Below are 55669 nucleotides of genomic sequence, written 5' to 3' on the forward strand. Positions count from 1 at the left end.
ACCGCAGGCCGACCGTGTGCCGGCCTGCGGTTCCGCGTTTCCAGGGCCCCCGCCCTAAGCCAGTCGGTGGCGGGTCACGGCCAGGCGCATCCGCGGGTCAGGCATGCGGCGGCGGTGCCGGCGATGGATGCGCAGGCCCAGCGCCGCGACGAGCAGCTGGCCGGCGAACCCGACCGCCGCGGCCGCCGTCGCCGTGCCCGTGGCGAGCACGACCAGCAGGACCGCCAGCCGCAGGCTCACCGGCCACGGGTGCAGCACGCGCTCGGCCAGGCTGCGCCACGAACCGTTCTCGACGCGGTGGCGGCCGCCGGGTGACCGGCGGGTCTCGACCGTGCGGGCCGGCGGCGCGCTCGGCCGGAGCAGCGGTCCGGCCGGGCTGCCGAAGGCATGGACGACGATCGAGATCCGGCGCGCCGGCGTCGCACCATCGGGTGGTTCGAGTGGATTAATCGCCGGCGCGCTCTCTATACTCGCCAAAGCTGACCTCCTGACCGTGATACGTGAGGATTCAGTTGACGCGGCTCCCTGAACCACCAGGGAGCCGCACCTTTTCCCATATCGGCCGCGTACCCCCAGCACGCGTCGAAACCCAGTCAATTGGGGACTGACTCAGTTTGCCCATGCGGCAACACGGGGTCGGGAACAGACACGCACCGAGCGCCCAACGGTCGACAAACGACGGTCAACGGTTCGCGGGCTGATCGGTCCCGCCAAAGAATTCACTAAAGTGCCGATTAATCGCCCGACATATGCGGATTAATCGCCTCATCTCGCGCCTACGAGCGCAGGAGCCGGAGGGTTTCCGGATCGTCGCCTCGTCGTGCTTGCGCTCGGATTAATCGGACGGCACGATTAATCCGTCCGTGTCGCTTCGGGGTTAGCGAGTTGGATCATGAAAGTGCAGGTCAGAGCGGTGCAGGCCGGTGAGTGGGTCCGGTCGAGCAGGTGCAACACCCACAACAACTGCGTCGAGTTGAGACTGGGGCAGGCTTCCGTGGGGGTCCGCGACTCGAAGAACGCCGAAGCGGGATCGCTGGCGTTCGGCCGGGATCGCTGGCGGGCCTTCCTCACGCAGTTCGTCACGTTGCGCTGACCGATCCGCCGGCGTCCCGAACGGAGTTCGCGGGGCGCCGGCGCATGATCGGCGCGGCGAGGCCGACGCTGTCGGCGACACATCGCTTACTCTCATGGGAACGTGTAACCCCTTCGAGTGACAAGTGGTGATCTGGTGGCGAACGAAGCCACTACCAGTGGCGCCAGGCAGCTCGCTGCCCTGCGCCGGGCGCGGCTGTCGGCCGGCATGACCCAGGAGCAGGTCGCGGTCGCGCTGAAGTGCACCCAGGGCAAGATCAACAAACTCGAGACGGGCCACACCAACATCAAGCCGAGCGACCTGGAGCTGATGCTCCGGCTCTACAACGTGCCGGAGGACCAGCGGCCGGGGTTCCGCGCGCTGACCGCGTACGGCGGGCCCGGCATCGCCCCCGGCTCGGGTCCCGATCGCGCCTACCTCGAGATGCTCGAGCTGGAGTCGCAGGCCGCCGAGATCATGGTGCTGCACAGCGAGCGCATTCCCAAGCCCCTGCAGTGCGACCACTACCTGCTGACCCAGTTCACCCGGGCCGGCAACCCCACGCCGCCCAAGACGCTGCTCCTCGAGCGGGACAGCCGGGCACACGTGTTCATGCGCGAGAATCCCGTGCGGTACCGGGCGATCCTGAGCGAGTCGTCGCTTCACCGCATGCCCGGCGGGCGCACGCCCGAGATGGTCATCGACCAGGCCGAGCATCTGATCAAACTCGGGCAGGCCCACAAGAACGTGCTCATTCACATTCTTCCGTTCGACGCCGACATTCCTTTTCTCGACGCCGACGTGACCGTGCTCCAATTCGACGACGGCCGTAGAACCGTTTCCTATGTGGAGCAGGGTACGAAAGGAAAAATCATCAAGGTGGCGCGCACCGTGGCCGAACACCAGGAGCACTGGAACATGCTGTACGCCGCCGCACTCAGCACCGACGACAGCCGGAAGTTCCTCGAAGACCTGGTCCAGCAGGCACACGCCGGCTGGAAGTCGGCACGTCGGTAGCGCGGACCGGCTCGTATCCGGACGGCGGTTCGATACGATCGTCCTCGCTTCCCGAGAGAAAGAACCCGAGACGCTTACGAAGAGGTTCGCCGATGTCACCGGAGCCAGCCGACAGGAATCCGGCCGCGCGAATCGATCTGGAGCGGCCGAGCGTGGCCCGGGTGTACGACTTCATGCTCGGCGGCACCACGAACTGGGCGGTGGACCGCGAATTCGGTGAGCAGGTGCTGGCCCGCTTTCCGCTGTTCAGGGACATCGCGATCGCCAATCGGCTGTTCCTGAACAGGGTCGTCCGCCACCTGATGCGCCGCGGCGTCCGCCAGTTCCTCGACATCGGCGCCGGCGTGCCGACCGCGGGCAACACCCACCAGGTCGCCGACGAGTTCGCGGTCGAGGCGGGCTTCGAGCCGGACGCCCGCGTGGTCTACGTGGACAACGAGCCCGTCGCGGTGGCGCACGCCGAGCTCCTGCTCGACAGGGAGGGCGACGCGCGGCGCCAGGCGATGATCGATGGCGACCTGCGCGAACCCGACCGCGTGTGGCGGGACGCGCTGGACACCGAGCTGCTCGATCCGGCGAAGCCGATCGCGCTGCTCCTCCTGGCCGTCCTGCACGTGGCGCAGCCGGGCCCGGACGGCACGGACATCGGCCCCGAGTCGGTGGCACGGTTCCGCGAGCTCCTGGCGCCCGGCTCGTACCTCGCGATCTCGCACGCCACCTACGAAGGCCTGCCGCCCGAGCTGGACGACAAGGTCGCCGGGTTGAAGACCCAGTACGACTCGGCCGCCAGCAACAACGTGGTCCAGCGCGGGCACGCGGACATCGAGGCGATGCTCGGCGACTTCCGCCCGATCGAGCCGGGCTGGACGTGGACGCCGGCGTGGCGGCCGGAGGAGACGGGGCCCACCGCGCGCACCGTCGAATTCGCCACCCCGGCGCACTCGATCATCTGGGCCGGGGTCGGCGAGAAGCTCTGACTCCTCAGCGCGCGCCCGGCCACGGTCCGGGCGGCGCCGGCGGCAGCGCGACGGGCTCCTCCTCGGTCCGGTACACCCGCAGCCCGCGGGCCTGGTAGTTCGCCAGCGCCGACGGGCCGTCGTTCGAGCAGGTGTGCACCCAGACCCGGCGTGTCGCGGGCAGGTCCCAGCGCTCGCCGAGCGTCCAGGCCCGCCGGATCGCCTCGGTGAGCAGGTGGCCGCCGATGCCCCGCCCCACGAACGCCGGCAGCAGCCCGAAGTACGCGAGCTCGACCTCGCCGCCCGCGGTCCCGTCGAGCTCCGCGTAGCCCGCCGGCGTGCCCCGGTCCAGCGCGAGCCAGGTCTCCACGCCCGGCCGCGCGAGCCAGTCGTGCCACCGCTGCCAGCTCCACTCCAGCCGGTCCAGCCAGTACCAGTCGCCACCGACCGCCGTGTACAGGTAGCGGTTGAGCTCGGGGCTCACGACCTCCGCCCGGGTTACCGGAACCGGCACCGCCGCGGCGGGCCGCAACCAGACCGGCTCGGTCATCTCCAGGTACCAGGTCGTCGTCAGCACGCCGCCCATGGTCACATCCGCGCGCCGGCGACCATCGCGGGCGGGGCGGCCTAGGAGCCGGCCTGCTCGCGGCGGCCGGGCACGGTGCGTAGCCAGGCGAGTAGTTCGCGCAGCTCAGGAGGTAGGTCCCGGTCGCCGAGGACGACGGTGTTGCGCCGGTCGCCGTCCTCGACGGTGATCTCGTACGTCTGCACGTCGGGCAGGGACCCGCCGACCTCGGGCGGCGCCAGGTCGAACAGCCCGGCCGCACCGGCCATGGCGCGAAGCCGCTCCGCGTCGGCCGGCGCGAGCTCGTCCGCGTCCGCCTCCGTGGTCTTGACCAGGCCGGCGAACCCACCGCCCTCGATGACGGAGATCTTCAGAGAACCCCGACCTCCTCCCAGGCGGATCTCACCGCCTTCTCGGCGTCCTTGCCGACACCGTACAGCTTCGCGGCGGATGCGACGGTGGCCTCGGCGGCGTCCTTGAACTGCGAGTTCGGCCGCAGCCTGTTCACCAGCGCGTCGTACCAGATCGGGCCGGCCATCTGCCAGGTGTAGTCGCCGATCCGGGTGGCGGCGAGGTAGAACGCCTTGTTCGGGATGCCGGAGTTGATGTGCACGCCGCCGTGGTCGTTGCGCGGGTTGTTGTCGTCGGGCAGGTCGACGTAGTCACGCATGTGGCCGGGCTGGCGGTCGCCCTCGAAGGCGGTGCCGGGCTCCTTCATCGAGCGCAGCGCGACGCCGTTCATCTGGCTGCCGAGGATGCCCTTGCCGACGAGCCAGTCCGCGTCGGCGGCCTTCTCGTTGCCCGCCCACTGCTTCACCGTGGAGCCGAGCGCGTCGGCGAACGACTCGTTCAGCGCGCCGGACTGCTTGCTGTAGCGCAGACCCGCGGTGAACTGGACGACGCCGTGGGTGAGCTCGTGGCCGACGACGACCAGGTCGCGGGTCAGGCTGCCCTTGGCGAGGAACGTGCCGCTGCCGTCGCCGTAGACCATCTGCGCGCCGTTCCAGAACGCGTTGTCGAAGTCGTTGTCGAAATGCACGGACGAGACCAGCTCCATGCCGGCGTCGTCGATGCTGTTGCGCTTCATGACCTCGCTGTAGAACTCGCGCGTCTTCGCGGCGTTGTCGAACGCCTCGTTCACGGCCTGGTCCTCGACCGGGGCGTCGGTCACCCCGCGCACCCGCACACCGGGCAGGTCGTCCCAGCTGCCGTGCCGCACGTCGTAGACCGTGTTCTGCTGCCCGGCCGGCGTGAGCTCGCCCAGCCGCGCGTGCTCCGCGCCCAGCAACTGAACCATCTGGGTCAGCGCGACGCGCTGGGTACGCATGGACGCCGACGCGGCGAGGGTGTTCACCGCGGCCTCGCGGAGCTCCTCGCTCCGGTCCGCGGCCTCCAGCAGGACCACCTGCGGAAGGATGTGGCAGGCGTGTCGATAGGTCATCGAAAATCCACCTCACTAGGCACTGTCCCCGAGCCTCGTACTCAGAACAGTCGTCGTCGCGCGGAATTCGTTAGGCGCGGTCACCCGGAAATCCCCGAACAGATGTCGAGTCGATGCAATCCCGGTCGTCCTCGGTGCGTGGCACGACCGACTGAGGAAGGCAATCGATGGACACGATGGAGTCGTACCGGCGGGCGCAGGAGCTCTTCGACTCGGTGCTCGCCGCCGTGCCGGTCAGCGCGTGGGACCGGCCCTCGGCCTGTTCGGAGTGGACCGTGCGGGACGTCGCCGGACACGTCGTCTGGGGGCAGCGGCAGCTTCGCGCCTGGGCGACCGGCGAACAGTTCGCCGACCGGACGGGCGCACCCGGCGCGCCGCACCCCGCGGAGCTCGCCGCCGACGATCCGGTGGCGACGTGGCGCGCGGCCCGGAGCGAGGCGCTCGCGACGCTGAACGAGCAGTCGCTCGCGCGGCTGACGATGCTCCCCGGCCTCGGCGAGATCCCGGTCTCGGCCGTGGTCACGTTGCTGACGGCCGACAACCTCACGCACGCCTGGGACATCGCGCACGCGGTCGGCGCCGAGGCGCGCTTCGATCCGGCGATCGTCCCCGGCGTGTTCGCCTGGGCGCGCAAGAACGCCATCCGCCGGCCGGGGTTCTTCGGCCCGGAGCTGGCCCCGCCCGCGGACGCGGACGAGCAGACGAGGCTGCTCGCCTACCTCGGCCGCGCGCCCTGGCAGCCGGCCTGACGGGACACGACCGGTGCGGGCGGGGGGCCGTACCGGTCAGCCGGCCCGGCCGGCCGCCCGCAGCCCGGCCTCGAGGCTGTGCAGTGCGGCACCGACGGCCGCGGCCACCGTGATCTCGAAGATCTCGTCCTCGCCGTGCGCCGCCCGCAACGCCGCGACGTCCGCGTCCGTGATGCTCTCGGGCGCGTCCCGCACCGCGGCCGCGTACGTCCGCCACGGCTCGGGCAACCCGCCACCGCTCCCCGCCACCGCGCGGTCGGCCGTCGACGTGACCCCGGGCGAGTCGAACACGGCGTGGCGCAGGTTCTCCACCAGGTCCCCTTGGCCGTGCCGGCCGACGAGGAAGGCCGGCATCCGGTAACCGGACCGGTGCAGCGCCTTGGTTCCCGGCTCGAGCTGCCCGTCACGCAGCTCGAAGCCGAACGCGAGGCCCAGCCGGTTCACGATGTTCCAGACTAGGTTCACCCGCAGCGCGTCGCGAAGCGCCCGCTCCGGCAGCTCCGGGGCGGGCCCGACGCCGTCCGGCGTGCGCGACACGGACGCCAGGAAGTCCCGTACCGCAAGGAGTTCCGGCCGCGCCGCGACGGGGTCCGCGGCGTCGAGCGAACCGTCGGAGGCGATGCGGGTGAGCTCGGAGTGCGCGTCGATGCAGAACGGCAGGCGGAAGAGCTTCGCGGTGGACGCCGCCAGGAACTCACGTTCGCCCGCCGTCCAGTAGGACGGCCCGCGCATGGCCCGCGCGGTGATGTCGAGCAGCGGCCCGCCGAGGAAGTCGGGCCGGTACAACAACATCGTGACCACGTCCGGCATGTCCACTCCGGACATCCGGCGGGTCGTGCGGAGGAACAGCCGCACGCGGCGGCGGTGCCCGTGGTCGAGAACGTCGAGTCTCATGATCCGTCCAATGCCGTCAGCCGCCCCGCGAGGAAGCGGCGGTCCGCCGGGTTCGCGGCGAGCTCGTGCGCGCGGCGGTACGCGGCGGCGGCCTCGCCGGGCCGGCCGAGCCGGTGCAGCAGGTCCGCCCGGGTCGCGTGCAGCAGGTGGTACCGCTCGATGCCCTCGATCCGCTCGACGAGCTCGAGCCCGGCCGCCGGCCCGTCGGCCATCGCGACGGCCACCGCGTGGTTGAGCGCCACCACGGGCGACGGCGAGACGGCGAGCAGCTCGGCGTACAGCCCGGCGATCGCCGCCCAGTCGGTGTCCGCCGTGCCGGTGGCGCGTGCGTGCTGCGCGGCGATCGCGGCCTGCAGCTGGTACGGGCCGGGCGTGCCGTGCCGCAGCGCGCGGTCCAGCAACCGCACGCCCTCGGCGATCTCCGCCCGGTTCCACCGCGCGCGGTCCTGGTCCGCAAGCAGCACGACGTCGCCGTCCGCCGTGTGCCGGGTGACGCTGCGCGAGTCGTGCAGCAGCAGCAACGCGACGAGCCCGGTCGCCTCCGGCTCGTCGGGCATGAGCGTCGCGACGAGCTTGCCCAGCCGGATCGCCTCCCGGCGCAACCCGGCGTCGTCGTGCTCGGCCGTGTAGCCCTGGGTGAAGATCAGGTAGACGACCGCGAGCACGCCGGCCAGCCGCTCGGGCAGCAGGTGGTCGGCCGGCACGTCGAGGCTGATGCGCGCGTCGCGGATCTTGCGCTTGGCCCGCACGAGCCGCTGCGCGAGCGTGGCCTCGGCGACCAGGAACGCGCGCGCGATCTGCCCTGCGGTCAGCCCGACCACCGCCTGCAACGTCAAGGCGACGCGTGCCTCCATGGCGAGTGCCGGGTGGCAGCAGGTGAAGATCAGGCTCAGCCGCTCGTCGCCCACCTCGGCGAGGCTGCTCTCGGCCTCGAAGTCGGTCATCGTGGCCTCCGCCACCGGCTCCCTCTCGCGAACCAGCTTCGCGCGCCGCAGCCGGTCGAGGGCCCGGTTGCGGGCGACGGTCAGCAGCCACGCGACCGGGTCGTCCGGCACGGTGTCCGGCCAGCGCCGCAACGCGGTCGCGCAGGCGTCCTGCAACGAATCCTCGGCGAGCTCGAAGTCACCGAGCACACGGACGAGCGCGGCCAGCATCCGCGCCCGGTGCTCCCGGTAGACCCGCTCGACGAGGGGTGCGGTCATTCGTGCGCGACCGCCGCGGACGGCGTGTTGTCGACGCCCGGCACGGCGAACAGCGGCCGCACCTCGATGGCGCCCAACTCGGCGAACGGGCAGCTGGTGGCCAGCTCGAGCGCCTCGTCGAGGGTGTCGCACTCGAGGATGTAGTAGCCGCCGAGATGCTCGTGCGTCTCCACGAACGGCCCGTCGGTGATCAGCGCGCGCCCGTCGCGGACCTGCACGGTCGTCGCCGTGCTCTCGTCCTGGATCTTGCTGCCGGCCACCATGGCGTTGCGCCGCCGGCACTCCTCCGCGAACGCGTTGATCCGGGCCAGGGCCTCCTCGAAGCCGGGCTCCCCCGGCCCCGGCGGGTCGCAGTTGTAGATCAGCAGCATGTACCGCATACGCGAACCTCCTCGAAGAGGATGACGAACGACCCGCCCCCAACTCGACAGCTCCCTTGTACTCCCGCCGACCGAGCGCGGCCACCGTCGGCCACGGTTCGGCTACTGTGGAGCCGGAGCCATGGGGAGACTGCACATTCGAGAAGCCGACCCCGCGGACCTCGACGCCCTCGTCGGGGCGCTGGGGCAGCAACGGTTCTTCGCCGACCGCCTGCGCCGGCAGGACGAGGGTCTCGGCGTGCTGCTGATCGCGTGGGAGGACGACCGCCCCGTCGGCGACGTCTACCTGTGGCTGGAACCCGCCGAGGAGGCGGAGATCCGGCAGCACTTACCCGGCGTCCCCCTGCTCAACCACCTGGAGATCCACGCGGACCGCCAGTCGCAGGGCAGGGGGACGGAGCTGATCAGGGCCGCCGAGCGCCGGCTCGCCGAGCTCGGCCACGAGCGGGTCGCGCTGGCCGTCGAGGTGACCAACGAGGGCGCGGCCAAGCTGTACGACCGGCTCGGCTACCGGGAATGGCCGCACGACGTCGTCGAGTGCTACTCACTGACCGACGGCGTAGGGGAACTCGGGATCGAGATCTGCCGGATCCTCGTCAAGGCGCTCACGCGGGAGCGATAGCCGAAAGCACGACTCCGGCAGCCCGAGCGAGCGGAACAGATCGTGCACGGCCGCGCGGGAACGCCGATCCTTGCGCTTGGTTCCCTTCCGGGCGATCTGCTCGCGGAACACGGAGCTCAGGTGGTTGCGCCAGGTCAGGCGATCGGCCCGCCACGCGTCGAGATACTCGACGCACAGCTCGGGCCTGATGTACTGGCACCGGCCCCGTGCGGCCTTGACCGAGCTCAGCATCCGCGCGCGGTGCGCGGCGTCGCCGTCCATCTTCCACACCAGGTCGACGACCTCGGTGATGAACGCGGCCCGGTTGTCGAGGAACGTCCGCCAGTGCCCGGTGGTGGCGTCCGCGATCGACCGGCCGGAGTCGAGGAGCCAGAACACGCCCTCCGCGATGCTGTCGCCGAACTCCTCCAGCCGTGCGCGGTTGTCGTGCGCGAACGGGTCGTACTCCTTCTGCACGGCGCGGCCGGTGACGGCCGTCGGCCGCAGGCGGCCGTCGTCGCCGAGGAGGAAGAACCAGTCCTCGTTGTAGATGTTGGGAAAGAAGGACGTCGCCTGCCGCACCGGGACGGCGAGCGCACCCCCGCCGATGAACATGTCCTGCGCGCCGCCCGCGTCCCGATAGGCGTGGCAGACGACGGAGTTGTCCGGGAAGCCGTCGATGTTGAGCCCCACGCCGGCGAAGATGTCGGTCAGCCCGGCCGCGGCGCACAGGTCCAACGGCTCGGGAATCGTGATGTCGTCGTCGAGGAAGACGATCCGCTCCCACCCGATGAGCTTCGCGAGCAGCAGTCCCAGGTTGCGCTTCAGGCTGGTGTCGGTCCACCTCTCGAACCGGGTGCCGGTGAGCAAGCCGTCGGTGCGGAAGAACGGCACGATCCCGGATGGCAGCCGCTCGATGTCGATCGCGATCAGCTTGGCGTTCCTGGCTTCCCTCAACGCCGACAGCTCGTGCACCGACGAGTACTTGCTGCACAACGCCACGAGCGTGCAGTCCAGCTTGTTGGCGAGCGCCAGCGCGTCACGCATGCCGGCCGCGTGGCGCGCCGTCGGCACGACGATGGCGTCCACATCCCGGGGCAGGGCGACCGTCTTGTCGCTCAGCAGGTGGCGGTGCGAACCGTGGTGGTGCGCCGACGTGACGCCACCGACGGCGCTCACGCCCCCGGCCATTCGTGCAGCACGTCCTCGGACTGGGTCCAGTCCGGGGTGACCGCGCTGCCGAGCACGACGTTGACCCGGCTGATGATGCTGAACGCGCCGTCGACGTCGAACCGCGCGCGCAGGTACTGCTCGTTGCGGTCCCGGAAGCGCACGTCGGTCAGTGCCCGCACGACGCCCAGCGTCCCGCGCTGGTACATGCCGTTGCAGAGGGAGACCGTGCGCTTGGCGTTGAACGGGTTGGGCGCACGGAAGAAATGCGCGACGTCGGCGACGAGCTCCTGCTTGGCACCGATCCTGCGCAGCACAGGCTTGAACATTTGCCGGTCCTCGCCCTCACCGACCTCGAAGCCGCCCGGATCGTCCTCGTCCGCGCGCTCCAGCTGGCGCACGGGTAGTTCGAGGCGGAGGAGCAGGTCCGCGGTGGTGGGGTTCCAGTCGACACCGCCCAGCAGCACGAGATGGCTGGTGTAGGTGTCCGGGGTGACCTCGTCCGGAGTCAGGACCCGTACGTTGCTGAGCGGGTTCGCCGCCCGGATGTGCCCGAAAAGCTCGAGCAGCGCGTCCAGGTCGGCGTACTTCAGCAGCTCCACGTAGTCGGGAGCCTCCGGGTCGGTGAACGGCTTCAACTTCTCCGTGTACTCGGCCGGGAAGGCCGAGCCGACGATCGTGATGTCCTGATCGGGCGGGAAGTGCCATTGACTGCGGGCGAGGGGTTGCGTGAGTGCCGGGGCGGGCTCCTGGCCCTGCGCCCCGTTCCGGAGGCTGGTCAGCTCCCGGAAGAGTTCTTCGTGGCGGGTGCGTTCCTCGTCGGTCAGCTGAGCCTCGGTGAGCACGCGGTACGGGCGCTCGGCCACCGACCGCCGGGTGGCGAAGAAGGTCGCGTACGCCTCCAGCCGGTCCGGCGGCGGGGTCTTCGGGTTGCGCATGCTCTCCCACGACGAGATGAGCGGCGCGCTGGCGCCGAGGGCCTCGCCGAGGGCCTCCTGCGTGATGCGAATGCCCGGCCAGGCCTCCTGCCGAAGGGACCGCAGCCTGCGGGCAAGCCTGAGGGACGGATCTTCAGTTGTGTTCACAACCACCACGTCCCTTCAGCGCAACTTTAGTTCAGCCACCAAAGCTCGAAGTATACATAGCCGGAGTGGCCCGCCCCTGGAGGACCACTCAATGAAACGCGAGCGATACGTCAGCCTCCATCGAGGCTCGACTGAAGTTCGTTTCGTTCCTGGTACAAGCACGCTTGCCATCTTGTCCAGACGACACGCCGGACTTAGTCTGAAGTCCTCGGAAGTTCGTTGGCTTCAGCTGAAGTTAACTGAAGTTGACGAAGGACTGGAGTCGTCATGAACAACACACCACCGATCCAGCCACGTCAGCGAACTGTACTGGCTTGGGATGTCGAAGGGTCCACGACCCGGACCAACATGGCGAGAGCAGCGCTGCGCACGGACATGTACCGCCTGCTCGAGTCCGCGCTGCTCGACTGCAACATCACCGAAGAGCTCCGCGAGTGTTTCCACGACCGCGGGGACGGCGGGGTCACGCTCGTGCGCCCCGTCGACCGCCTGCCCAAGACCCTGCTGCTCAACGCCTTCATCCCCAGGCTCAACGACCTGCTCGACGAGCACGCGGCGACCTTCCCGGACCGGGCGTTCCGCCTGCGCGTCGCGATCCACTCCGGTGAGGTGCTCTCGGACGAGAACGGCATCTTCGGCGAGGACGTCGACATCACGTTCCGGCTGCTCAACGCGCCGGAGCTGAAGCGCAGGCTGCGGCAGACCGCCGCGTCGCTCGTGCTCGCCGTCTCCGACGACATCTACCGCTCGGTCGTCCGGCACGGCTACGCCGGCATCGACGGCCGCACCTTCGAGCCGATCATCGACCTGGAGATCGCCGACCGGCCATACCGGGGGTGGGTGCAGGTCCCGGCGGAGGCGCTCGCCAGCCGGGCCCTGCACCGCATCGACCGGATGCCGGAACCAGCCTGAGCCAGCCCGCCTCCCCGAATTTCAAGGTGTTGGTTGCGTCCCGGCTGAGGGTGCGGTTGGTCGGCGTGATTGTGGCCGGGTGCCGTCACGGTCCCCTGAGGTTGCGGTGATCGGCACCGGACTTCCGCACAAGGATCCAGTTTCTGGCCCGGGCTCACGTTGGGTTCGGGGTGCCGAGATGGACCGGGAGGGTGGCCGCGGAGTTCGAGAAGAACGACGGGACCGGCGGCAGCTCCGCGGCGTCCGTCGCGAGGGTCAGGTGCGGGTAGCGGGCGAAGAGCGCCGGCAGGGCCACCCGGGCCTCCAGCCGCGCGAGGTGTGCGCCCAGGCAGATGTGCGGGCCGCCGCCGAAGGCGAGGTGCTTCGTCTGCGGGCGGGTGATGTCGAACCGGTCGGCGGACGGGCCGTGCTGGGCCGGGTCGCGGCCGACCCCGCTGTACGGCGCCAGGATCGCGTCGCCGCGGGGGATGTCGACGCCCGCGATCGTGATGTCCTCCAGCGGGTAGCGCGCGGGGAAGTTGCCGATCGGCGAGTCCCAGCGCAACGTCTCCTCCACGACCCGCGACCAGGTCTCCGCGTCACCGTCCAGCGCGAGCGACAGCTGGTCGGGATGGGTGAGCAGCGCGCGCACCCCGTTGGCGATCAGGCCGAGGGTCGTCTCGTGCCCCGCGGTCACCAGCATCCAGATGGTGTCGATCAGCTCTTCCTGGCTCAGCGCCTCGGGATCCGACTCGCCCAGCTCGATCAGCGCGCTGGTCAGGTCCGGCCCGGGCTCCTCCCGGCGCAGCTCGACGAGCCGGTTCAGCAGCTCGTGCCGGTCTCGCTGCGTCGCGACGACCTCTTCCGCGGTCGCGTTGGTACGAACGAGGCTGTCGACGGACTCGCGCAACCGCGGCCGCCAGTCCACCGGCACCCCGACCAGCTCGCAGATCATCTGCATCGGCACCGGGTAGGCGTAGTGCGGGCGCAGGTCGACCACGCCGTCGACCACGCCACCGACCGCGTGTCCGGGCAGCGCGTCGAGCAGGGCGGAGACGATCTCGTTGAGGCGCGGGCGAAGTTGCTCCACCCGGCCGCGGGTGAACGCGCGGGTGAGCTGCCGGCGCAGGCGCAGGTGCACGTCGCCGTCGCTGGTCACCATGTTGGTCACCTTGATCATGCCGACCAGCGGCCATTCGTCGGTGATCGTGCCGTCCTGGATCAGGCTCCAGTTGCGCCAGTCCTTGCTGACCCGCGAGTCGGTGACGAGCTGGGCAAGCAGCGCGTGCTCGGTCACCGCCCACACCGGGACATCCCCGGGCAGGATCACACGGACGACCGGGCCGAGCGACCGCATCCGCGCCGCCTCGCCGTGGTGGTCGGCCCCAAGCGGGTCGAGCCGGATTTCGGGGACCTGCTTCGTGACCGATTCGGCCATCGGTGACTTGCCTCCTAGAAGCGTGGTGGCGGGCCGGGGGGCGTGAAACGCACGGGCAGGCTGGCGGGGCACCGGGTCCAGGGGGACGGCAGCAGCATCACCTCGTCAGCGGGTATCGCCAACGTCACATCATGTAACCGGTGCAATGCGGTGTCGACCGCTATGCGGGTAATCATCCGGCCGGCGCGCTGCGCGGGGCACGCGTGCGGGCCGGCGCTCCACGCGAGGTGGGACCGGTTGCCGATCTCCAGCCACGGGTCGTTGGTGTGCACGCGCGGGTCGGCGTTCGCGGCGGCCATGCCGAGGATCAGCGCGTCACCCCGTTCGATGGGCTGGCCGGCGAGCTCGCAGTCGACGAGTGCGTAGCGCGCGGGCATGTTCGACATCGGCGGGTCGCGCCACAGGACCTCGTCGAGCGCGTCGTCGAGACCGAGCCGCCCGCCGCGCAGCCGGCCGGCGAAGCGCTGGTCGGCGAGCATCAGCCGCAATGTCTGCGCGATCCACGTCGCGGTCGTCTCGTAGCCGGCCGAGATCATCAGCACCATCGACTGCTGGATCTCGAAGTCGTTGTGCAGGTTGGGATGCCGCAGGAACTCGGCGGTCAGGTCGTCGGCGTGCTCGCGGCGTCGCTCGGCCATGGTGTCGCTGAGGATCCGCTCGACCTGCAGCGCCGGCTCGTGCGAGTCGGCCGCGGAGCTGACCAGGGCGATGAGCGCCATCCGCAGCTCCTCGCCCTGTTCCGGGCTGATGCCGAAGAAGCCGGCCACGGTCAGCATCGGCACCACGGCCGCGTACTCCGCCACGAGGTCGGCGGCGCCGCGCTGCTCGAACCCGCGGACGAGGTCGGCACACGTGGAGCGGATGAACCGGCTCATCCGGTGCTCGTCGAGGCTCGCGATGCCGTCGTCGATCGGGCCGCGCAGCCTGCGGTGCTTGTCGCCGTCGGCGAAGTACGCGTTGTCCCGCGGGAACATCATGGGCCCGAGCCCGGAGTCGGCCGTGACGACACCCTCGGTGAAGAGCCGCCAGTTGTTGGGGTCGCGGGAGAACAGCTGCTCGTTGCGCACCACCTGGCAGAGCTCGTGGTGGCCCATCACGAGCCAGGCGTGGATGCCCGGCTCGAGCTCGACGGGCGCGACCATGCCCCAGCGCTCCTGCAGCTCGCGGTACGCGGCTTGCGGGTCGGGCGTGACCGTGGTGGCGGACAGCGGCGTCAGGCCGGTCATGTCGATGAGCCGGCGGCGGTGTGTCGTTGGCATCAGGTGAGCGCCTTCGGGGATGCGGTGAAGTGGAGGGCGTGTTCGACGAGCGTGATCAGCGCGCCGGCCGAGGAGTCCCTGCTGCGCGCGTCGCACAGCACGATCGGGGTCTGCGGCAACAGGTCCAGCGCCTCGCGCAGCTGCTCGGTGCCGTACTTCGGGGCGTCGGGGAACTCGTTGACCGCCACGGCGAACGGCATCGTGGTCCGCAGCTCCAGCTGGTCGAGGACCTCGAAGCTGTCCTCCAGCCGCCGGGTGTCGACGAGGACGAGCACGCCGACCGCGCCCTCGGCGAGCCCCTCCCACAGGTCCCAGAACCGCCGCTGGCCGGGCGTGCCGAACAGGTACAGCACGATCTCCGGGTTGACCGTTATGCGCCCGAAGTCCATGGCGACCGTGGTCGTGGTCTTACCGTCCACACCGGACAGCGAGTCGACGCCGACGCTCGCGGAGGTCATCGTCTCCTCGGTGCGCAGCGGGGTGATCTCGCTGACCGAGCCGATCAGCGTGGTCTTGCCGACCCCGAACGCGCCGACGACGAGGATCTTGACCGACTGGACCACCGTGGCCGAGACGTAGCGCTCCGGCTTCGTCGGCTCAGAGTTTTCGCAGGCCATTGAGCACCTTCTCGAGCAGGGCGTGGTCGGGACGCGCGAAATGCGGCATGGCCGAGCGGATGGACAGGTGACCGGTGTCGACGAGGTCCGACGCGATCACCAGCACGAGGCTCACGGGTAACCTCAGGTGCGCGGCGGCCTCGGCGAGCGAGAGCACGCCGCGGCACATGTCGAGCAGCTCGCGCTGCTGCCGGGTCGAGGACACCGGCGGCGGCAGCTCGGGGTCGACGACCAGCAGCGTCTCCGGCCGGATCGTGTTGCGGGACGGGTGGGCGCGGCCGGACGTCCAGACGTACGGCCGCACCGGGTGGTCCGGGTAGACGTCCTCGTACACGGGGTCAGCCGGCACGGGTCGGGGTGCTCAGCGTCCGCTCACCGATCCGCAGGACCTGCGCCTGCATCTGCTGGGCGACGAGCGCCGGGTCGATCATCGCCTCGGTGACCACGGCGAGCCGCGAGCCGTCACCGGCGCCGCGGACGAACAGGAAGCCGCCGTCGAACTCGACCATCACCTGGCGCGGCACGGCGCCGGTGCCGAACTCCCTGCTGATCCCGTGCCCCAGGGAGGCGAGGCCCGCGCAGGCGGCCGCGAGCTTGTCCGCGACGTCGGGCGGGGTGTGGTCGGTGCGCACCTTCAGCAGGCCGTCGGCCGAGAGCACGACGACGTGCCGCACGCCGCGCACCGTTCTGATCTGCTCCAGCATCCAGCTGTTGTCGCCGGGCTCGGCAGTCATCCCTGTTCCTCCCGGGTGTCATCGGTGCGGTCGTCGTCGGGTTTGCCTTCCTCCAGGTCGCCGGCGGAGCTGAGGAAGGCGCCCATCCACTCGCCCGCCTGCTCGGCGGTCTGGTCCGGCTCGGCCGAGCTCGGCCAGTCCACTTCGGACTTTCGGGCTGCCTCCGCGCGGCGGGACCTGCGCCGCGGAAGCTCGGGCAGCTCGCCGGAGGTCGGCACGGCGGCGACGTCGTCGTCGGCCCGCACGTGCTGCGCGCCGCGGCGGGGCATCGACTCCGGCAAGGTCTCGGGCAGCGGCTTTGGGGCGGGCTCGGGGATGCTCTTGCGCTCGGCGCGCCGGGTGAGCACGTGCCCGCCGCCCGCGACCATCCCGGCCGGGGCGACCGGCTCGGTGAGGTCGGCCGGCACGAGGACGATCGCGCGCAGGCCGCCGTAGACCGACTCCGTGATGTCGACGCGGAAGCCGTGCCGGCGCACGTACGCGCCGACGACCGGCAGGCCGGTCTGCGGGATTTCGCCGAGGTCGGCCAGCGTGATCTTCCGGCGGCCGGACGCGATCTCGCGGACCTGCTCGAGCCGGCTGTCGTCGAGGCCCACGCCGCCGTCGTCGATCTCGATGACCGCGCCGCGCTGGACGTGCCGCAGGGACACGAGGACCTGGGTGGTGGGCGGCGACGACTGCGTGGCGTTGGCGAGCAGCTCGGCGAGCATGTGCACGAGCGGCTCGACGACCCGGGCGGACACGGCGACGCCGGGGTCGCCGGACACCTCGACGCGCTGGTACGCGGTGATCCGGCCGGCCGCACCGCGCACGACGTCGGCGAGCGGCAGCGCCTCGTGCCACTGCTGGCCCGGCCACTCGCCGCAGAGCGCGGCGAGGCTCTGGGCGTTGCGTGCCTGCTGGGCGGCCGCGTGGTCGACGCGCATGCTGGTCTGCAGCACGTCGGCGTCCGTCGGGTGCCGCTGCACCATCCGCGCGGCCTCCTCCTGGATGCGGTGCGCGGAGGCCTGGACCTTGCGACCGAGGGCGACGACGGCGGCCTGCACGGCGTCACGGTCGGCGAGCTGGTCCTCGCGGACCCGGCCGAGCTGGTCGACGGCCCGGCCGAGCAGGGTCGAGGTGACGTCGTCGCCGCCGGGATCCGGCAGCGCGGGCGGCGTGTGCCCGTTGTTCAGCGCCGGGAGCTGGTGGTCGACGATGTTCTCGAGCGCGGCCCGGCGGGTCTCGGCGAGCGCGGCGAGGTCGGCGTTCTCCTCGTCGAGGTGCTGCAGCTCGTCGAGGTGCTCGCGGCCGGTGCGGTTGGCGAGCAGGGCACCGGTCGTGACGAGCGCGATGGCGGCGACACCGAGTGCGACCCACAGGATCACCCACGTGGCGCCGTCCGCGGAGTTGCGCAGGAAGAACGGGGAGGCGAGGACGTAGGCGGTGACGGCGCCGACGCAGATCCACAGTCCCGCGTACCGCTGCCTGGGCGGCCCGGGCTGGCTAGCTGTCATGATCACCTGTTGCGTGCATCGATGGGGACGGACAGGGCTGCCCGGAGCGGTGAGACTCCCCGGCACGGGCATTACCCCGCACGGAAGCCGGGCAATCGTCCTCTCGGCGCAACGCCTTCCCCAGGGTGGCGTCACTCCTTAACCGTGTGCACTTCTCCGACCGCAGCGAGACACGAGCGTATCGGAAGGGTCAAGCCGGTGTGTAAGCGCAGTCACTTGTCCGGGTAGCCCCCGGTCAGGGCACGCGGCCGTCCCGGGTACGGGCAGTGCTCGCCCTTGTGCGCGGCCGGCAGCGAGATCCGGCAGCGCGTGCGGCGCCAATAGGGTGACCCCGTGGAACGGGACGGGCGGCTACTTCACGCGTCTTCGTTCGGCGCGGCCGCGGGCGCCTACGCCGAGCACCGCCCGGACTACGCGCCCGCCGCGGTGCGCTGGGCGCTGGAGCCCGCGCCCGGCCCGCGAGTGCTCGACCTCGGGGCGGGAACCGGCAAGCTGACCGGCACGCTGGTCGCGCTGGGCGTCAACGCCGTCGATGCCGTCGATGCCGTCGGTGCCGTCGACGTCGTCGCGGTCGAGCCCGACCCGGCGATGCTGACCGAGATGCGTCGCGCGCTGCCGGCGGTCCGCGCGCTGCCGGGAAGCGCCGAGGCGATACCGCTGCCGGACGCGTCCGTCGATGCCGTGCTGGCCGGAAACGCCTTGCACTGGTTCGACATGGCCGTCGCCGGGCCCGAGATAGCCAGGGTCCTCGCACCCGGCGGCATCCTGGCCGGCCTGTGGAACGTCATGGACGACCGGGTCGACTGGGTTGCCGGCCTCGAGCGGGTCAGCGGAACGGCGGCCGTCGGCCCGCGTGACACGCTCGGCCACTGGCGCGCCGCGACGGCAGCCTTGCACCTTCCCAAGACCGGCGGGGTCGCTCGGTTCGGCTCGCCCGAACAGGCGGAGTTCCCGCACGGGCACCGCCGCACCGCCGACTCCCTCGTCGCGACGATCGCGACGCGCGCCGGGGTGCTGGTCATGCCGCAACAGGAAAGAGAGGCCACGCTCGACCGGATTGGCGCTTTCCTCGCGAGCAGACCGGAGACCACGAGCGGCGAATTCACCCTCCCGATGCTGACCGGTGTGCTGCGGGTCCGGCGGCTGTGAAGGCACGCCTCGCCGCCCGCACCGGATCGCAGTCACGGCAAGCAATCGGAAGCGATGCGGCGCAGCAGCTCGATCACCGCACATACCGGCTCGGGGCGGGACCCGGCCTGGTCCGCCTACATGTCGGGGTATTCCGCGTGGATGTCGCCGCCGAACAGTCTCCAGTAGAAGGCGTTCATCTTCGCCGCCGCAGGTGCGTGCCGGGTCAGGATCGCGGCCACCACTGGCGGCACGTCATCTGGGACGTGACCAGCGGCGCACCGGAGTACGAACTCGTTGCGGGCCACCGGGCCACCGCCCGCCGGCACCGGTATCCCGCAGACGTCGGTTGCCAACCAGTTGACCAGTCGCATGGCGGCGTAGCCTTGGTCGTGCGTGACGTGGCGTTCGGCGAAGTCACTCTCGACGGCGGACAGGTCGAAATACGGCGATGTGGCCAGCCCGAAGTCGCCGAGGTAGATCCGCTCGCCGTCGGTACGCATGTTGCCGAAGTGTCCGTCCATGTGCAGTAGCCGCCGATCGCGCAGGAACATCACTATCTGTGACAGCTGCCGCTCGGCGGTGGCGGCCTTGTCCGCCGGGTTCTCGTGCAGCCAGTCCACCATCGGGTGCGGGATGTACTCGCAGAACAGCACGAGGCTGCATGACGCGGCGGCCAACGCTTCGAGACGGGCACGCACGGCTGGGCAGTCGTCCAGGGCGTCGACAACGGTGTCGATGTCAGCGTGTTCGGCCGCGACCGGGGAACGGCCAGGCAGCACCCGCCAGTGGTAGGTCACCGGGAACGACTGTGTTTCGCCGGCCAAAACGGCGTCGGTCACGATGAGGTTCGCTGCCAGTTCGCGCCACGCGTTGAATCCCGGCCCACCGACGCCGTACTGGCAGTACACCGGCAGATCGAACAGGTTCGCGGTGGAGCCCGGGCTGGCCAGCTCCCGGTCGGTCAGCGGGATGCGCTTGACGAACACCGGTACACCGTCGACGTCGAGGACCACCGAGCCGCCGCCCACACCCACGCTGTTGGGTCGCCCCGTTTCCACGAGCGCGGCCAACTCGGTGTCGCAGCGGGAAGCCAGAAAAGCCGAGAGTTTGTCGTGGCGAGCGCGCCTGGCAGGTATCACCTCACGACTGTGACACAAACCATGCCGTTGGCCGGCCACGGTGGGCCGTCCCCGTGATCACGGGGAGATCGGCGTCCTGTACGCAGAGCGCGTGGAGCTGCACGGCGGCCGGTCGCGGTCTGACGACCAGCCGATCCTCACGGGCGCGCTCCCGGTTGGCAACGCGGGCAGAAGTAGGTGACTCGTTCGCGGGACGCGGCGCCCTGGTTGGCCACCACCACCCGTCCGCCGCAGCGCAGGCAGCCCGTGCGCTGCCGGCCGTACACCCACGTCTCACGACCCCGTCGCGGGTCGCCCGTGGTGTTGCGGATCGGGCGCAACGCGTTCCGCAGCAACAACTCCCGTGCCGTGGTCACCACCTTGCCGGGGTCCACTTCAGACACCGGAGTCCACGGGGAGACCCCCAGCAGGAAGCACACCTCGGACTTGTAGACGTTCCCGATGCCGGCCATGACCGTCTGGTCGAGTAGGGCCAGGCCCAGCTGGCGGGCCGGGTCGCGGGTCAGGCGCTCGACGGCCGTCGCGGAATGGGTTGGGGTCCAGGTCGGGTCCAGGAGGTCCGGGCCCAGGTGGCCGACCAGCCGGGACTCCTCGTTCACGCGGACCAGGGCCAGTTCCACCAGGCTCTGGCCCAGGGCGAGCGTGTCGTCGGTCTCGAGGATCACTCGCGTCTTGTGGCTCACCGGTGCGCGCCGGCGTGGGTCGTGCAGGCCCCAGGAGCCGTCCATGCCCAGATGGTTGTGCAGGCTCACGTCCTGGAAGCGGATGAACAGGTGCTTGCCGACCGAGGCGACCTCCGTGACCACCCGGCCCACGAGATCCACAGTGGACAGCCGGGGGTGGCGGAGGTCCGCGCGCCGCAGCGTGGCGCCGGCCAGCGCCTTGTGCAGCCGCTGTGCCGTCCGGTAGACGGTGTCACCCTCGGGCACGCCGTCCCACCCGTTCGGCCGATGTTCCACGCACGCGGCCAATCTAGGCTCCTCCCGCCCACGCCCGCCAACGTGAGGAGCGGCCACGAGCATCGACGGGCTCGGCGCGCTCGTGGCCTGGCAGGCGCGCTCGTCGCCGGTGTCGTCGGGTTCGCCACGCGCAACGTTCCCCGCGGCGGTGGGCGGGGCGGCGATCCTCGTACCGGGCAAGGTCGTCGCGCCCGGTCAGACGGCCGCGGCGGTCGACGTTCCGACCGACCGGATCAGCCGGTGCTGATGGCGTCGAGCCCCACGTGGAGGTCGACGTAGAAGGGTTCGTCCCTCGGGCCGGCGAACGACGCTACGCCGCCGGAGGCCTTCGCAACAAACCTGCTCGTGTCCCGTGCGTTGGCTGGCACCGACTTCAGCTTGATGTTGTCGGGAGCCGCCTGAAGATCGCTCGTGACATCCGTCAACCGCAGCGGAAGGTCGGTGCGGTACGTCGCGTAGTAGAGGTCGTAGGACTGAACGAAGTCCAGGATCTTGTCGATGTGGATGTAGCGCGCTTGGGGCTCCAACTTGCTGAAGTAGGGCCCACCCGCCGGGTTTTCCATCGAGACCCAGCTGGCGACGGCGGTGATCCTGCTCGGGCCATCAGACAAGGCGAAGGCGTAGATGTCGGTGTTGTCGGCCGACGGATCGAGCATGATCCGGGGTGCCTCGCGGTGCGAAGATCCGAGCACACCGGCGGAAACCAGGTTTCCGGCGCTCATCACCCCACCCGCAATGGCTGCGGTGGCGAGGCCGACCGCGGCTGCCGCGCCGACCAACCGTGCCTGGAACTTTCGCATCGTGACTCCTCAGTCGCGACACCGCTGGTGGTGTCGCCCAGGAGCTATTCGGTGCACACCTGCGATCGGGTTGGACGGCTCAGGTGAGCCGCAGGTGCAGCATGTCGTCGGCCGGCCGGTACCCCACGCGGGCGTACAGCCGCTGCTCGTCGACGCCGGCCGGGGTGAGGAACACCGTATGCGCGCCGCGCTCGTGCACGGCCCCGGTCAGCCACGCGGTGAGCGCCGCACCGAGGCCGCGCCGCCGGAACGCCGTGCGCACGGCGATGCCGGCGACCTCGGCGGTGCCGTCGACGACCGGTTCGGCCGACCCGCCGCCGGCGGGCTCGCCGGTCCGGGCGTCGCGGGCGTACACCGACAGCCCACCCTTCGCCAGCCAGGCGCGCGCCCCCGCCACATCGGGCGCCGTGGTGTCCTCGAACGCCTCGTGCTGGGCGGTGAGCATGCCCTCGAGGTCCACATCGGAATCCGGAACCAGCAGCTCGATCCCGTCCGGCGCGGGCGGGACGACGAGAGCGTCCGGCGGGCAGAGCATGACCGGGATGCGGCGCTCCACGGCGTAGCCCGCCTCGAGGAGGAGCTTCTCCGCGGCGGGTGAGGTGGTGGCGAGGAACTCCAGGCGCGGCAGGTTCCGGCCGCGGTAGGCCTCGGTCAGCGCGTCGACGTCGGCGCGGGTCGGCCGGGCGCCGTCGTCGGGCACGGCGTAGTTCAGGTACGGGTTGTCCGAGCTCGGCGAGAACGTCGCGAGGAACGGACCGATCTGCTCGGTGGCTCGGCCCGATGCCGCCGCGCGGCGGATGTGGGCTTGCAAGGCGGACACGGCCCGACACTAACGGCGCGCGCCAGCGGTTTTCGCCGGCGCGCGCCGCGGTGGTCAGAGCGTGCCGGCGGCGACGACGAGCACGCTGCGGACCTGGTCGACGATGTCGCGCTGGTTCGCCTCGAACACCGGGTCGGTCAGCTCGGTCGTGTTGTTCGGAGCGAACTCCAGGACCGGAGTGTGCAGGTGCCCGCCGGGGATGGTGAGGCCGAGCGCGTCGCGCAGCAGCGTCGCGCGGTACGCGATCTCGTTGGACAGGTAGTCGCCACCGCCGCCCTGGCGCGCGGTCGAGCCGGGCGTGGGCCCGTTGGGCTGGGTCACCGGCTGGGTCTGGCCGGCGGGGATCTCGACGACCGAGGTGTGGTCGAACACCGGGAAGCGGCCGGTGTTCGCGGCGACGATCTGCGCGTAGGGCAGCGTGGTCGGCACGAACTCGGGCGCGGGCTCGACGGTCGGCACGCCGGGCGGGATCGGGATCACGCCGGTGCTCGACACGTTGTCGTTGTCCGGGTAGCCGCCACGCCAGCGGCCGTTGTACCGCTCGACGTCGAACCGGCCGACGCGGCCCTGGCTGATCGTGGTGAACATGTCGACGCGGCCGAGCTGCGGCAGGAGGGTGTGCTCGACGACGCCCTGCGCGAACGGGCCCCAGAGCACGGGGAACATGGCGGTCTCGATGCGCGCGGGCCCGGCCGCGGTCTGGATGACGGTGCCGTCGAGGGCCAGCGCGACCGCGCCGGACGGGTTGCTGCGCCGGATGTCCTGGTCGAGCTGGAACGGGTCGAAGCCGGTCACGAGGATGCGGCTGGCGCCGTCCGGGTAGCCGATCGAGTCCTGGCCGCGGGATGCCCGGTCGAGCGTGCCGATCAGCTCCGCGCGCCGGTCCGCGGAGAGCGGGAACGAAGGCGTCCACTGCCGCAGCGCCTTGGTGAGCTGCAGGCGCGCCCAGTACAGCGGCCGGTCGTCGGTGACGGGCAGGCTGCCGGCCGGGATGCGGCCGTGCGCGCGGGCGACCGCGGCCTCCCACAGGACGCGGCCCTGCACGCGCATGGCCTGCTCGGCCACGTGGTCGCTGCGCAGGTGGCACAGCGCGGGCGTGAAAGCCTGCGCGAACCGGTCGAACCCGCTGCGGCGGAGCACCTCGCCGGGCGCGGGCAGGGCGAGCCGCTGCTCCTCGACGGTGAGCGGCGCGCTCGGGTCGGCGCAGGTGGGTGGCGCCGCCGCGGCGGCGACCCCGGGCACGACGGCGGCTGCGGTGCCGAGTAGGACCACGATCAACAAGCGGGCCAGCGGTTTCACGGGTACTCCCTCGCTCGGTATGGCTGTGGGAAACATACCGACCGAAGGCCGTTGTCAGTTGCTCCAGTGCGGTGGTCGGTCGAGGCCGGCGGGGAGCCGGGTGCGCCCGTCGCCGCGGGCGGCGTTGACCTGGAACTGGGTGAGGAAGAGCGCCGTGCGGAGGTCGGCGCCGCGCACGTCGGCCCCGCGGAGGTCGGCGCCGATCAGGTCGGCCCGCCGGAGGTCGGCGCTGGTGAGGTCGGCGCCGATGAGGTAGGCGCCGCGCAGGTTGGCCGACTCGAGGTCGGCGCCCCGCAGGTCGCGGCCCATGAGGTCGGCGCCGCGAAGCTGCCGGCCCTTGCCGCGGACGAGCTCGCTGGCTCGGAGGAGCCAGCGGTCGACCGCCCCGCGGTGCTCGTCGATCTCCCGCCTGCCGGGGTTCTCGGCGGCGAGACGCTCGGTGCCGGCCATGGCCTTGCGGAGGTCGTCGTGGATCGGGGTCGTGGCTGGTCGGGACAGTGCGTCGGTGAGGTACCAGAGCAGCTCGTGCACGTCGCGCATCGCCGCGAACCTGGCGAACATCGGCCCGGCCGTCTCCGGGCGCGTGCGCCAGTCCTCGCCGAACTCCGCCGCCACCCGCTGGCCCGCACCGAAACAGTCGTACACCGTGCAGCCCGCGAAGCCCCGGTCGCGCAGCTTCTCGTGGATGCCGCAGCGGAAGTCGGCCAGCAGGTTCGGGCACGGCGTTGCGGCCGGCTTGTCGATGGCGAAGTCCGCCGAGCGCGCGAACGCGGGCGCGACGCAGCACAGGCCGAAGCAGCGGCCGCAGTCGGCGCGCAGGTCGGGCACGGTGCTCCTCCATCAGGTCGGCCGTCCACGGTAATCCGGTCGCGCCGGGCGCCGGTGGCCGGATACGGTCCGCTCGTGACTTTCCGACGGTGACGTGACCGCTGGCGAGGCGCGGCCGTGGGCCCGCCGCCAGTGATGCGGGATGGCGTGGCGCCGTTCCGGGTCACGTCGTGGGAGTCACCATGCGATCTTCTTCCCGGCGTCCGGTCATCCGCACGCCGCGGTGACGGGCGTGCGCCTGCTGGCGCGCACGGTCCGGGGCATCGAACACCTCGTGGCGGCGGAGGTCGCCGGGATCGGCCGGGTGGACCGGATCAGGCATCGCGAGGTCTGGTTCACCGCGCCCCCGACGCCGGCCGTGCTGGACCTGCGCACCGCCGACGACGTCTTCCTGATCGGGGCGGTGTGCCGCGGGATCGGCCGCACGCGAGCGGACCTGGCACGGGTGACGCGGGCGGCGGCGCGCCTGCCGGACCTGGCGGCGGTTCGTGCGCGGTGTGGTGGTCCGCCGGCTCCGCCGTGCGATTCGCCGCCGGCCACCGCCGGCCCGGTGACGGAGGTCGTCGCGTCGTTCGTGGGGCGGCGGAACTTCAGCCGCTACGACCTCGAGGACGCGGCCGGCGCCGCCCTGCCTGGGTACGTGTCGCGCCGCCGGTCACGGGTGCCCGCCGCCGCGTCGTCGTGGCGGCTCACCGTGGCGGGTGACGAGGCGGTGCTGGCGCTGCGGGTGGGGGGCCGGCCGCTGCACCGCAGGCCGTACCGGACGCGGTCGGTGCCGGGGAGCCTGCACCCGCCACTGGCCGCCGCGCTGGCCCGGCTCGCGGGGGTGACGCCGGCGATGACCGTCGTGGACCCGTGCTGTGGCGCCGGCACGCTGCTGCTCGAGTCCCCCGGCTGCCGGTTCGGGCTGGACGAGTCGCGGGCGGCGGTGGCGTGTGCGCGGGCGAACGGCCTGGCGGCCGCGGCCGTCGCGGATGCCGGGCGGTTGCCGGTGGCGTCCGCGAGTCTGGACCGGGTGCTTGTCAACCCGCCCTGGGACCGCCAGGCCACCTCGCTCGGTTCGCTCGCCGCGGAGCCGGCGCGGCTGTGGCACTCGGTCCGGCGGATCCTGCGCCCGGACGGCCTGGTGGCCGCGGTCCTGGCGGAGCCAGACTTGCCGCGCTGCCTGCGAATAAGGACCACGGTGCGGATCCGGGTGGCGGGCCGGCCGGTGCACCTGGTGCTGGCCGAACCCGCCTGACCCGAAACTGTCGGTCCCCCGGCGTAGCGTCGAAGCCGGGGGACCCCGGGGGGTGCGAACGGTCCATTCGCACCGGGTTCACTTGATCGGGCTGGGTTTCACTCCTCAAAGGGTTGCGCACTGGCCCGTCTTCGGGCCTCGCACGGTGTTCGGTACGCGGAGGTTCGTCGGGACCGGGGTGTTTCCCGTGCAGGACAGCGAGCCCTGCAACGTCACGCCGGCCACCACCGGACCCAGAAGGGTTTCGTTGCCGGACAACGACACCGGGCCGCGGACCCGGCCGCCCACCAGCGTCACGTCCGACGTGCCGGCGGCCGACACCGAGCCGGCCACCGTCGAGCTCAGCAACTCCACCGCGGACGCGGACGACGCCGACAGGGCGCCGGAGATCGTCGAGTCCGACGCGACCAGGCCCGCACCCGGACCGACCGTCACCGGACCCGAGACCACGGCCGACGACAGGCACGTCACGCCGGAGCGGACGACCAGCGGGCCGCGCACCCGGCCCGACAACGTCGACGTGCACGCGGGCGGCGGCGGGATCAACGTCGCGGCGAAGGATGACGCCGCGCCGATGTTGCCGCTCGGGTCGACGGCCCGGTACTCGATGACGTGCCGGCCGTAGTTCGGCGTCGCGTCGTCCCACGGGACCAGGCGGGGCTTGCCCAGCTTCCCGTACACCAGGTCGTCGATGTTCGTCCCGCTCGGGGTGAAGTGGAACGGCTCGTCGGGATCGGTCGGCCAGCCGTAGTAGTGGTACCAGCCGTCCCCGTCGGTCCGGAACTCGCGCACGACGTACCCCGGAGTGTCGTCCGTACCGGTGAGGCTCATCGTGAACGGTCCGTTGTAGATGTGCTCCCCGCCGGCCCGCAGCAACGGCGGCGAGAGCGAGTACGCCGCCGACGGCAGGCCCGCGTCCACCGTCCACGTCAGCGTCGACGAGCCGACCGACGCGGAAAGCGTGTGCGTGCCGGACAATCTCAGCGGGGCCAGCGACACCGCACGGTCGTTGCCGCCCACCGCGAGGGGACTGCCGTCCAGCGACCAGGACACCGCGGGCACCGAGTCCACCGGATGCGTCGTCTCCGCGTACACGACGTCGGCGCCACCGACCGGGTGGTCCGTCGGCGTCGACTGCGTGAACGCCGGGGCCACCGGGGACGGCGGCGTCGACACCGACGTGTCGACCGTCCACGTGCGACTCTGGGTCAGCGCGGCCGACGCCCGCACGGCCGGGTCGCGGACGAACGGCGTCGGGTCGACCACGGCGACGGTCAGCGTGTGCACCCCCGGCGCCAGGTCGAGCGACGCCAGGTCCACGCTCCGCGCGCCGTCGACGGGCAGTACGGCCCCGTCCAGCGTCCACGTCACGGCCAGCTGGTGGCTGACCGGATACATCGTCTCGATCCACACGACGCGATCGGAACCGATCGGCGCGTCGGACGCGGTGGCGGCCGACAGGATCGACGTCTTCGCCGAGATCCGCTGCGTCATCCGTTCGCGGGCCACCTGGTCGAAGTAGTAGCCGAGCGAGCGCATCATCGAGTGCTCGCTGGGCTTCCACACGCCGGTGTCGGCGTACAGGCCACCCTCGTACCGGCCGATCACGCCGCCGGACTCGGACGGCTCGCCCAGCCAGCGCCACCATTTCCGGTGCTGCGCCAGCATCTCCTGCTCGGTGAGCAGCGTGTGGTGGATCGACGGCGGCTCGCCGCCCTCGTACGGCGCGCCCCGCACGCCGCGCTGGTAGTAGTCGTACTCGTCGTCGAGGCCGCCCAGCGAGTGGCCGAGCTCGTGCGGCGTGATCAGCGCCGAGAGCGCGTTGCCGCCCGACGCCGTGGCGTTCGCGCCGCCGGCGCCGCCGTAGGTGTCGCTGTTGCCGAGCGCCAGCAGCTGCCGGTTCGCTCGCGTGGTGCCGGGCACCATGTCGGCGTACCGGTTCGCCGCGGCGCTGTCCGCGACGAGCAGCCGCTGCACCGAGGCCGGGTTGCAACCGCCCCAGAATCCCATGTTCAGCGGCGTGTCCCGCTGCGGGGCGGTCAGCGACGGGTCACAGTCCACACCGGACTCCGCGGACACGACGGCCACCGCGTACACGTTGACGTAGCTGCGGTAGGACTTGAACGGCTCGATCGTCCACAGCGTGTTCAGGTGCTTGTCCACGTCGGCGCGGAACTCGGCCTGCTCCGCCTCGGTGTAGCCGTCGCCGACGATCACCATGTTGAACCGGTGCGCCGGGTCGCCGGTCACCTGGATCGGCACGACCGTGGCGTCACCCGGGTCGGCGTGCGCGGGTGCGGCGGTCACCGCGACCGCCGCACCCGTGACGAGCGCGAGCGCGGCGGCCGCGATGCGTCTCATCGCGCCGGCACCGTGCAGGTCGCGGTGGCCGTCTTCGAGGGATCGCTCTCGGATGTCGCCGTGAGGTGCACCCTCGCCACCCGCGCGGCGGACGGGGACCCCTTGGCGTACACCGAGACCTGGGCCAGCGACCCGAACCCCGCTGTGGCCAGCTGGTTCGGCACCGCGATGGTCCAGCCGCGACCGTCCACATCGGCGGACAGGCGGTAGACGTCGCCGTTCAGGTACCGGGAGACGTCCTCCGGGTGCTGGCCCGCCGGCGTCGCCGACCGGCCGGAGTTGAACAGCGGGAACCGGCATGTCGCCAGGCCGCCGTGGCCGGGATGGCTCACGGTCGGGTAGAGCTTGACGCCGCGCCGCTGCGGGCCCGCGCCGTCCAGCGACTTGACGGCCACCGTGTAGGTCAGCTCGCCCGCCTTGTCGCGCTTGACGTCGAGCACGTAGAAGTGCAGCCGGTTGGCCTCGTCCACGTACTCGTACTGGCTGCCGGAGTCGTTGCCGGCGTGGAACAGCGCGTCGGACAGCTGCCGGTAGTCCCCGATGGTGATCGGCACCCGGGTGCCGTTCGGCCGCACGAAGTCGGTCATCCCGATGTCCTGCGGGTTCGCGTCGACGACCCACTCGAACGGCGCCCGGTCCTGGTTCTTCGTCTTCGCCAGCAGGACGCCTGCGTCCGGGGTGAACGAGTCGGCGCCCATCCGGTCCACGACCTCGACGGTGTAGTTGTCGTAGCCGCCGCCGTCGCAGAACGGGTCGGTGTCGACGTCACACGCCGGGCTCAGGTCACCGGTGTCGAACTGGACGTTGATGCCGGACAGACCGCTCGCTGCGGGCTGGACGCTCCGGGCCGTCACCTTCGCGATCACCAGACCGGAGTCGGCGAGCGCCTCACGGGACAGCCGCAGCACGTTCGCCTCGTCGACCATCGCCAGCTTGATCTTGTTGCGCAGCATGTGCTGCGCGCCCATCGAGCTGCCGCCGGTCGCCGGGATCATCCAGCGGCTGTGCGGGCCGCCCGGGCCGTTGAACGTGCCGCGCGAGAGCATCTCCCAGATGCCGGAGTACGCACGCCTCGGCGGGACGCTGAACGGGTTGTTGTAGTTGTCGCCGATCCCGAGGATGTGGCTGAACTCGTGCGCGTAGGTGCTCTGGCCGGAGCTCTCCGCCTGCGTGGAGGTGCCGCCACCGGCGTTCGGCCAGATCGTCGAGCCGGCCGCCCACGAGGTCCAGTCCACGTACCGGGTGTCGACCCAGTTCGGCAGGCTCGGGTCCGGCGGGCCGAACTCGTCGGTGACGTCCTCCTTGTTCTCGAACTTCATCGGGCCGAACTCCTGCCAGGTCGACGACTCGTCCTGGCCGGCCGAGAGGAAGAACACGAAGTCGAACGAGTTCGCGACGTCCTCGCCGACATCGGCGATCCACGCGGCCCGCGCGTCCGTGCGCAGGTTCCGGTCACAGCTGTCACCGGCCGGGCAGCCGGTGTCGCCCTGGAACTCCATCGCGTACTCGTAGGACTTGCCCGGCATCTGGTACGCGCCGAACGCGGTCAGGTCCACGCCGTAGCGGCCGCCGGAGTCCTCCATCCAGTACTCGTGGATGGTGTGCCCGTGGTTGAGCGCCTCGGGCTTGTTCAGGAAGTCCTGGTAGTACTGCGCGACCTCCGCGCGCGGGATGTCGTGCGCCTCGGCGGTCGGGTTGCCGAAGACCGTGGAGTTCTGCGGCTGGGTCACCACGAACGGCTGGTTCGGGTAGTCGGCGAGCACGAGCGCGCCGCGGAACTGGCGCACCGAGCCCTCCTTGGTCGGGTCGACCCAGTTCGTGTTGGGCGGCCTGCGGTAGTCCGCCCACGTCATGTCGTCGGGGTTCTGCCAGTCCTGCGGGTCGATCGCGGCCGGGAAGCCGGCGTTCGTGACGCGCTTCGACTCGGCGGGCAGGGCGCCGGGCGCGGACGACTGCCACGGCTGCTGCTGCGGCCAGTTGTCGTACTGCCAGGGGTGGGACGGGGTTTCCGGGGGCGCTGCGGATGCTGTGGCGGGGCCGGACACGACCCCGGCGACGAGCGCCGTGGCCGAGAACAACGCCGCTACCAGCAGGGAGTGGCGGATCACGTAAAGGACGCTAGACCGGCTGTTGACCCAACTCACCGATCCGTTGTAGGGAACGTGCTGCGCACCGTCCGACATTCGTCGAAACGGCCTGCTCACCCTGCGGAGGTTCGCCGTGCCCGAGACCCTGCAACACCTCGTCGACGAGCTCGCCTTACGCATCGGCCGGCCGGTGCTGCTCGAGGACCACGAGCAGCGGGTGCTGGCCTACAGCGAGCAGGACGGCCCGATGGACGACATCCGTCGCGAGTCGATCCTGCGCCGGCACACCACCGCGGAGGTGCGCGACCGCTACCGCGCGGCCGGGATCCTCGCCGCGCGCGGGCCGCTGCGCATCCCCGGTGCGGCCGGCGCGCTCGACCGCGTGTGCGTGCCGGCCCGGCATCGCGAGCGGCTGCTGGGCTTCGTGTGGCTGATCGACGCCGGCCCCCCGATGTCCGACGAGGACGTGGCGATCGCCGCGAAGACCGCGCCCGCGCTCGCGCTGACGTTGTTCCACGACAGCCTCGCCGCGGGCCTGACCTCGCGCCGCGAGGCCGAGGCCGTGTCGGCAGTGCTGCTCGGTGACCGGGCGGCCGCGCGGGAGGGCGCGCGGCTGCTGGTCGAGGCCGGCGGGTTCGCCGGCGACGAGCCGGTGACCGCGCTCGTCGTGCGGCCCGTGCCGGCCTCCGTGGCGCTGGCGGACGGCCTGCTCGCCGCGCGGGCGCGGCTCGCGTGCCGGCCGCTGCACCTCGTACGCGGTGACCACGGCGTGCTGCTGTGCCCGGGCCGCCCGCCGGACCCGGTCGAGGTGGGCACGCTCACCGGGGTGCCGGCCGTCGTCGGCGCCGGCGGCCCGCGCGCGCTGGCCGACGCGGCGGAGTCCTACCGGGAGGCGCTCCACGCCGCGGAGGTGGCGCTGCGGGTGCCGGGCTACGGGCCGGCCGCGTCGTGGTCCTCGCTCGGCGTGTACCGGATGCTGTCGACGGCGCCGTCGGCACTGCCGGCGCAGCTGCACCCCGGCTTGGAGCGGCTGCTCGCCGACCCGGCCAGCCGGTCGCTGGTCGAGACCCTCGAGACGTACCTCGACCTGGCCGGCAGCGTGGTCGCCACGGCCCGGACGCTGCGGCTGCACCGCACGTCGCTGTACTACCGGCTGCAGCGCGTCGAGCAACTCGCCGGTACCGACCTGCACGACGGCGACGAGCGGCTGATGCTGCATCTGAGCCTCAAGATGGCGAGGCTCACCGGCCGCCTCACGGGAGGGAGCCGAGGAACGGCTCGTGGTTGTTCTGGAACTCCCATCCGTAGTACCGGTCCCAGTTGATCGACCATGTCATCAGGCCGCGGATGCCCGGTGACGCGCCGCCGCGCAGCGTGTAGCCGCCGCAGTTCTGGTTGCGGGCCAGGCAGTTCAGCGCGTCGTGCACCGGGCCGGGCGGCGTGTAGCCGTTGCCCGCGCTGACCGCGGCCGGCAGGCCGAACGCGATCTGGTCCTCGCGCAGGCCCGGGAACGTCTGGCCCGTGTTCGCCACCGGGAAGCCGGCCTTCACCATGTCGGTCATCGCGATGTGGAAGTCCGCGCCGCCCATGTTGTGGTACTGGTTGTCCAGCCCCATCACGGGTCCGGAGTTGTAGTCCTGCACGTGCAGCATGGTCAGCGCGTCGCGCAGCGCGTGGATCACCGGCAGGTACGAGCCGGTCCGGTTGTCGCCCCCGCCCGCGCCGCCGTAGAACTGGTAGCCGACCTGGACGAAGAAGGTCTCCGGCGCCATCGTCAGCACGAAGTCGTCGCCGTACCGGGACTTCAGCGAGCGCAGCGCGCCGATGAGGTTGACGATCACCGGCGTCGTCGGGTTGCGGAAGTCGGTGTCACCGGGGTTCAGGTACAGCGAGTGGCCCTCGAAGTCGATGTCGAGCCCGTCCAGGCCGTACCGGTCGATGATCGCCGACACCGAGGACACGAACGCGTCCCGGGCGGCCGTCGTGGTCAGCTGCACCTGGCCGTTCGCGCCGCCGATCGAGATCAGCACCTTCTTGCCCCGCGCCTGCTTCGCGCGGATGGCGGCGACGAAGTCGGCCTCGGACTCGACGTTCGGGCACTCGGCGACCGGGCACAGCCGGAACCGGATGTCGCCCGACGTGGGCGAGGTCGGCTCGCCGAACGCCAGGTCGATCACGTCCCACGCGTCCGGCACGTCCGCCATCCGCACGTACCCGGAGCCGTTGGCGAAGCTCGCGTGCAGGTAGCCGATCAGCGCGTGCCGCGGCAGGTCCGCCTGCTGGCAGCCGGCCGTCGTGGCGGACACGGACGCGCTGCGGGCCGACTCGCCCGCGTCGTTGTACGCGGCCAGCGTGTACGAGTGCGACGAGCAGGCGGCCAGCCCGGAGATCGTCGCCGACGTGGCGGAAACCGTTGCCCGCACGGCGGTTCCCTCGTACACCCGGTAGCCGGTCGCGCCGGGCACCGCCGGCCAGGACAGCGCGATCGACGACGCGGTCACCGAGCCGACCCGCGGGGCGCCGGGCGCGGCCGGCACGCCCGGGGCGCCGCCGCCCGGACCGTCGAGCACGACGTCGTCGGCGTGGTAGGTGCCCGCGCCGTACCAGCCGTGCAGGTACAGCTGGGCCGACGTCTGCCCGGCGGCGGTGGTGAACGTCAGCGACAGCTGCGCGTACGCCGCCGGGGCGTTCCATGTGGACGGTCCGCCCGTGATGCCGAGGTAGACCGGGTTGCCGCGCACCCACGCGGACACCGTGTACGTCGTGTTCGGCAGCACGGACACGGTCTGCGTGCACTGCGCGGTGTCCGATGCCGTGGCGGTGGCGGCCAGCGCGTACGAGCCGGAGTGGGCCGGACTCGTGACCACCGTGCCACCCGGGCACGACCAGCCCGACAGCGAGCCGTCCTCGAAGCCGGCGTTGGTGAGCAGGTTGGCCGCCTGCGCCGGGGTGGCGAGGGCCAGCAGCACGAGCAGCGCGGACACGGCCGCGGCCACGGCCCTCATGGCAGCGTGTCCAGGTGCGGCGCGACCGTGCGCGCGAAACCGTTGCCGTTCGCCACGTCCCAGTTGACCGACCACGTCATCGCACCGCGGATGTCGGGGTAGGTGCGGGGCGGGTGGAACGAGCCGCAGTTCGTGCCGCGGGCGAGGCAGTCGAGCGCGTCGTCGACCACCGACGGCGCGACCACGCCGCCACCCGCCGCGCCCGGGCCGGCCGGCAGGCCGACGGCCACCTGGTCGGGCCGGAGCCCGTTCTCCAGCTGGATGCACGCGAGCGCGGTGATGAAGTCGACCGTGCCCTGGCTGTAGGCCTGCGACTGGTCGCAGCCGAGCATCGAGCCGGAGTTGTAGAACTGCGTGTGGACGACCGTGAGGATGTCCTTGATCGCGAGCGCCAGCGCGAAGTACGAGCCGCCGGTGGACTGCATGTCGATCGTCTGCGGCGCCATCGTGATGATCAGCTCCGAGCCGGCCTGGCTGCGCAGGCTGCGCAGCGCCTGGGCCATGTAGGTCGGGTTGAGGCCGTTCTCGAGGTCGATGTCGACGCCGTCGAAGCCGTAGCCGGCCATGATCGCGTGGACGCTGTCCGCGAAGTTCGCCGCGGACGTGGAGTCGCCGACGCTCACCCGGCCGGCCTCGCCGCCGACCGAGAGGATCACCTTCTTGCCGCGCGCGTGCAGGGTGGCGATGTCGGCCTTGAACGCCTCGTCCGAGTACCCGCCGAGCGCGCTCGACAGGCCGGGGTCGACGCCGAAGCGGACCGCACCGGGCGTCGAGGTGGCCTCCGCGAAGGCGACCGCGACCAGGTCGTACTCGTCCGGCACGGCCGACAGGCGCAGCTCGGTGGCCGGGTTGACGAAGTTGTGCCAGTAGCCGGTGAGGAGGTGTCGTGGCAGGTCGGCCTGCTGGCAGCCGGCCGTCGTCGCGGACACGGACGTGCTGCGGGCCGACTCGCCCAGCCCGTTGTAGGCGGCCACGGCGTAGGTCCGCGAGCTGCAGGCGGGCAGGCCGGAGATGGTGGCCGAGGTGCCGGCGACCGTCGCGCGGACGCTGGTGCCCTCGTAGACGCGGTAGCCGGTGACCGTGCCCGAGGCCGCGCTCCAGCCCAGCGTGATGCTCGACGCCGTCGTCCCGGTCACCCGCACGCCTCCCGGCACGCCGGGCACGCCGGGCTGCGGGTCGCCGCCCCCGCTCGCGCAGTCCGCGCCGTTGACCCGGCAGTTCAGCGGCGCGCCCGGCCCGGTGCCGAGGAACCCGAAGGTCGCCGACGCGCCCGGGGCGAGGCTGCCGTTGTACTCGCGGTTGGCGAACGTGTGGTGGCTTCCGCTCGTGGTGAGCAGGGCGTCCCAGTAGCTGCCGAGGGTGGTACCGGCTGGCAGGTCGAACTCGACCCGCCAGCCGGTGATCGGGGTGGTGGCGCCGTTGGTGACCGTGAACCGGCCTTCCCAGCCCGAGCCCCAGTCGGACACCTTGGCGAAGGTGGCGCGCTCGCCGGCGGCGCTCGCCACGGGCGCGACGGTGCCGAGACAGGCAAGAATGACCGTGACGAACAGAACGAGGGGACGCTTCATCGCGACGACCTCCGGGTAGGCGCGCGGTGAGCAGGGAGGCACCGCGCGTTACCTAAATGTCTAGACCAATAACCGCATGTTGTCTAGTCCAATCTTGGAAGGACGCTGTCGCGCGGGATCACCGCAACCTCAGGGGGACCGTGACGGCACTCAGACACAATCACGTCGACCATCGGCACCATTCGCTGGTACGCGACCAACACTGTGAATCCCGGGGAGGCGGACCCAGCCCAATCTGGGGAGGAACGGATGAGGATCGACGTCGACTGGCTGCCCGCGGAGGCGGCCGAGGACGGCGCGACGATGGCGGCGATCAGCGACCTGATCAACCGCGTCTACAAGGTGGCGGAGCAAGGCCTGTGGGTCGACGGCGCCGCCCGGACGACTCCGGCGGAGGTGGCCGCGCTCACCCGGGCCGGGGAGATCGTCGTGGCCAGGGTGGACGGGCGGCTGGCCGGGAGCGTCCGGCTGCGGGTGCTCGGCGACGACCTGAGCGAGTTCGGCATGCTCGTCTCGGCGCCGGAGCACCGCTCGATCGGGATCGGGCGGGAGCTCGTGCGGTTCGCCGAGCGGCAGAGCCGGGCCGGTGGCCGGTACGTCATGCAGCTCGAGGTGCTGGTGCCGCGCGAGTGGTCGCACCCGTCGAAGGAGTTCCTCGCCGGGTGGTACGGCCGGCTCGGCTACGGGCTGGTCCGCGTCGGCACGGTCGACGAGGCCTACCCGGAGCTCGCTCCCCTGCTCGCCACCCCGTGCGACTTCCGCATTTACCACAAGGATCTGCGGGAATACCTCAACCGGTAGCCTGCGTTGACGCGAATAGTTGAACGAGCAACTAGCTGAGGAAGTGGCTGAGAGTGATGCAGTTCGGGATCTTCACGGTCGGTGACGTGACCATGGATCCGACCAACGGCACCACGCCGAGCGAGCACGAGCGGATCAAGAACATGGTGCGCATCGCGCTCAAGGCGGAGGAGGTCGGGCTGGACGTGTTCGCCACCGGCGAGCACCACAACCCGCCGTTCGTGCCGTCCTCGCCGACCACCATGCTCGGCTACATCGCGGCGCGCACGCAGCGGCTGATCCTGTCCACGTCCACGACGCTGATCACCACGAACGACCCGGTGAAGATCGCCGAGGACTTCGCGATGCTGCAACACCTCGCGGACGGCCGGGTGGACCTGATGCTGGGCCGGGGCAACACCGGTCCGGTCTACCCGTGGTTCGGCCAGGACATCCGCCAGGGCATCCCGCTCGCGATCGAGAACTACGCGCTGCTGCACGACCTGTGGCGAAAGGACGTCGTCGACTGGGAGGGCAACTTCCGCACACCGCTGCAGGGCTTCACGTCGACGCCGCGGCCGCTGGACGGCGTGCCGCCGTTCGTGTGGCACGGCTCGATCCGCAGCCCGGAGATCGCCGAGCAGGCCGCCTACTACGGCGACGGCTTCTTCGCGAACAACATCTTCTGGCCCAGGGAGCACTACATGCGGCTGATCCGGCTGTACCGGCAGCGGTTCGCCCACTACGGGCACGGCACGCCGGAGCAGGCGATCGTCGGGCTCGGCGGCCAGGTGTTCATGCGGAAGAACTCGCAGGACGCCGTGAACGAGTTCCGGCCGTACTTCGACAACGCGCCGGTGTACGGGCACGGGCCGTCGCTCGAGGACTTCATGGCGCAGACGCCGCTGACCGTCGGCAGCCCCCAGCAGGTGATCGACCGGACGCTGCAGTTCCGCGAGTACTTCGGCGACTACCAGCGCCAGCTGTTCCTGATGGACCACGCCGGCCTGCCGCTGAAGACCGTGCTGGAGCAGCTCGACCTCCTCGGCGAACAGGTCGTGCCGGTGCTGCGGTCGGAGCTCGCCCGGGTGCGGCTGCCCGAGGTGCCGGACGCGCCGACGCACGCGTCACTCGCCGCCGCCCGGGCTTCCGCCGAAGAGAAGGTGACCGTCGAATGAGGACACTCGTGGTGGTGTCGGCCGGCCTGACCGTGCCCTCCTCCACCCGGCTGCTGGCCGACCGCCTCGCGGCGGCGGTCAGTGGCCAGACCGAGGTGCGCGTGGAGGTCGTGGAGCTGCGCGACCTGGCGGGCGACATCGCGAACAACTTCGTGACCGGCTTCGCCTCACCCCGGCTCGCCGAGGCCAAGGCCGCGGTGACCGCGGCGGACGGCCTGATCGCCGTCACGCCGATCTTCACCGCGTCCTACTCCGGGCTGTTCAAGTCGTTCTTCGACGTGCTGGACCAGGACGCGCTGATCGGCAAGCCGGTCCTGATCGCCGCGACGGGCGGCACGGCGCGGCACTCGCTCGCGCTGGAGCACGCGCTGCGCCCGCTGTTCGGCTACCTGCGGGCGGTCGTGGTCCCGACGGCGGTCTACGCGGCGTCGGAGGACTGGGCCTCCGCCGGCGAGGACGACCTGGCGCACCGTATCGCCCGCGCGGCGGGCGAGCTGGCGGAGCTGATGGAGGGCCGCCCGCCGACGCGGGAACCGGCCGAGGAGACGGTGATCCCCTTCGAGCAGCAGCTGGCCGCGCTTCGCATGCCACGCAAGCAATCCTGACCCCGTAAGTCCCAACCAGACGGCGCCTTCCCGCTCGGGGAGGCGCCGTTCGTCATGCGCGGTCGGGCTCGTTCTCCTTACGGTGGACCCGATTCACGAAACCCGGCGCGCCGGGGTGACCCGGCCGCCGATTCGCCGGGAGACCGCGTGCGCGAGGTCGGTGACCAGACGGGAAAGCCGTTCCGACGGCGCCCCGGGGGAAACCTGACCGCGGAGCCGGAGCGTGAGACCCGCGACCGGGTGACCGTCGTGGCTCAGCACCGGGGCGCTGAACTCCGCCGGCCGCGGCGGCGACACGATCCGCCGCCAGTTCGCGGCGAGGTGGTAGTTCGCGGTCGTCTCGTCACGGCTGACGATGTCGAGGTCCTCGAGCGTGCCGAGCACCCGGTGGACCGACGACTTCGGCAGGCCGGACGCGTCGACGAGGCGGGCGAGCCGCAGGCCGTCGGGGCTGCCGGAGAGCAGCTCGAGCAGCCGGAACGCGTTGCGTACGGACCGGCACGAGGCCGGACCGTCCTGGTTCTCGGTGCTCATGCCGATGCTCACCAACCTTCCGCCGGTCCGCTCGCGGCTTCTCCTCGCGTGCCAGATGTGAAACGTAGTATTGCAGGATTGTTCAACGAAATCTAGCTTCAACGGAACCCACCCATGCCGTAGACGGGACGTGAACACCATGACCACTCCCCGGAACACCGTGGATCCACGGTCCCTGCGCCGGGCCTACGCGGCGAGCCTGTCCGGAACCGCGCTGGAGTACTACGACTTCGCGGCCTACTCGGTCGCCGCGGCGACGGTCTTCGGCGACCTGTTCTTCCCGTCCGGCGACGATCTCGTCGGCACCATGGCCGCGTTCTCCACCTACGCCGTCGGCTACCTCGCCCGCCCGCTCGGCGGGTTCCTCTTCGGCCGGCTCGGCGACGTACTGGGGCGCAAGAAGGTTCTCGTCCACACGCTGCTGCTGGCGGGCACGGCGACGTTCCTCATCGGCCTGCTACCCACCCACGTGGCGGTCGGCGGCACGGCCGCGGTGCTCCTGGTGCTGCTGCGCTTCGCGCAGGGCGTTGCGGTCGGCGGCGAGTGGGGCGGCGCGGTGCTGCTCTCGAGCGAGTACGGCGACCCGCGGCGGCGCGGCTTCTGGGCCTCCGCCGCGCAGATCGGCCCGCCCGCCGGCACGCTGATCGCGAACGGCGTGCTCGCGCTGCTGTCCGCGACGCTGACCGACGAGGCGTTCACCTCGTGGGGCTGGCGGGTCGCCTTCCTGCTGTCCGCCGTGCTGGTCGCGTTCGGACTGTGGCTGCGGCTGCGGCTCGAGGAGACGCCGGTGTTCAAGCAGATCGCCGAGCGGGGCGAGCGGCCGACGGCGCCGGTGTCCGAGGTGGCCCGCCGGGAGTGGCGCGCGGTGCTCGCCGGCGTGCTGGCGCGGGTGTGCCCGGACGTCCTCTACTCGCTGTTCACCGTGTTCATGCTGACCTACATCACCAACGAGCTCGGCATGTCCCGCGGCGAGGGCTCGGCCGCGGTGATGATCGGCTCGGCCTGCCAGCTGGTGCTGATCCCCGCGTTCGGCGCGCTGTCGGACCGGATGAACCGCCGCCGGCTCTACGTGTACGGCACGGTCGCGGCCGCGGTGTGGCCGTTCGTGTTCTTCCCGATGATCGCCGGCGGCTCGTTCCTGCTGCTGGTGCTCGGTACGGTCGTGGCGCTCGCGATCCACGCGATGCTGTACGGCCCGCAGGCGGCGCTGATCATCGAGCAGTTCTCGCCGCGGCTGCGCTACACGGGCTCGTCGCTCGCCTACACGCTGGCCGGGGTCATCGGCGGGGCGCCGGCTCCACTGATCCTCACCGCGCTGCTCGCCGGGTTCGACAGCTGGTGGGTCGTCGGCGGGTACGTCGTCCTCACCGCCGTGCTGACCGGCATCGGCATCGCGATCTCGCGGGACCCCGTCGTCGAGTCCGAAGAGGACGCCGTGCTGGCCGAGGCGAGACCATGACCGTGCTCGACCTCAACTGCGATGTCGCGGAAGGGTTCGGCGCCTGGCGGATCGCCGACGACGACGCCCTGCTGACCGTCGTCACCGGCGCGAACATCGCGTGCGGCTTCCATGCGGGCGACCCGTCGGCGATGCGCCGGGCGTGCGTGGGCGCGGTGCGGCACGGCGTGGCGATCGGCGCGCACGTCGGCTACCGCGACCTCGCCGGCTTCGGCCGCCGCTTCCTCGACGTCGACCCGGCTGAGCTGACCGACGACGTGCTCTACCAGCTGGGTGCGCTGGCGGCGTTCGCGACGGCGGCCGGCGGGCGGATCGGGTACGTGAAGCCGCACGGCGCGCTGTACGGGGCGATCGGCTCGAACGACGGCCAGGCCGGCGCGGTCGTCGAGGCGGTGCGCCAGTTCGACCCGTCGCTGCCGGTGCTGGGCATGCCCGGTTCGCGCTGGCTGGCGCAGGCCGCCGCCGCGGGTCTGCCGACGGTGCCGGAGGCGTTCGCGGACCGGGCGTACCTCCCGGACGGCCGGCTGGTCCCCCGCCGCTCGCCGGGCGCGGTGCTGACCGACCCCGCGGCGGTGGCATCGCGGGTCGTGCGGCTGGTGACGGCCGGCGAGGTCGAGGCGGCGGACGGGTCGGTGCTGCCGATGCACGCGCGGTCGGTGTGCGTGCACGGCGACACCCCCGGCGCGGTCCAGCTGGCCCGGGCCGCGCGGGCCGCCCTGGTCGGCGCCGGCGCGGCGGTGCGGAGCTTCGTGTGAGGGTGCTGGCGTGCGGCGACGCGGCGTTGCTGGTGGATGCCGGCGACGCGGCGCTGGGCGTGTACGCCGCACTGCTCGACCGGCCTCTCGAAGGCGTCACCGACCTCGTGCCGGCGGCTCGCACGGTGCTGGTCCGGTTCGACCCCGCGGTGGTGCCCGCGCCGCGGCTGGAGCGGAGGCTCGCGGAGGTGCGGCCGGTGCCGGTGGCCGCTGGCTCGGGCGAGCTCGTGACCGTGCCGGTGCACTACGACGGCGCGGACCTGGCAGAGGTCGGCCGGCTCACCGGGCTCGGCGAGGACGGCGTGATCGAGGCGCACGCGGCGGCGCGGTACGTGGTGGCGTTCTCCGGCTTCGCCCCCGGTTTCGGGTACCTGACCGGGCTGGACCCGCGGCTGCGCCTCCCCCGGCGCGGCACGCCCCGGGTGCGCGTGCCGGCGGGCGCGGTCGGGGTGGCGGGTGAGTTCACCGGCGTGTACCCGCGCTCCTCGCCGGGTGGCTGGCACCTGCTCGGCCGCACGTCGGTGTCGCTGTGGGACCCGCGCCGCGCACCGCCCGCGCTGCTGCGGCCGGGCACCCGCGTGCGGTTCGAGCCGGTGGGCACGTTGCGGTCCGGCCCCGCGCCGGCGTGCGTGCCGCCCGCACCCGGCCCGCCCGGGATCGAGGTGGTCCACTGTGGACCGCTGACGACCGTGCAGGACCGCGGGCGGCTCGGCTACGCGGCACTCGGGGTCGGCCGGTCCGGGCCCGCGGACGCGCCGGCGTTCGGGCTCGCGAACCGGTTGGTTGGCAACGACGAGGGTGCCGCCTGCCTGGAGCTGACGTTCGGCTCGGCGACGCTGGCCTTCCGCCGGGCCACGCGGGTCGCGGTGACCGGAGCGCCGTGCCCGCTGGACCGCGGGGCGATGAACGCGCCGTTCACGGTGCCGGCCGGCGGGCGGCTGACCATCGGCGCGCCCTCGTCCGGGGTGCGGACCTACGTGGCGGTTCGCGGCGGGTTCGCCGTCGCGCCGACGCTGGGCTCCCGGTCCACGGATGTGCTGTCGGGTCTCGGTCCCGCGCCACTGTCGGCGGGCGACCTGCTGCCGGTCGGCACCGCCTACTGTGGACCGCCGCCTGCGGTCGACGTGGCGCCGGTCAACCCGCCGCCGGCCGGCGACCTGGTCGTCCGGGTCTCGCCGGGACCGCGCGCGGACTGGTGCACGCGGTCCGCTTTGCGCACGCTGTCGGCCAGTCCCTTCGCGGTGACCGCGGACAGCAACCGCGTCGGCGTCCGGCTCGCCGGTCCGGCCCTGCGGCGAGCCCGCCACGAGGAGCTGCCCAGCGAGGGCATGGTCCCCGGCGCGATCCAGGTGCCGCCGTCCGGGCAGCCGGTGGTGTTCCTCGCCGACCATCCGGTCACCGGCGGGTACCCGGTGGTCGCGGTGGTGCACTCGGCCGACCTGCCGCTCCTCGCGCAGGCGCGCCCCGGGCAGCGGATCCGGTTCCGCGCTCAGCCCGCGGCGGACCGGTAGGCCTCGACCAGCTGGTGCTCGGAGTCGTCCAGGTACTTGTGCAGCAGGCGGTCCGCGGCCGGCCCGTCGCCGGTCTCGATCACCTTGAGGATCTCCCGGTTGCGCTCCAGGTACGGCTCGTGGAAGCGCCGCGGGTCGGACATCGAGTGGAAGTGCAGGCGGAGCTCCGCGAGGACGCCACGCATCAGCTCGTCGACCCGCGGGCTGCCGGCCAGGGCGGCGACCGCCTGGTGGAACACCATGTTCGCGGTGCCCAGCGCCCGCCAGTCCGCCGCTTTCATGGCCTGCTCGCCCTGCGAGACGGACTTCGCCATGTCGGTGACGTCGGGCGGACGGCCGTCGAGGCCCCGGACCGCGCCACACTCGACCAGCTTGCGGACCCGGTAGACGTCGACGAGATCGTCGACGGTCAGCTTGCAGACGAAGACGCCCCGGTTGAGCTCGTGCACGAGCAGCCGCTCGTGGGTCAGCAGCCGGAACGCCTCGCGCAGCGTGTTGCGCGATACGCCGAGCGCGGAGCCGATCGAGTCCTCCGCGAGCCGCTGCCCGGGCGCGAAGTAACCCTCGATGATCCGCGATCGAAGGATGTCGGCCAGCCGCTCGACCGTGCTGGTCCGGCCGAGCAGGCTGCGGTCCGCCGCCAGCTCCAGATCCGGGCTCACCGCGTGTCACACCCTTTCTGACCTGCGATATCCAGGCCTGATTGTATCGTCACCCCGTATCGTGGACGGCGCCGGTCCACTGAGGAGACGACATGGCCGACCCCGACGTCCTGCACCGCATGGACCTCGCGGCACCCGGTGGACGGCGGCTCGAGGCCTCCGGAGTCTTCCACCTTCGCGGCGCGGTCTACACGGTCACGTTCGAAAATCCCGCCGGGCTCGCCACCTTTCTCGAGCTCTACGTGGCCGAGGCCGACGATACGAAGGTCGCCCGCCTGCATCTCACGCCGGAGGGTACCGGGCTGCCGGCGTCGAACCTGCGATTTCAGCTCAGCCGCGCGCACGAGGTAGCGGCGGCGGTGCTGATCGCCATGGACGCCGACGGCCGCAGCCACTCGTGGATGACGCACGGCGCGGCCGGCCGGGCGAACGTCCTGCTGGCACACGACACGTGGCATCCGATGGAGACCGTGCTGCCACCGGAGTCGTTCATCACCGTTTCGCAGCTGAGGACGGTCCTGCACCAGTGGGCGTTCGGCGAGATGCTCCCGCCACCGGCGGTTCGTTGGCAGTCCGTTCGGGACGTCGGCTGGTTCTGAACGATGTTTTTCCATAACGCGCGCAATACGCGTGGCCGCGACGATTCGCACGCTATTATCCATCCATGGTGAGCCCGAAATCCGGCGGAAACTCGATAGTGCGGCCGGTCGGCACCGAGCCGTCCGCCGGACATCTCGAGATCCTGCGGGTGCTCGGCCGTTCGGAGAACGCGGACAGTGTCGTCGACCAGATCCTGGTCGCGGTCGGCACGGCCATTGTGGAGGCTCGGCTGCGCCCCGGCGACGACCTCAACTCCGTCGAGCTGGCCCGGACGTTCCAGAGCAGCCGGACTCCGGTGCGGGAAGCACTGCTCACCCTGGAAAGAGAAGGCCTGGTGGAGATCGCCGCGCACCGGCGGCCGCGGGTGCGGCGGCTGCTGCTCGCCGAGGTGCGGGATATTTACGAGCTGCGCGCCACCCTGTATGCATTGGTGAGCAGGCGCATTGTCGAAAATGCGACGGAATCCGACATAGCGTTGTTGCGGGACAACCAGCGACAGCTGGAAGCGGCGGCCGCGGCCGGCGATGTCGACCGCTACTTCTGGCTGAATGTCGGTTTCCGAAACAATGAGGCGATGATCGCCGGCAACCAGACGGTGCGCCGAGTTCTCGACAGCGTGGGCGTGCGCACGCTGCAATTACGGCACCTGAGCCTTTCCCTGCCCGGCCGCCTGCGCACGTCCGTTGCGGACCACGAGCGGCTGATCCGGGCCTACGAGGAGCGGGAGAGCGACCTCGCGGCCGCTCTGACCCAGTCGATCGTTCGCCGTGGACTCAAGGCCATCGAGGGTTCCGGTTGGACGGGCCAGCCCGACTAGCGTCGGGCCGGTCTCACCCCAGTACATCCGGCCACCGGTCGGTCATGCGGGACAGCAGGTCCGGGCTCGCCTCCGCCACCTCCGGGAAGTCCGCCAGGCGCTCGAACGGCCGGCACGCGTCGATCACCGCGCGGCTGTTGTACGCCGGGCCGCCCTCGCGGAGCGGGTCAACCCGGCTGCCCCACGTGTACCGCATCACCTCGATGTCGCGTTCCGGCTCCGTCCTCGTGCACACCGACCACATGACGTCGTTCAGGCTGCGCGGGTCCACGTCGCCGTCCACCACGATCACGAACTTGTTCATGTACGCGGCCGCCGGCAGCTGTGACGTCAGGTACGCCGCCTGCCGCGCGTGCCCGGCGTAGCGCTGGTCGATCGCCACGACCAGCAGCTGGCGCCCGCCGCCGACCTCGTGCGACCAGACCCCGCGGACACCCGGCAGGCCCGTGCGGACCAGCGCCGCCTGGATCATCGCCGACTTCATCACGCTGCGCATGTACGAGTAGTCGTGCGGCGGTTTGCCCGGCGGCGCGCCGAGCAGGATCGGGTCGTCGCGGTGGTAGACGCGCGTGATCTCCATGTCCAGCACGGGTTCCACGCCACCCGAGTAGTACCCGGTCCACTCGCCGAACGGGCCTTCCGGCAGCCGGCGGTCCGGGTACAGCCAGCCCTCGACGGCGATCTCCGAGTGCGCCGGGATGGGCAGGCCCGTGTCCAGACCGCGGACGACGGAGACCGGCCGGCCCATCACCGCGCCCGCGTAGTCCAGCTCGGACACCCCGCCCGGCACCTCGGTCCCGGCCACGACGAGCAGCAGCGGGTCGTGCCCGAGCGACGCGGTGACCGGCGCCCGGCCGGCCCGTGCGAACCACGACCGGACGTGCATCGCGCCGTGCTTGCCCGACTCGATGTTGATCGTCGCCGACCGCCCGTCCCGCTGGACCTGCATGCGGTACGCGCCCGCGTTCGGCACGCCCGTGTCCGGGTCGGTCGTGAACACCGCGCAGCCGGTGCCGGCGTACCGGCCGCCGTCGCCGGCGTGCCAGCGCGGGACCGGGAACGACAGCAGGTCGACGTCGTCGCCGGAGCGCACGTGCGAGGTGATCGGTCCACTGTCGACCGTCCGGGCCGGGAACCTCGCCGCGTCGTCGGCCCACCGGGCCGGCCCGTCGCGCAGCTCGTGCACCAGGCGGCGGTCGTCGCAGTCGGTGCCCAGGCGCAGCGTGACGCCGAGCCGGCGGGCGTTGCCGGTGCTCGCGGTCAGCACCCGCCACCCGCGCGCGTACCCGGGCACCGCGTCGAACAGCAGCGCGGGCGGCGAGGCGCGCTTGTAGCTGGCCTCGGAGATCGCGCCGATCTCGAGGTCCCAGCCGGCGCCCTCGACGGTCTTCAGCTCCCCGAGGTCGCCGACCAGGTCCAGCCACTCGCGCAGGTCGGTGTAGTCGACCGAACCCATCACGCCTTCTCGTACAGCTTCTCGATGAACCCGTCGGACTTCAGCTTGTCCAGGAAGCTGTTGTCCACGTACTTGCCGACGTCGGCCGGCGCGGGTTTGCCGGTCTCCTTGGCGGCGACGTCGAACGCGTCCTTGATCAGGTCGGGCTCGACCCGCGGCTCCTTGACCCACAGCTTGTCGAAGAAGTCGTAGGAGTACTCCGCGAGCGCCTCGTCGTCCACCCCGCTGTGCTTGCGAATGCTCGCGATCGCCTGCTTGCGGTCCTTGTGCAGGATCGACAGGCACTCCACCTCGGACTTCACGAACGCCTGCACCGCCTTCGAGTTCACCTTGAGGTACTGGCCGGTGATCGTGTACGCGTTGCTCGCGGCCGGGTACTTGGTGAAGTCGAGGATCTTGTCGAAGCCCTTCTCCCGGGTCTGCGTGCCGTTCGGCGGCTGGGTGACGATCGCGTCCACCGAGCCCTGCTCCAGCGCGGCCACCTCCGCCGGCACGCTCTTGAGGTACACCGGCTCGACCTCGATGCCCGTGTCCTTCACCCACGCCTTCAGCGCCGCGTCACCGAGCGAGCCCGGCGAGGACAGGCCGATCTTGCGGCCCTTGACGTCCTCGGGCGACTTGATCTCCGACTTGCCCCACATCTCCAGGTAGTACACCGGCATCGGGAGCGCGACGTAGCGCAGGTCGACGCCGCGCACGATGCCGGCGGCGGTCGAGCTGGCCACGCCCGCGCCGATGTTGACGCTGTTCGACGACAGCGACGCGAGCAGCTGCGAGCTCGAGTTCAGCCGGGTGAGCTTGACGTCGAGGCCGTTCTTCTCGAACACGCCCTTGTCCTCGCACACGTACAGGTCCGAGTACGCCGCGCCGATCTGGGTGTAGCCGACCGTCAGGCTCATCGAGGGCTCGTCGCTCGCGCCCTTCCCGCAGCCGGCCAGCATGGTCACGGCCGCGACGGCGGCCAGGAGTAACGCCTTGGTTCGCATGATCCGTCCTCCATGACGGGTGAAGAAAGCTCGGTCGGTCCTTTCAGTCGGTCCCTTCAGTCATTGACCGACCAGAAGGTGAGCCGCCGTTCCAGGTAGGCGACGCCCCGGGTGAGGACGACTGCCACCACGGCGATGACCCCGATCGCGGCCATGGCCGCGTCCATCTCGAAGTTCGAGGTCTCGACCTGCACCACGTAGCCGAGACCGTCGGTGCCCATGAACAGCTCGGCGACGATCGCGCCGACGAGCGCGCGACCGACCGCCTGGCGGACACCGGCGAGGATGTAGGGAAGGGTCGCGGGGAGCGCCACCGACCACAGGGTGCGTGGCCGGGAGGCGCAGAAGACCTGGGAGACCCGCAGGTAGTCGGGATCGAGGTTGCGGCCGCCGGCCACCACGTTGATCAGCAGCGGGAACAGCGCGCTCCACACCACGATCACGATGCGGGCCTCGCCGCCGATGCCGAACCAGAAGATGATGATGGGCAGGAACACCACGAACGGCACCGCGTACATGATGCTGATCATCTGCTCGGTCAGTCCATAGAGGACCGGCGTGCGGCCGATGATCAGGCCGAGCGGGATGCCGACCACGAGCGTGATCGCCATGCCGATGCCGACCGAGGCCAGGGTGGCGCCGACGGGCGGCCACACCTCGCCGGAGCGGATCGAGTCGAACAGCGAGCCGAGCGCACCCAGCGGCGAGCTGGTGAAGTTCGCGTCGACCACGCCGACCGCGACCGCCAGCTGCCACAGCACGAACACCGACAGCAGGCCGATGAGGCCGAGCCACAGCTCCCGGTGGCGGCTCCACCGGGTCGGCTTGCGGGTGTCGGTGCCCTTGGCGGTGGAGGACCTGAGGGCGTCAACCGGTGACGGCCGCAGCGCTGTCATCCGCTCGCTCCTTTCCCGTGTCGTTTCCCGGTTCGCGGCCGGTCGCCTGCCGCATCACGAGGTCGAGGATGTAGTCGGTGTACGCGAGCGCCTCGCGGGAGCGCTTGAGCTCCGGGCGGCGCGGGCGGGGCAGGTCGACGTCGATCGACTCCACCACGTGCGCCGGGCCGCGGGAGAAGACGATCACGCGGTCGGCGAGGAACACCGCCTCGGGCACGTCGTGGGTGATGAAGAGCGCGGTCTTGCCCTCGTTCACCTCGTCGGCCTGCCAGACCCGCATCAGCTCTTCCTGCATGACCTCGCGCGTCTGCGCGTCGAGCGCGGCGAACGGCTCGTCGAGCAGGAGGAGCTCGGGGTCGGTGACGAGCGCGCGGGCGAGGTTGACGCGCTGCATCATGCCGCCCGAGAGCTCCTTGGGGTACAGGTCCTCCTTGCCGCCGAGCCCGACGAGCTCGAGCAGGTCGCGGGCGCGCCGGCGGCCGGTGGCGTCGAGCTTGCGCTGTGCCTGCAGGGCGAACTCGACGTTGCCGAGCACCGTGCGCCACGGGAAGAGCGAGGCGTGCTGGAAGACCAGCGACCGGTCGAGGCCCGGGCCGTCGATCGGCCTGCCGGACAGGTCCATCCGGCCGCCGGAGATCGGCTGCAGGCCGGCGACCGCGGACAGGAACGTGGTCTTCCCGCAACCGCTCGGCCCGACGATCGCGACGAACTCGTTGTTGCGTATCTCCAGGTTCAGGCCCCTGCAGGCGGCGTTGTACGCACCGCTTCGCTTGGACCGGTAGCCGAGCTGGAGGTCGTCGACCACCAGCTTGTAGCCGTCATTCACCGTGTTCGCCTCCTTGCGAGCAACCCGGCCGGGGTGGTGGACAGGATCTGGCCGCGGGCCGCCTCGTCGTCGATCGCCTTGCCGACCGAGCCGACGGGGTCGGAGTCGGCCATGGGGAAGGGGTAGTCGCTGCCGAGCACGACCCGTCCCGCGGCGAAGTTCTCCAGGTACCGCAGGGCGTCCGGGTCGTGCAGGACCGTGTCGAAGTGGAAGTGGCGCAGCAGCTCGCGCGGCGGGTGCGCGGAGCGCGAGCGGGCGGCCTCGGGTGCGGTGGTCGCACCGCGGGCCAGCCGGCCGATCTGGTAGGGCAGGAACCCGCCGCCGTGCACGAGCAGGAACCGCAGGCCGGGGTGGCGGTCGAGCACGCCGCCGAGCAGCAGCGCGGCGGCGGCGTTGGTGGTCTCCGCGGGGTTGCCGGTGAGGATGTGGAGGAAGAGCCGGCGGTGCCGGTCGGGCACGTCGAGCTCGGCGGGGTGGATGACGACGGGCACGCCGAGCTCCTCGGCCGCCGTCCAGAACGGGTCGAGCACGGGTTCGTCCAACCCACCGTGCTCGACCCGGGCTCCGATCTGCACCGCGACGTGGCCCAGCTCCGTCACGGCGTGGTCCAGCTCGGCGGCGGCGAGCCCGGGATCCTGCAAGGGAACCGCGGCCGCCGCCGCGAACCGCCGGGGGTGCGCGGCGACCAGCGCCGCGAGCGCCTCGTTCTGCACGCGCGCGAGCCAGCGCCCGGCCTCGGGCGGCAGGTGGTAGCCGGCGAGGTCCATCCAGCCGGCGACCAGCTGGACGTCCACGCCCGCCTCGTCCATCCAGGACAGTCGCGCGGCCACGTCGGTCAGGCCGGGGAGCACGGGCAGCCCGGTGAGCCGCTCGCCGACGCGGATCCGGTCGCCCTCGACGGCGATGCCGTGCGCGGCGCCGCCGGCCTCGATGCGGGCGACCGCGTCCGCGCCGACGTGGTGGGCGTGCAGGTCGACGACCGGCTCAGCCACGGCTCGCCACCTCCCGGACGATCGACTCGATGACTCCGGCGACCTCCGCCGGCGGCTCGAGCGGGGTCAGGTGGCGGCCCTTCGGCAGCACGTTGAGCGGCACGCCGCCGAGGCGCTCCCCGAGGTCGCGGGCCATCGGCACCGGGGTGGCCGGGTCGTCCTCCCCGACGACCACCGCGGCGGGCACCCGGACGGCGGCGATCCGCTCGCGCAGGTCGGCCGCGCCGAGCAGGCGGCACGTCGCGGCGTAGCTGTCGAGGTCGTTGGCGAGGAACGTCTTGGCCGGGAACCGTTGGTGGGCCAGGGAGATCATGCCGCCGCCCCTCGTTCGGCCCGGCGCAGCGCGTTGCGCAGCGCGCGGGCCCCGAACACCGCGATCATGCGGCGCTTGTAGGCCGCGGAGCCGCGCACGTCCGACCACGGCTCGGCCTGCTCCGCCGCCCGCTCGGCGAGGTCGCTGATCGCGGCCTCGTCGAGGACCTCGACGTCGGCGGGGACGAGCAGCGGGGCCCCACGTACTGAGCCGACCGCGAGCCGGACCGTCGTGTGCCGTTCGCCGATCGCCACCACGGCGGCGACGCTCACGCACGCGTACTCCCAGACACCGCGGACGAGGAACTTCTCGTACGCCGAACCGGTTCGACGGCCCGGCCGGGGCAGCCGGAACTCGCGCAGCAGCTCCCCCGCACCCAGCGCGCTCAGCCCGGCGAGGTCGCTCACCCGCTCGCCGCCCGCGCTCGCGAGGACCACCCGCGCGCCCGCCGCGACGAGCGCCACCGGCGGGTCGTGCGTGGGGTCGAACGCCGCGACGTTGCCGCCAAGGGTGACCGAGCGCCGGATACGTCCGGTGGCGACGGAACCGGCCGCCTCGGCCACGACCGTCCACTGTGAACGGATGGCGGGGTGCGCGGCGATCGCGTCGAGCCGCTCGCCCGCGCCGATGCGCAGCTCCGTCTCGCCGGCCTCGATGCCGCGCAGCAGCCCGGCGACCGGCACGAGCGTGTCCGCGGCCGGCCGGCCGGCCGCGCGGCGGGCGAGCGTGAGCCCGACACCGCCACCGACCGGCACGGCCGAGCCGGCGAGCAGGTCGATGGCGCCGGCAAGATCGGCGGGAGCGACGATCGAAGGCAGTTCCGCCTCCCCGCGATCAACCCTTGTGGTCGCCTTGGATCGACGTGGTTCGGTTCGGCACGTGCTTGTGGCCGGGTCGCGTCCCGTTCGCCTCGGGTGCGGTTGTGAGCCGCGCGGCTCATGCGGTGTCATGCCGGCGCACTTGTCCGGGTGGAGCGCCCAGTAGATCTTTTCGGCGGTGATGGGTAGCTCGTGGATGCGCACGCCGACCGCGTCGGCGATCGCGCTGGCCACGATCGCCGGGACCGGGTCGAGTGCGATCTCGCCGACGCCCTTGGCGCCGAACGGGCCGGTCGGCTCGTAGGAGTCGGCGAACGCCACGTGCAGCCTCGGCATGACGCCCGCGGTCGGCAGCTTGTAGTCGACGTAGTTGGCGCGGTCCGGCTCGGCCGCCGGGCCGGCGAACCACTCGGTCATCGCCAGCCCGATGCCTTGCGCGACCGCGCCTTCGACCTGGCCCTGTGCGAGCGCCGGGTTGAGCACCGTGCCGCAGTCGGCGACCGCGGCGAGCTCGACTATCCGTACCGCGCCGGTGTACGGGTCGACCTCGACCTCGGCGGCCTCGGCGACGAAGTTGTACGCGCCGGACTCGTTGCCGTAGCGGCTCTCGTCGGGAAAGTCGGACGGGTTGTCGAACGAGCCGACGCCCACGATGGGCTCGCCGCCGGGCCGGTAGATCAGCTTGCGGACCGCGGCGCCGACCGGGATGCGCAGGTCGGGATCCACGGCCGGGGCGACCAGCACGCCGTCGACCACGTCCAGCTCCGCGGCCGGGATCCCGGTGCGCTCGGCGGTGCCGTCGACCAGCTTGCGGCGCGCGGCGAGGGCGGCGTCGCGCACGGCGTTGCCGGCCACGTACGTGACGCGGCTGGCGAGCGCGCCGAGCGCGTGGGTCGCGATGTCGGTGTCCGGTTTGGACATGTCGACGTCCTCGATCGGCAGGCCGATGGACGCGGCGGCGATCTGGCAGAGCGTGGTTCGCGCGCCGGTGCCGATCTCGCCCTCGCCGACGATGACCGTGGCGCGGCCGTCCTCGTTCATCCGCACGATCGCCGAGCTGCCGTCCCAGTCGCCGAAGCTGCGCCGGCCGGACACGTGCACGCTGGCGCCGATCGCGAGCCCGCGGTTCGGCAACGGGCGCGCCTTCTTCTCCCGCCAGCCGATCAGGTCGGCGGCCTTCTCGATGCACTGCTTGAGCTCGCAACTGCCGATCTTGTGATTGTGCGGGGACACCCAGCCGGGCTCGACCGCGTTGCGCAGCATCAGGTCCACGACGTCGATGCCGAGCTCGTGGGCGGCGAGGTCCCAGGCCTGGCCGACCGCCCAGTCCGCGGACGGGTTGCCGAAGCCGCGGAACGCGCCGGTCGGCACCAGGTTGGTGTAGACGAGCCGCGAGTCGGCACGGACGGCCTTGTACTTGTAGATCGCGTCGTGCCGGACGGTGGCCGCGCCGAGCACGGCCTGGGCCTTGCCGGTGTAGGCGCCGTTGTCGGCGAGCACGCGGAGGTCCTTGGCGGTGACCAGGCCGTCGCGGGTGAAGCCGAGGGTGACGTCGTAGCGCATGGGGATCCGCGGGCGGCTCGCGAGGAACTCCTCCTCGCGGCTCAGCACGAGCTGGACCGGCCGGCCGGCCGCGCGGGAGAGCAGTGCGCAGATGACCGAGCAGTTGTCGTCGCCGGACTTGCCGCCGAAGCCGCCGCCGACCTCCGTCTGGATCACCCGGACGTGCCGCTCGGCGACATCGAGCGCGGTGGCGTAGCGCTGCCGGGCGAGGAACGGGGTCTGCGTGTTGACCCACAGCGTGACCCGGCCGTCGGGCGACCAGTCGGCGACGCAGCCGATCGTCTCGATCGACGAGTGCCACTGCCGGGCCGTCTCCCAGGTGCCCTCGACGACCACGTCGCTGCGGGCGAGCCACCCGTCGACGTCGCCGCGCTCGAGGTTGAAGTGGTGGGCGGTGTTGCGCTCGGCGTCGTCGTGGACCAGCGGCGCGCCGTCGGCGAGCGCGCTGTCCAGGTCGAGCACCGCGGGGAGCGGCTCGTAGTCGACCTCGATGAGCGCGGCCGCCTCGCGCGCGGTGTCCGGGTCGGTGGCCGCGACGGCGGCGACCTCGTCGCCCACGTACCGGACCTTGTCCACGGCCAGCGGGTAGAGGTCCGGCCGGAACGCGCCCCACTTGCGGTGGGCGTGGTCGGCGCTGGTGATGACGGCGTGGACACCGGGGAGCCGGCGCGCCCGCGAAGTGTCGACACTCAGTACGCGAGCGTGCGCGTGGGGCGAGCGGACGACCGCGCCGTAGAGCATCCGCGGCAGGCGCACGTCGGCGACGTACTGCGCGCGGCCGGTGGTCTTGTCGATGCCGTCCAGCCGGCGGACCGACGTGCCGATGAGGCCGGGCTCGGCGAGCACGTCGGGCAGGGTGGTCAGGTCGGTGGTGAGGTCAGGCGTGGCCAACGGTCCCCCCGGCGTTCAGCTCGGCCGCGTGGCGCACCGAGTCGAGGATCTTCACGTACCCGGTGCAGCGGCAGAAGTTGCCGTCCACAGTGGAGGCGATCTGCTCGTCGGTCGGCGCGGCCGCCTTGTCCAGCAACGCTCTCGTGGCCATCAGGTGGCCCGGCGTGCAGAATCCACACTGGAACCCGGCGCGCTCGAGGTAGGCCTGCTGGACGGCGTCGAGGCGCTGGCCGGTGGCCAGGCCCTCGACCGTGCGCACGTCCCGCCCGGCGACCAGGCCGATCATCAGCAGGCAGGCCGGCACCGCCTCGCCGTCCACGAGCACCGTGCAGGCACCGCAGTAGCCGGTGGCGCAGCCGCTCTTGGTCCCGGTGAGGCCGAGCGTGGTGCGCAGGACCTCCAGCAGGGGCCGGCCCGCGTCCGCGACGCCGACCTCGGTGTCCTCGCCGTTGAGCGTGAACCGGACTTGCTGCTGACCCATCTGTCACCTCAGTGTCGACAGTATTGGTGCTCGAGCGGTAGTAGACACCGATGACGGCGGATCTGTCCAGGGTTGACGGCCAAATGTGTCGACAGTTGAGAAGACCGGCTGTCGACAGTCGGTTGGTCCGGAGGCCTTCCCGCGAGGTCCCTCTAGGGTTTTCGCGTGATCGATGCCCTGTCGACGACGCTGACCTTCGTCGCGCTCGGCGCGGCGCTCTGGGCGGCCGCGCTGATGATCGCCGACCGGCCCGTGCTGCCCGGCCGCTGGTACGGGCTGGGCCTGCTCGGCGTGCTCGCGCTGCTGGAACTGGGGCTGCTGGCACAGGCGGTCGTCGGCCTGGTCCAGATGTTCACGACCGAGCGGGACATCGAGAAGTTCGCCTTCGGCGGCTACCTCGTCGCGCCCGTGGTGATCATCCCGGTGGCCGCGTTGTGGGCACTCGCCGAGCGGTCGCGGTGGGGCCCCGGCGTGCTGCTGGTCGGCTGCCTGTCGATCCCCGTGCTGATCCTGCGGCTCGGCCAGGTGTGGCACGGCCATGCCTGACCTCGCCACGCGCACGCGCTCCGGCCCCGGCCGGCTCCTGATCGCCGTGTACGCGATCTTCGCGCTGGCCGCGACCGCACGTTCGGCCGTGCAGATCGCGACCAGGTTCCACGAGGCTCCCCTCGCCTACCTGCTGTCGGCGTTCGCCGGGATCGTGTACATCGTCGCGACCGTGTGCCTCGCGCGCGGCGACCGCACGTCGCGCCGGGTCGCCACAGTGTCCATTGTGGTCGAACTGGTCGGGGTGCTCACGGTCGGCACGCTCAGCGTCGTTGACCCGCAAGCGTTTCCGGACGCCACGGTGTGGTCGGGTTACGGGCGCGGCTACGGGTTCGTGCCGTTGGTGCTGCCGGTGCTCGGCCTGTGGTGGCTGCGCCGGACGGGCCGACCCGGTGGCGGGCACTAGATCGAGATCCCATAACGATCATGAGATCGGTGTAGGAATATCGCATGAGACACGTCGAGGTGTGGCGTGGCGCGCACGGCGATCCCGTGCCGCCGTTCGGGCCGCTGCCCGGCATTCGCATCGGGGACACCGTCGCCTACGAGTTCCAGCTGCCGGACCGGTTCGTCCCGTGGCCGGGCCGGACGCGGCTCGAGCGGGTGTTCGTGCTGCTCGACCTCGGCGTGAGCATGGCCCGGCCGTGCTGGCGGCGGATGCGCACCCCCGACGGCGAGATCAACGGCATCGACGCCGACCTCGACGAGCCCGCGACCTGGTACGTCGACCTGATCGAGGTCACGCACGAGCAGGACCGGATCATCCTTCGCGACCTGTACCTCGACGTCATGGTCCCCACCGACGGCCGCCACCAGCGCCTGCTGGACATGGCCGAGTTCGCCGACGCGATCGAGCAGGGCCGCATGGACATCAACACCGCCGTCGGCGGCCTGCGCCGCTGGCAGCGCTTCATGGACCGCCACCTGCACGAGGGCCGCGACCCGGCGAACCACTGGACGGACTTCCCGCCGCAGCGGATCCGCGCGCTGTCCGCCCTCCCCGGTCCGCTGGGACCGATCGTCACCGTCCCGGGCTGAAATAGTCGGTGGCGAGGACAGCTCGGGCGCGGTCACACTGCGTGGCGTGAACTCCGTCTCCGAGACGCACGGTGCCCGCGTCCTCACCGTCGAACCCGACCGGCCGACGCTGGCCGGCGAGGACGACGCCGTCGACATCGTCGGGGCGGCCTACGGCGAGCGGGCGGACGTCGTCGTCGTGCCCGTGGCGTCGGTGGACGAGCGGTTCTTCACGCTCAGCACGCGGGTCGCCGGGGACGTGGTGCGGAAGTTCCAGGCCTACCGGGTCCGGCTGGTCGTCCTCGGCGACCTCGGGCGGCATCTGGACAGCGACTCCTTCCGCGCGTTCGTGCACGAGACCAACAAGGGCACCGACGTCTGGTTCCTCGCGGACCGCGAAGAGCTGAACGAGCGGTTGCGCACTTCGGGGCAAACTCTGGGACGATCACAGTAGAGCCCAGGAGGTGCCATGACCGACGACGCACGGGTCGAGCTCAACAGTGACAAGCAGCGGTACGAGCTCCTCGTCGGCGACGAGGTCGCCGGGTTCGCCGAGTTCCACGAGAGCGGCAACCGGGTCGTCTTCACGCACAGCGAGGTCGACGACGCGTTCTCCGGCCAGGGCCTCGGCAAGGTCCTGGCCGGTGGCGCGCTCGACGACGCCGTCGAGCGGGACAAGGTCATCGTGCCGGTGTGCGAGTTCATCGCGGCGTACCTGAAGAAGAACCCGGACCGCTACCAGGGCCACGTGGAGACGCCACCCGCGGGAAGCGACCGGTGAGCAACCTCGACACCCGCCCCGAGGAGACGGTCTGCCGCACTGCGGCCGACGACCACGCCGTAGCGCTGCTGCTCGAACCGCGCGACGTCCCGCTCGGCGGGCTGCGCGGCATCCACGTCGACCGGCTGCTCCCACAGCGTGGCCTGCCGACCGTCGGCGCCTGGTGCTTCCTCGACATCTTCGGTCCGAACAACACGCAGATGAGCGTGCTGCCGCACCCGCACACCGGCCTGCAGACGGTCACCTGGCCACTGGCCGGCGAGATCCACCACCGCGACAGCGTGGGCAGCGACGTGCTCGTCCGGCCCGGCCAGCTGAACCTCATGACCGGCGGCCGCGGCGTCGCGCACTCGGAGATCTCCGCGGGCGGCGGCGAGCTGCTGCACGGGCTGCAGCTG

Annotated in this window: 58 protein-coding genes and 1 pseudogene (1 of these 59 cut by a window edge); 24 read left to right on the forward strand and 35 right to left on the reverse strand. The window is 71.6% G+C overall.

Features of this window, described 5'->3' with window-relative positions:
* Nucleotides 1-54 precede the first annotated feature (54 nt).
* A complete protein-coding gene (locus VH969_RS27140; protein WP_331979232.1) occupies nt 55-477 on the reverse strand; it encodes a hypothetical protein in 423 nt (140 codons plus the stop codon).
* Nucleotides 478-892: 415 nt separating this feature from the next.
* On the opposite strand from VH969_RS27140, the gene VH969_RS27145 reads away from it, so the two are divergent.
* The 3 genes from VH969_RS27145 (at nt 893) to VH969_RS27155 (ending at nt 3066) form a co-directional block, all read left to right on the forward strand.
* Nucleotides 893-1093, forward strand: a complete 201-nt coding sequence (locus VH969_RS27145; protein ID WP_331979234.1) for a DUF397 domain-containing protein — start codon at nt 893-895, stop codon at nt 1091-1093.
* Nucleotides 1094-1228: 135 nt separating this feature from the next.
* Entirely contained in the window at nt 1229-2089 is an 861-nt protein-coding gene (locus VH969_RS27150; protein WP_331979236.1) for a helix-turn-helix domain-containing protein, read from the forward strand.
* Between the two features lie 92 nt (nt 2090-2181).
* Nucleotides 2182-3066, forward strand: coding sequence for an SAM-dependent methyltransferase (locus tag VH969_RS27155; RefSeq protein ID WP_331979238.1), 885 nt, complete (start codon nt 2182-2184; stop codon nt 3064-3066).
* Between the two features lie 4 nt (nt 3067-3070).
* Here VH969_RS27155 and VH969_RS27160 read toward each other — a convergent pair whose 3' ends face one another.
* Genes VH969_RS27160 through VH969_RS27170 form a run of 3 tightly spaced genes read right to left on the reverse strand, consistent with a single transcriptional unit; the run spans nt 3071 to nt 5051 of the window.
* A complete protein-coding gene (locus VH969_RS27160) occupies nt 3071-3622 on the reverse strand; it encodes a GNAT family N-acetyltransferase (RefSeq protein WP_331979240.1) in 552 nt (183 codons plus the stop codon).
* A gap of 50 nt (nt 3623-3672) precedes the next feature.
* Nucleotides 3673-4062, reverse strand: coding sequence for a protealysin inhibitor emfourin (locus VH969_RS27165; RefSeq protein ID WP_331979363.1), 390 nt, complete (start codon nt 4060-4062; stop codon nt 3673-3675).
* Nucleotides 3981-5051: a M4 family metallopeptidase gene (locus tag VH969_RS27170; RefSeq protein WP_331979243.1), complete on the reverse strand. Its 1071-nt coding sequence runs from the start codon at nt 5049-5051 to the stop codon at nt 3981-3983. Before VH969_RS27170 ends, VH969_RS27165 begins: the two co-directional genes overlap by 82 nt.
* 167 nt (nt 5052-5218) lie before the next feature.
* Between VH969_RS27170 and VH969_RS27175 the strand changes: the two genes are divergently transcribed.
* Nucleotides 5219-5800: a TIGR03086 family metal-binding protein gene (locus VH969_RS27175; protein ID WP_331979245.1), complete on the forward strand. Its 582-nt coding sequence runs from the start codon at nt 5219-5221 to the stop codon at nt 5798-5800.
* A 36-nt stretch (nt 5801-5836) separates the two neighbouring features.
* Here the strand turns inward: VH969_RS27175 and VH969_RS27180 are convergent, their stop codons facing one another.
* The 3 genes from VH969_RS27180 to VH969_RS27190 are packed head-to-tail and all read right to left on the reverse strand — an operon-like array spanning nt 5837 to nt 8276.
* On the reverse strand, nt 5837-6694 hold the full coding sequence (locus VH969_RS27180; RefSeq protein ID WP_331979247.1) for a carboxymuconolactone decarboxylase family protein: 858 nt from the start codon (nt 6692-6694) through the stop codon (nt 5837-5839).
* The gene (locus tag VH969_RS27185; RefSeq protein ID WP_331979249.1) at nt 6691-7896 is read right to left on the reverse strand and encodes an RNA polymerase sigma factor; all 1206 of its coding nucleotides are present in this window, start codon (nt 7894-7896) and stop codon (nt 6691-6693) included. The genes VH969_RS27180 and VH969_RS27185 overlap by 4 nt, the downstream gene beginning before the upstream one ends.
* On the reverse strand, nt 7893-8276 hold the full coding sequence (locus VH969_RS27190) for a YciI family protein (RefSeq protein WP_331979251.1): 384 nt from the start codon (nt 8274-8276) through the stop codon (nt 7893-7895). The genes VH969_RS27185 and VH969_RS27190 overlap by 4 nt, the downstream gene beginning before the upstream one ends.
* A 121-nt stretch (nt 8277-8397) precedes the next feature.
* On the opposite strand from VH969_RS27190, the gene VH969_RS27195 reads away from it, so the two are divergent.
* Complete coding sequence (locus VH969_RS27195) at nt 8398-8898, forward strand: GNAT family N-acetyltransferase (protein WP_331979253.1); 501 nt, start codon at nt 8398-8400, stop codon at nt 8896-8898.
* On the opposite strand, the gene VH969_RS27200 is transcribed toward VH969_RS27195, so the two are convergent.
* Both VH969_RS27200 and VH969_RS27205 read right to left on the reverse strand, forming a co-directional pair.
* Nucleotides 8821-10056: a hypothetical protein gene (locus VH969_RS27200; protein WP_331979255.1), complete on the reverse strand. Its 1236-nt coding sequence runs from the start codon at nt 10054-10056 to the stop codon at nt 8821-8823. The genes VH969_RS27195 and VH969_RS27200 overlap by 78 nt on opposite strands.
* Nucleotides 10053-11132 (reverse strand): helix-turn-helix domain-containing protein, encoded by a 1080-nt coding sequence (locus VH969_RS27205; protein ID WP_331979257.1) that lies wholly within the window; start codon nt 11130-11132, stop codon nt 10053-10055. The genes VH969_RS27200 and VH969_RS27205 overlap by 4 nt, the downstream gene beginning before the upstream one ends.
* Nucleotides 11133-11480: 348 nt before the next feature.
* Here VH969_RS27205 and VH969_RS27210 point away from each other — a divergent pair, with 348 nt between their 5' ends.
* A complete protein-coding gene (locus VH969_RS27210; RefSeq protein ID WP_331979259.1) occupies nt 11481-12044 on the forward strand; it encodes a hypothetical protein in 564 nt (187 codons plus the stop codon).
* A 154-nt stretch (nt 12045-12198) separates the two neighbouring features.
* On the opposite strand, the gene VH969_RS27215 is transcribed toward VH969_RS27210, so the two are convergent.
* The 6 genes from VH969_RS27215 to VH969_RS27240 are packed head-to-tail and all read right to left on the reverse strand — an operon-like array spanning nt 12199 to nt 17567.
* Entirely contained in the window at nt 12199-13461 is a 1263-nt protein-coding gene (locus VH969_RS27215) for a cytochrome P450 family protein (RefSeq protein WP_331979261.1), read from the reverse strand.
* A gap of 14 nt (nt 13462-13475) precedes the next feature.
* A complete protein-coding gene (locus VH969_RS27220; protein ID WP_331979263.1) occupies nt 13476-14720 on the reverse strand; it encodes a cytochrome P450 family protein in 1245 nt (414 codons plus the stop codon).
* Nucleotides 14720-15337 (reverse strand): GTP-binding protein, encoded by a 618-nt coding sequence (locus VH969_RS27225; RefSeq protein WP_331979265.1) that lies wholly within the window; start codon nt 15335-15337, stop codon nt 14720-14722. Before VH969_RS27225 ends, VH969_RS27220 begins: the two co-directional genes overlap by 1 nt.
* Nucleotides 15318-15686, reverse strand: coding sequence for a DUF742 domain-containing protein (locus VH969_RS27230; protein ID WP_331979267.1), 369 nt, complete (start codon nt 15684-15686; stop codon nt 15318-15320). Before VH969_RS27230 ends, VH969_RS27225 begins: the two co-directional genes overlap by 20 nt.
* Nucleotides 15676-16071 carry a roadblock/LC7 domain-containing protein gene (locus VH969_RS27235; protein ID WP_331979269.1) on the reverse strand — a complete coding sequence of 132 codons (396 nt, stop codon included), beginning with the start codon at nt 16069-16071 and terminating at the stop codon, nt 15676-15678. The genes VH969_RS27230 and VH969_RS27235 overlap by 11 nt, the downstream gene beginning before the upstream one ends.
* Nucleotides 16068-17567 (reverse strand): sensor histidine kinase, encoded by a 1500-nt coding sequence (locus VH969_RS27240; protein ID WP_331979271.1) that lies wholly within the window; start codon nt 17565-17567, stop codon nt 16068-16070. Before VH969_RS27240 ends, VH969_RS27235 begins: the two co-directional genes overlap by 4 nt.
* Before the next feature lie 333 nt (nt 17568-17900).
* Here VH969_RS27240 and VH969_RS27245 point away from each other — a divergent pair, with 333 nt between their 5' ends.
* Complete coding sequence (locus VH969_RS27245; RefSeq protein ID WP_331979273.1) at nt 17901-18716, forward strand: class I SAM-dependent methyltransferase; 816 nt, start codon at nt 17901-17903, stop codon at nt 18714-18716.
* A 116-nt stretch (nt 18717-18832) separates the two neighbouring features.
* On the opposite strand, the gene VH969_RS27250 is transcribed toward VH969_RS27245, so the two are convergent.
* From VH969_RS27250 to VH969_RS27275, 6 genes are all read right to left on the reverse strand, one after another.
* Nucleotides 18833-19768, reverse strand: coding sequence for a serine/threonine protein phosphatase (locus VH969_RS27250; RefSeq protein WP_331979275.1), 936 nt, complete (start codon nt 19766-19768; stop codon nt 18833-18835).
* A gap of 206 nt (nt 19769-19974) precedes the next feature.
* Nucleotides 19975-20766 (reverse strand): DNA-formamidopyrimidine glycosylase family protein, encoded by a 792-nt coding sequence (locus tag VH969_RS27255; RefSeq protein ID WP_331979365.1) that lies wholly within the window; start codon nt 20764-20766, stop codon nt 19975-19977.
* A gap of 263 nt (nt 20767-21029) precedes the next feature.
* On the reverse strand, nt 21030-21596 hold the full coding sequence (locus VH969_RS27260; RefSeq protein ID WP_331979277.1) for a DUF4331 family protein: 567 nt from the start codon (nt 21594-21596) through the stop codon (nt 21030-21032).
* Between the two features lie 79 nt (nt 21597-21675).
* Complete coding sequence (locus VH969_RS27265; RefSeq protein WP_331979279.1) at nt 21676-22416, reverse strand: GNAT family N-acetyltransferase; 741 nt, start codon at nt 22414-22416, stop codon at nt 21676-21678.
* 54 nt (nt 22417-22470) lie between these two features.
* A complete protein-coding gene (locus VH969_RS27270; RefSeq protein ID WP_331979281.1) occupies nt 22471-23715 on the reverse strand; it encodes a pyroglutamyl-peptidase I in 1245 nt (414 codons plus the stop codon).
* A 54-nt stretch (nt 23716-23769) separates the two neighbouring features.
* Complete coding sequence (locus VH969_RS27275) at nt 23770-24543, reverse strand: pentapeptide repeat-containing protein (RefSeq protein WP_331979283.1); 774 nt, start codon at nt 24541-24543, stop codon at nt 23770-23772.
* A gap of 232 nt (nt 24544-24775) precedes the next feature.
* On the opposite strand from VH969_RS27275, the gene VH969_RS27280 reads away from it, so the two are divergent.
* Nucleotides 24776-25783 (forward strand): RNA methyltransferase, encoded by a 1008-nt coding sequence (locus VH969_RS27280; RefSeq protein ID WP_331979285.1) that lies wholly within the window; start codon nt 24776-24778, stop codon nt 25781-25783.
* A gap of 105 nt (nt 25784-25888) precedes the next feature.
* Here the strand turns inward: VH969_RS27280 and VH969_RS27285 are convergent, their stop codons facing one another.
* Both VH969_RS27285 and VH969_RS27290 read right to left on the reverse strand, forming a co-directional pair.
* Nucleotides 25889-28144: a M64 family metallopeptidase gene (locus VH969_RS27285; RefSeq protein WP_331979287.1), complete on the reverse strand. Its 2256-nt coding sequence runs from the start codon at nt 28142-28144 to the stop codon at nt 25889-25891.
* The gene (locus tag VH969_RS27290; RefSeq protein WP_414638627.1) at nt 28141-29997 is read right to left on the reverse strand and encodes a M6 family metalloprotease domain-containing protein; all 1857 of its coding nucleotides are present in this window, start codon (nt 29995-29997) and stop codon (nt 28141-28143) included. Before VH969_RS27290 ends, VH969_RS27285 begins: the two co-directional genes overlap by 4 nt.
* Nucleotides 29998-30364: 367 nt before the next feature.
* Here VH969_RS27290 and VH969_RS27295 point away from each other — a divergent pair, with 367 nt between their 5' ends.
* A complete protein-coding gene (locus VH969_RS27295; protein ID WP_331979291.1) occupies nt 30365-31555 on the forward strand; it encodes a PucR family transcriptional regulator in 1191 nt (396 codons plus the stop codon).
* Here VH969_RS27295 and VH969_RS27300 read toward each other — a convergent pair.
* Nucleotides 31485-33236 carry a chitinase gene (locus VH969_RS27300; protein WP_331979293.1) on the reverse strand — a complete coding sequence of 584 codons (1752 nt, stop codon included), beginning with the start codon at nt 33234-33236 and terminating at the stop codon, nt 31485-31487. The two genes, VH969_RS27295 and VH969_RS27300, sit on opposite strands and share 71 nt — an antisense overlap.
* Nucleotides 33233-34804, reverse strand: a complete 1572-nt coding sequence (locus tag VH969_RS27305) for a chitinase (RefSeq protein WP_331979295.1) — start codon at nt 34802-34804, stop codon at nt 33233-33235. The genes VH969_RS27300 and VH969_RS27305 overlap by 4 nt, the downstream gene beginning before the upstream one ends.
* A gap of 249 nt (nt 34805-35053) precedes the next feature.
* On the opposite strand from VH969_RS27305, the gene VH969_RS27310 reads away from it, so the two are divergent.
* The 3 genes from VH969_RS27310 to VH969_RS27320 are packed head-to-tail and all read left to right on the forward strand — an operon-like array spanning nt 35054 to nt 37367.
* A complete protein-coding gene (locus VH969_RS27310) occupies nt 35054-35605 on the forward strand; it encodes a GNAT family N-acetyltransferase (RefSeq protein ID WP_331979297.1) in 552 nt (183 codons plus the stop codon).
* A 56-nt stretch (nt 35606-35661) separates the two neighbouring features.
* The gene (locus tag VH969_RS27315) at nt 35662-36762 is read left to right on the forward strand and encodes an LLM class flavin-dependent oxidoreductase (RefSeq protein ID WP_331979299.1); all 1101 of its coding nucleotides are present in this window, start codon (nt 35662-35664) and stop codon (nt 36760-36762) included.
* A complete protein-coding gene (locus VH969_RS27320) occupies nt 36759-37367 on the forward strand; it encodes an FMN reductase (RefSeq protein ID WP_331979301.1) in 609 nt (202 codons plus the stop codon). Before VH969_RS27315 ends, VH969_RS27320 begins: the two co-directional genes overlap by 4 nt.
* Nucleotides 37368-37460: 93 nt before the next feature.
* On the opposite strand, the gene VH969_RS27325 is transcribed toward VH969_RS27320, so the two are convergent.
* Complete coding sequence (locus VH969_RS27325; protein WP_331979303.1) at nt 37461-37901, reverse strand: helix-turn-helix domain-containing protein; 441 nt, start codon at nt 37899-37901, stop codon at nt 37461-37463.
* A gap of 139 nt (nt 37902-38040) precedes the next feature.
* Between VH969_RS27325 and VH969_RS27330 the strand changes: the two genes are divergently transcribed.
* The 4 genes and pseudogenes from VH969_RS27330 to VH969_RS27345 all read left to right on the forward strand — a co-directional run bounded on the left by VH969_RS27330 (nt 38041) and on the right by VH969_RS27345 (nt 41626).
* Nucleotides 38041-39360: an MFS transporter gene (locus VH969_RS27330; RefSeq protein ID WP_331979305.1), complete on the forward strand. Its 1320-nt coding sequence runs from the start codon at nt 38041-38043 to the stop codon at nt 39358-39360.
* A complete protein-coding gene (locus VH969_RS27335; RefSeq protein WP_331979306.1) occupies nt 39357-40115 on the forward strand; it encodes a 5-oxoprolinase subunit PxpA in 759 nt (252 codons plus the stop codon). The genes VH969_RS27330 and VH969_RS27335 overlap by 4 nt, the downstream gene beginning before the upstream one ends.
* Nucleotides 40112-40711, forward strand: a pseudogene (gene pxpB / locus VH969_RS27340) (5-oxoprolinase subunit PxpB); the annotation flags it as partial. The gene VH969_RS27335 and the pseudogene pxpB, both read left to right, overlap by 4 nt.
* 33 nt (nt 40712-40744) lie before the next feature.
* Nucleotides 40745-41626 carry a 5-oxoprolinase subunit C family protein gene (locus VH969_RS27345; RefSeq protein ID WP_331979367.1) on the forward strand — a complete coding sequence of 294 codons (882 nt, stop codon included), beginning with the start codon at nt 40745-40747 and terminating at the stop codon, nt 41624-41626.
* On the opposite strand, the gene VH969_RS27350 is transcribed toward VH969_RS27345, so the two are convergent.
* The gene (locus tag VH969_RS27350) at nt 41605-42288 is read right to left on the reverse strand and encodes a GntR family transcriptional regulator (protein ID WP_331979308.1); all 684 of its coding nucleotides are present in this window, start codon (nt 42286-42288) and stop codon (nt 41605-41607) included. The genes VH969_RS27345 and VH969_RS27350 overlap by 22 nt on opposite strands.
* A gap of 92 nt (nt 42289-42380) precedes the next feature.
* Here VH969_RS27350 and VH969_RS27355 point away from each other — a divergent pair, with 92 nt between their 5' ends.
* Both VH969_RS27355 and VH969_RS27360 read left to right on the forward strand, forming a co-directional pair.
* Nucleotides 42381-42887, forward strand: coding sequence for a hypothetical protein (locus VH969_RS27355; protein WP_331979310.1), 507 nt, complete (start codon nt 42381-42383; stop codon nt 42885-42887).
* A 98-nt stretch (nt 42888-42985) separates the two neighbouring features.
* Complete coding sequence (locus VH969_RS27360) at nt 42986-43705, forward strand: GntR family transcriptional regulator (protein WP_331979312.1); 720 nt, start codon at nt 42986-42988, stop codon at nt 43703-43705.
* Between the two features lie 13 nt (nt 43706-43718).
* On the opposite strand, the gene VH969_RS27365 is transcribed toward VH969_RS27360, so the two are convergent.
* The 8 genes from VH969_RS27365 to VH969_RS27400 are packed head-to-tail and all read right to left on the reverse strand — an operon-like array spanning nt 43719 to nt 52927.
* Nucleotides 43719-45161: a UbiD family decarboxylase gene (locus VH969_RS27365; RefSeq protein WP_331979314.1), complete on the reverse strand. Its 1443-nt coding sequence runs from the start codon at nt 45159-45161 to the stop codon at nt 43719-43721.
* Nucleotides 45161-46147, reverse strand: coding sequence for an ABC transporter substrate-binding protein (locus VH969_RS27370; protein WP_331979316.1), 987 nt, complete (start codon nt 46145-46147; stop codon nt 45161-45163). Before VH969_RS27370 ends, VH969_RS27365 begins: the two co-directional genes overlap by 1 nt.
* 56 nt (nt 46148-46203) lie before the next feature.
* Nucleotides 46204-47043, reverse strand: a complete 840-nt coding sequence (locus tag VH969_RS27375; RefSeq protein ID WP_331979318.1) for an ABC transporter permease — start codon at nt 47041-47043, stop codon at nt 46204-46206.
* Nucleotides 47015-47869 (reverse strand): ABC transporter ATP-binding protein, encoded by an 855-nt coding sequence (locus VH969_RS27380; RefSeq protein ID WP_331979320.1) that lies wholly within the window; start codon nt 47867-47869, stop codon nt 47015-47017. Before VH969_RS27380 ends, VH969_RS27375 begins: the two co-directional genes overlap by 29 nt.
* Nucleotides 47866-48861, reverse strand: a complete 996-nt coding sequence (locus VH969_RS27385; RefSeq protein ID WP_331979322.1) for an amidohydrolase family protein — start codon at nt 48859-48861, stop codon at nt 47866-47868. Before VH969_RS27385 ends, VH969_RS27380 begins: the two co-directional genes overlap by 4 nt.
* On the reverse strand, nt 48854-49174 hold the full coding sequence (locus VH969_RS27390; protein ID WP_331979324.1) for an alpha/beta fold hydrolase: 321 nt from the start codon (nt 49172-49174) through the stop codon (nt 48854-48856). Before VH969_RS27390 ends, VH969_RS27385 begins: the two co-directional genes overlap by 8 nt.
* The gene (locus tag VH969_RS27395) at nt 49171-52446 is read right to left on the reverse strand and encodes a molybdopterin cofactor-binding domain-containing protein (protein WP_331979326.1); all 3276 of its coding nucleotides are present in this window, start codon (nt 52444-52446) and stop codon (nt 49171-49173) included. Before VH969_RS27395 ends, VH969_RS27390 begins: the two co-directional genes overlap by 4 nt.
* Nucleotides 52433-52927 carry a (2Fe-2S)-binding protein gene (locus tag VH969_RS27400; protein WP_331979328.1) on the reverse strand — a complete coding sequence of 165 codons (495 nt, stop codon included), beginning with the start codon at nt 52925-52927 and terminating at the stop codon, nt 52433-52435. The genes VH969_RS27395 and VH969_RS27400 overlap by 14 nt, the downstream gene beginning before the upstream one ends.
* 165 nt (nt 52928-53092) lie before the next feature.
* On the opposite strand from VH969_RS27400, the gene VH969_RS27405 reads away from it, so the two are divergent.
* The 6 genes in view from VH969_RS27405 to VH969_RS27430 are tightly spaced (at most 46 nt apart) and all read left to right on the forward strand, a layout consistent with a single transcriptional unit that may run on beyond the window.
* On the forward strand, nt 53093-53473 hold the full coding sequence (locus VH969_RS27405; RefSeq protein WP_331979330.1) for a hypothetical protein: 381 nt from the start codon (nt 53093-53095) through the stop codon (nt 53471-53473).
* On the forward strand, nt 53466-53879 hold the full coding sequence (locus tag VH969_RS27410; protein WP_331979332.1) for a hypothetical protein: 414 nt from the start codon (nt 53466-53468) through the stop codon (nt 53877-53879). Before VH969_RS27405 ends, VH969_RS27410 begins: the two co-directional genes overlap by 8 nt.
* Before the next feature lie 44 nt (nt 53880-53923).
* Entirely contained in the window at nt 53924-54511 is a 588-nt protein-coding gene (locus VH969_RS27415) for a DUF402 domain-containing protein (RefSeq protein ID WP_331979334.1), read from the forward strand.
* Nucleotides 54512-54557: 46 nt separating this feature from the next.
* Nucleotides 54558-54944, forward strand: a complete 387-nt coding sequence (locus VH969_RS27420; protein WP_331979336.1) for a DUF4180 domain-containing protein — start codon at nt 54558-54560, stop codon at nt 54942-54944.
* Between the two features lie 15 nt (nt 54945-54959).
* On the forward strand, nt 54960-55271 hold the full coding sequence (locus tag VH969_RS27425; protein WP_331979338.1) for a GNAT family N-acetyltransferase: 312 nt from the start codon (nt 54960-54962) through the stop codon (nt 55269-55271).
* Nucleotides 55268-55669, forward strand: partial view of a pirin family protein gene (locus VH969_RS27430; RefSeq protein ID WP_331979340.1) — the start only. Its footprint extends 564 nt past the window's final position; 402 of the gene's 966 nt are visible here — the first part of the coding sequence; it begins with the start codon at nt 55268-55270; its stop codon lies off the right edge, out of view. Before VH969_RS27425 ends, VH969_RS27430 begins: the two co-directional genes overlap by 4 nt.

The organism is Actinophytocola sp. (assembly GCF_036555685.1).
Classification (GTDB): domain Bacteria; phylum Actinomycetota; class Actinomycetes; order Mycobacteriales; family Pseudonocardiaceae; genus Actinophytocola.

Bases quoted from the DNA above. Each gene is read 5' to 3' on its own strand.
- VH969_RS27180 (WP_331979247.1), bottom strand. From the start codon at position 6,694: ATGAGACTCGACGTTCTCGACCACGGGCACCGCCGCCGCGTGCGGCTG.
- VH969_RS27390 (WP_331979324.1), bottom strand. From the start codon at position 49,174: ATGATCTCCCTGGCCCACCAACGGTTCCCGGCCAAGACGTTCCTCGCC.
- VH969_RS27260 (WP_331979277.1), bottom strand. From the start codon at position 21,596: ATGCGAAAGTTCCAGGCACGGTTGGTCGGCGCGGCAGCCGCGGTCGGC.
- VH969_RS27330 (WP_331979305.1), top strand. From the start codon at position 38,041: ATGACCACTCCCCGGAACACCGTGGATCCACGGTCCCTGCGCCGGGCC.
- VH969_RS27210 (WP_331979259.1), top strand. From the start codon at position 11,481: ATGGCGAGAGCAGCGCTGCGCACGGACATGTACCGCCTGCTCGAGTCC.
- VH969_RS27305 (WP_331979295.1), bottom strand. From the start codon at position 34,804: ATGAAGCGTCCCCTCGTTCTGTTCGTCACGGTCATTCTTGCCTGTCTC.
- VH969_RS27335 (WP_331979306.1), top strand. From the start codon at position 39,357: ATGACCGTGCTCGACCTCAACTGCGATGTCGCGGAAGGGTTCGGCGCC.
- VH969_RS27145 (WP_331979234.1), top strand. From the start codon at position 893: ATGAAAGTGCAGGTCAGAGCGGTGCAGGCCGGTGAGTGGGTCCGGTCG.
- VH969_RS27300 (WP_331979293.1), bottom strand. From the start codon at position 33,236: ATGAGGGCCGTGGCCGCGGCCGTGTCCGCGCTGCTCGTGCTGCTGGCC.
- VH969_RS27185 (WP_331979249.1), bottom strand. From the start codon at position 7,896: ATGACCGCACCCCTCGTCGAGCGGGTCTACCGGGAGCACCGGGCGCGG.
- VH969_RS27175 (WP_331979245.1), top strand. From the start codon at position 5,219: ATGGACACGATGGAGTCGTACCGGCGGGCGCAGGAGCTCTTCGACTCG.
- VH969_RS27410 (WP_331979332.1), top strand. From the start codon at position 53,466: ATGCCTGACCTCGCCACGCGCACGCGCTCCGGCCCCGGCCGGCTCCTG.
- VH969_RS27190 (WP_331979251.1), bottom strand. From the start codon at position 8,276: ATGCGGTACATGCTGCTGATCTACAACTGCGACCCGCCGGGGCCGGGG.
- VH969_RS27425 (WP_331979338.1), top strand. From the start codon at position 54,960: ATGACCGACGACGCACGGGTCGAGCTCAACAGTGACAAGCAGCGGTAC.
- VH969_RS27285 (WP_331979287.1), bottom strand. From the start codon at position 28,144: ATGAGACGCATCGCGGCCGCCGCGCTCGCGCTCGTCACGGGTGCGGCG.
- VH969_RS27220 (WP_331979263.1), bottom strand. From the start codon at position 14,720: ATGCCAACGACACACCGCCGCCGGCTCATCGACATGACCGGCCTGACG.
- VH969_RS27195 (WP_331979253.1), top strand. From the start codon at position 8,398: ATGGGGAGACTGCACATTCGAGAAGCCGACCCCGCGGACCTCGACGCC.
- VH969_RS27320 (WP_331979301.1), top strand. From the start codon at position 36,759: ATGAGGACACTCGTGGTGGTGTCGGCCGGCCTGACCGTGCCCTCCTCC.
- VH969_RS27355 (WP_331979310.1), top strand. From the start codon at position 42,381: ATGGCCGACCCCGACGTCCTGCACCGCATGGACCTCGCGGCACCCGGT.
- VH969_RS27155 (WP_331979238.1), top strand. From the start codon at position 2,182: ATGTCACCGGAGCCAGCCGACAGGAATCCGGCCGCGCGAATCGATCTG.
- VH969_RS27415 (WP_331979334.1), top strand. From the start codon at position 53,924: ATGAGACACGTCGAGGTGTGGCGTGGCGCGCACGGCGATCCCGTGCCG.
- VH969_RS27370 (WP_331979316.1), bottom strand. From the start codon at position 46,147: ATGCGAACCAAGGCGTTACTCCTGGCCGCCGTCGCGGCCGTGACCATG.
- VH969_RS27400 (WP_331979328.1), bottom strand. From the start codon at position 52,927: ATGGGTCAGCAGCAAGTCCGGTTCACGCTCAACGGCGAGGACACCGAG.
- VH969_RS27365 (WP_331979314.1), bottom strand. From the start codon at position 45,161: ATGGGTTCGGTCGACTACACCGACCTGCGCGAGTGGCTGGACCTGGTC.
- VH969_RS27225 (WP_331979265.1), bottom strand. From the start codon at position 15,337: ATGGCCTGCGAAAACTCTGAGCCGACGAAGCCGGAGCGCTACGTCTCG.
- VH969_RS27290 (WP_414638627.1), bottom strand. From the start codon at position 29,997: ATGACGTGGGCGGACTACCGCAGGCCGCCCAACACGAACTGGGTCGAC.
- VH969_RS27235 (WP_331979269.1), bottom strand. From the start codon at position 16,071: ATGACTGCCGAGCCCGGCGACAACAGCTGGATGCTGGAGCAGATCAGA.
- VH969_RS27215 (WP_331979261.1), bottom strand. From the start codon at position 13,461: ATGGCCGAATCGGTCACGAAGCAGGTCCCCGAAATCCGGCTCGACCCG.
- VH969_RS27325 (WP_331979303.1), bottom strand. From the start codon at position 37,901: ATGAGCACCGAGAACCAGGACGGTCCGGCCTCGTGCCGGTCCGTACGC.
- VH969_RS27315 (WP_331979299.1), top strand. From the start codon at position 35,662: ATGCAGTTCGGGATCTTCACGGTCGGTGACGTGACCATGGATCCGACC.
- VH969_RS27240 (WP_331979271.1), bottom strand. From the start codon at position 17,567: ATGACAGCTAGCCAGCCCGGGCCGCCCAGGCAGCGGTACGCGGGACTG.
- VH969_RS27310 (WP_331979297.1), top strand. From the start codon at position 35,054: ATGAGGATCGACGTCGACTGGCTGCCCGCGGAGGCGGCCGAGGACGGC.
- VH969_RS27170 (WP_331979243.1), bottom strand. From the start codon at position 5,051: ATGACCTATCGACACGCCTGCCACATCCTTCCGCAGGTGGTCCTGCTG.
- VH969_RS27375 (WP_331979318.1), bottom strand. From the start codon at position 47,043: ATGACAGCGCTGCGGCCGTCACCGGTTGACGCCCTCAGGTCCTCCACC.